General features: G+C 70.1%; 41 protein-coding genes and 1 riboswitch. Of the genes, 26 read left to right on the top strand and 15 right to left on the bottom strand.

All coding sequences use genetic code 11. From position 1 onward, the window contains the following. Window positions 1-122: 122 nt before the first annotated feature. The 5 genes from VGB24_RS00460 to lon form a co-directional block, all read right to left on the bottom strand. Window positions 123-698 carry a M23 family metallopeptidase gene (locus tag VGB24_RS00460; RefSeq protein ID WP_331070987.1) on the bottom strand — a complete coding sequence of 192 codons (576 nt, stop codon included), beginning with the start codon at window positions 696-698 and terminating at the stop codon, window positions 123-125. A gap of 11 nt (window positions 699-709) precedes the next feature. Then, window positions 710-806: riboswitch (cyclic di-GMP riboswitch) on the bottom strand. A gap of 657 nt (window positions 807-1463) precedes the next feature. After that, on the bottom strand, window positions 1464-1688 hold the full coding sequence (locus VGB24_RS00455) for a hypothetical protein (RefSeq protein ID WP_331070986.1): 225 nt from the start codon (window positions 1686-1688) through the stop codon (window positions 1464-1466). 111 nt (window positions 1689-1799) lie between these two features. Further along, window positions 1800-2993 carry a serine hydrolase domain-containing protein gene (locus tag VGB24_RS00450; protein WP_331070985.1) on the bottom strand — a complete coding sequence of 398 codons (1194 nt, stop codon included), beginning with the start codon at window positions 2991-2993 and terminating at the stop codon, window positions 1800-1802. A 432-nt stretch (window positions 2994-3425) separates the two neighbouring features. Then, a complete protein-coding gene (locus VGB24_RS00445; protein WP_331070984.1) occupies window positions 3426-4787 on the bottom strand; it encodes a hypothetical protein in 1362 nt (453 codons plus the stop codon). A 118-nt stretch (window positions 4788-4905) separates the two neighbouring features. Beyond that, on the bottom strand, window positions 4906-7482 hold the full coding sequence (lon, locus tag VGB24_RS00440) for an endopeptidase La (RefSeq protein ID WP_331070983.1): 2577 nt from the start codon (window positions 7480-7482) through the stop codon (window positions 4906-4908). A 313-nt stretch (window positions 7483-7795) separates the two neighbouring features. Between lon and VGB24_RS00435 the strand changes: the two genes are divergently transcribed. After that, a complete protein-coding gene (locus VGB24_RS00435; RefSeq protein ID WP_331070982.1) occupies window positions 7796-9166 on the top strand; it encodes an Nramp family divalent metal transporter in 1371 nt (456 codons plus the stop codon). Between the two features lie 15 nt (window positions 9167-9181). Here VGB24_RS00435 and VGB24_RS00430 read toward each other — a convergent pair whose 3' ends face one another. Both VGB24_RS00430 and VGB24_RS00425 read right to left on the bottom strand, forming a co-directional pair. Further along, window positions 9182-9883: a hypothetical protein gene (locus VGB24_RS00430; protein ID WP_331070981.1), complete on the bottom strand. Its 702-nt coding sequence runs from the start codon at window positions 9881-9883 to the stop codon at window positions 9182-9184. A gap of 106 nt (window positions 9884-9989) precedes the next feature. Further along, a complete protein-coding gene (locus tag VGB24_RS00425) occupies window positions 9990-10364 on the bottom strand; it encodes a WGxxGxxG family protein (RefSeq protein WP_331070980.1) in 375 nt (124 codons plus the stop codon). A 259-nt stretch (window positions 10365-10623) separates the two neighbouring features. Between VGB24_RS00425 and VGB24_RS00420 the strand changes: the two genes are divergently transcribed. The 3 genes from VGB24_RS00420 to VGB24_RS00410 are packed head-to-tail and all read left to right on the top strand — an operon-like array spanning window position 10624 to window position 13405. Next, a complete protein-coding gene (locus VGB24_RS00420) occupies window positions 10624-11490 on the top strand; it encodes a serine hydrolase (protein ID WP_331021022.1) in 867 nt (288 codons plus the stop codon). After that, a complete protein-coding gene (locus VGB24_RS00415; protein WP_331070979.1) occupies window positions 11490-12149 on the top strand; it encodes a hypothetical protein in 660 nt (219 codons plus the stop codon). The genes VGB24_RS00420 and VGB24_RS00415 overlap by 1 nt, the downstream gene beginning before the upstream one ends. After that, the gene (locus tag VGB24_RS00410; RefSeq protein ID WP_331070978.1) at window positions 12149-13405 is read left to right on the top strand and encodes a hypothetical protein; all 1257 of its coding nucleotides are present in this window, start codon (window positions 12149-12151) and stop codon (window positions 13403-13405) included. The genes VGB24_RS00415 and VGB24_RS00410 overlap by 1 nt, the downstream gene beginning before the upstream one ends. A 117-nt stretch (window positions 13406-13522) precedes the next feature. On the opposite strand, the gene VGB24_RS00405 is transcribed toward VGB24_RS00410, so the two are convergent. Further along, on the bottom strand, window positions 13523-14641 hold the full coding sequence (locus VGB24_RS00405) for a S8 family serine peptidase (RefSeq protein WP_331070977.1): 1119 nt from the start codon (window positions 14639-14641) through the stop codon (window positions 13523-13525). Between the two features lie 311 nt (window positions 14642-14952). Between VGB24_RS00405 and mprF the strand changes: the two genes are divergently transcribed. The 5 genes from mprF to VGB24_RS00380 all read left to right on the top strand — a co-directional run bounded on the left by mprF (window position 14953) and on the right by VGB24_RS00380 (window position 21711). Then, on the top strand, window positions 14953-17574 hold the full coding sequence (mprF, locus tag VGB24_RS00400; RefSeq protein WP_331070976.1) for a bifunctional lysylphosphatidylglycerol flippase/synthetase MprF: 2622 nt from the start codon (window positions 14953-14955) through the stop codon (window positions 17572-17574). Then, window positions 17571-18296 (top strand): AcvB/VirJ family lysyl-phosphatidylglycerol hydrolase, encoded by a 726-nt coding sequence (locus VGB24_RS00395; protein ID WP_331070975.1) that lies wholly within the window; start codon window positions 17571-17573, stop codon window positions 18294-18296. Before mprF ends, VGB24_RS00395 begins: the two co-directional genes overlap by 4 nt. Window positions 18297-19074: 778 nt before the next feature. Further along, window positions 19075-19356, top strand: a complete 282-nt coding sequence (locus VGB24_RS00390; protein WP_331070974.1) for a hypothetical protein — start codon at window positions 19075-19077, stop codon at window positions 19354-19356. Window positions 19357-19470: 114 nt separating this feature from the next. Then, complete coding sequence (locus VGB24_RS00385) at window positions 19471-20679, top strand: MFS transporter (RefSeq protein WP_331070973.1); 1209 nt, start codon at window positions 19471-19473, stop codon at window positions 20677-20679. 615 nt (window positions 20680-21294) lie between these two features. Continuing rightward, entirely contained in the window at window positions 21295-21711 is a 417-nt protein-coding gene (locus tag VGB24_RS00380) for a hypothetical protein (protein WP_331070972.1), read from the top strand. On the opposite strand, the gene VGB24_RS00375 is transcribed toward VGB24_RS00380, so the two are convergent. From VGB24_RS00375 to VGB24_RS00365, 3 genes are read right to left on the bottom strand one after another with little or no spacing between them, the layout of a single operon-like run. Continuing rightward, a complete protein-coding gene (locus VGB24_RS00375) occupies window positions 21708-21914 on the bottom strand; it encodes a DUF4177 domain-containing protein (RefSeq protein WP_331070971.1) in 207 nt (68 codons plus the stop codon). The genes VGB24_RS00380 and VGB24_RS00375 overlap by 4 nt on opposite strands. An 11-nt stretch (window positions 21915-21925) precedes the next feature. Next, window positions 21926-23071, bottom strand: coding sequence for a PQQ-dependent sugar dehydrogenase (locus VGB24_RS00370; protein WP_331070970.1), 1146 nt, complete (start codon window positions 23069-23071; stop codon window positions 21926-21928). Next, on the bottom strand, window positions 23068-23355 hold the full coding sequence (locus VGB24_RS00365; RefSeq protein ID WP_331070969.1) for a hypothetical protein: 288 nt from the start codon (window positions 23353-23355) through the stop codon (window positions 23068-23070). Before VGB24_RS00365 ends, VGB24_RS00370 begins: the two co-directional genes overlap by 4 nt. A gap of 515 nt (window positions 23356-23870) precedes the next feature. Here VGB24_RS00365 and VGB24_RS00360 point away from each other — a divergent pair. The 9 genes from VGB24_RS00360 (at window position 23871) to VGB24_RS00320 (ending at window position 35997) form a co-directional block, all read left to right on the top strand. Continuing rightward, complete coding sequence (locus tag VGB24_RS00360) at window positions 23871-24908, top strand: LacI family DNA-binding transcriptional regulator (RefSeq protein ID WP_331070968.1); 1038 nt, start codon at window positions 23871-23873, stop codon at window positions 24906-24908. 69 nt (window positions 24909-24977) lie between these two features. Next, entirely contained in the window at window positions 24978-26039 is a 1062-nt protein-coding gene (locus VGB24_RS00355) for a ketoacyl-ACP synthase III (RefSeq protein ID WP_331070967.1), read from the top strand. Beyond that, a complete protein-coding gene (locus VGB24_RS00350) occupies window positions 26032-27828 on the top strand; it encodes an AMP-dependent synthetase/ligase (RefSeq protein WP_331070966.1) in 1797 nt (598 codons plus the stop codon). The genes VGB24_RS00355 and VGB24_RS00350 overlap by 8 nt, the downstream gene beginning before the upstream one ends. After that, window positions 27828-28346 carry a hypothetical protein gene (locus VGB24_RS00345; RefSeq protein ID WP_331070965.1) on the top strand — a complete coding sequence of 173 codons (519 nt, stop codon included), beginning with the start codon at window positions 27828-27830 and terminating at the stop codon, window positions 28344-28346. The genes VGB24_RS00350 and VGB24_RS00345 overlap by 1 nt, the downstream gene beginning before the upstream one ends. Continuing rightward, window positions 28343-29851 (top strand): sodium:solute symporter family transporter, encoded by a 1509-nt coding sequence (locus VGB24_RS00340; protein ID WP_331070964.1) that lies wholly within the window; start codon window positions 28343-28345, stop codon window positions 29849-29851. The genes VGB24_RS00345 and VGB24_RS00340 overlap by 4 nt, the downstream gene beginning before the upstream one ends. Before the next feature lie 108 nt (window positions 29852-29959). Continuing rightward, window positions 29960-32500, top strand: a complete 2541-nt coding sequence (locus tag VGB24_RS00335; RefSeq protein WP_331070963.1) for a TonB-dependent receptor — start codon at window positions 29960-29962, stop codon at window positions 32498-32500. Between the two features lie 395 nt (window positions 32501-32895). Beyond that, on the top strand, window positions 32896-33882 hold the full coding sequence (locus VGB24_RS00330) for a PHB depolymerase family esterase (RefSeq protein WP_331070962.1): 987 nt from the start codon (window positions 32896-32898) through the stop codon (window positions 33880-33882). Beyond that, window positions 33879-35393 (top strand): class I adenylate-forming enzyme family protein, encoded by a 1515-nt coding sequence (locus VGB24_RS00325; RefSeq protein WP_331070961.1) that lies wholly within the window; start codon window positions 33879-33881, stop codon window positions 35391-35393. Before VGB24_RS00330 ends, VGB24_RS00325 begins: the two co-directional genes overlap by 4 nt. 4 nt (window positions 35394-35397) lie before the next feature. Beyond that, a complete protein-coding gene (locus VGB24_RS00320; protein ID WP_331070960.1) occupies window positions 35398-35997 on the top strand; it encodes a hypothetical protein in 600 nt (199 codons plus the stop codon). On the opposite strand, the gene VGB24_RS00315 is transcribed toward VGB24_RS00320, so the two are convergent. Further along, a complete protein-coding gene (locus tag VGB24_RS00315) occupies window positions 35960-37333 on the bottom strand; it encodes an alpha/beta hydrolase family protein (protein ID WP_331070959.1) in 1374 nt (457 codons plus the stop codon). The two genes, VGB24_RS00320 and VGB24_RS00315, sit on opposite strands and share 38 nt — an antisense overlap. 97 nt (window positions 37334-37430) lie before the next feature. Between VGB24_RS00315 and VGB24_RS00310 the strand changes: the two genes are divergently transcribed. Beyond that, window positions 37431-38057: a TetR/AcrR family transcriptional regulator gene (locus VGB24_RS00310; protein WP_331070958.1), complete on the top strand. Its 627-nt coding sequence runs from the start codon at window positions 37431-37433 to the stop codon at window positions 38055-38057. 171 nt (window positions 38058-38228) lie between these two features. Here the strand turns inward: VGB24_RS00310 and VGB24_RS00305 are convergent, their stop codons facing one another. Beyond that, complete coding sequence (locus VGB24_RS00305) at window positions 38229-38846, bottom strand: hypothetical protein (RefSeq protein ID WP_331070957.1); 618 nt, start codon at window positions 38844-38846, stop codon at window positions 38229-38231. Then, a complete protein-coding gene (locus VGB24_RS00300; protein ID WP_331070956.1) occupies window positions 38843-39037 on the bottom strand; it encodes a hypothetical protein in 195 nt (64 codons plus the stop codon). Before VGB24_RS00300 ends, VGB24_RS00305 begins: the two co-directional genes overlap by 4 nt. Before the next feature lie 257 nt (window positions 39038-39294). Between VGB24_RS00300 and VGB24_RS00295 the strand changes: the two genes are divergently transcribed. The 6 genes from VGB24_RS00295 to fusA all read left to right on the top strand — a co-directional run bounded on the left by VGB24_RS00295 (window position 39295) and on the right by fusA (window position 48443). After that, window positions 39295-40536 carry a 6-bladed beta-propeller gene (locus VGB24_RS00295; RefSeq protein WP_331070955.1) on the top strand — a complete coding sequence of 414 codons (1242 nt, stop codon included), beginning with the start codon at window positions 39295-39297 and terminating at the stop codon, window positions 40534-40536. A 190-nt stretch (window positions 40537-40726) separates the two neighbouring features. Continuing rightward, complete coding sequence (locus tag VGB24_RS00290; RefSeq protein WP_331070954.1) at window positions 40727-41446, top strand: esterase family protein; 720 nt, start codon at window positions 40727-40729, stop codon at window positions 41444-41446. Between the two features lie 91 nt (window positions 41447-41537). Continuing rightward, the gene (locus tag VGB24_RS00285; protein ID WP_331070953.1) at window positions 41538-42665 is read left to right on the top strand and encodes a hypothetical protein; all 1128 of its coding nucleotides are present in this window, start codon (window positions 41538-41540) and stop codon (window positions 42663-42665) included. Further along, the gene (locus tag VGB24_RS00280) at window positions 42662-44032 is read left to right on the top strand and encodes a hypothetical protein (protein WP_331070952.1); all 1371 of its coding nucleotides are present in this window, start codon (window positions 42662-42664) and stop codon (window positions 44030-44032) included. Before VGB24_RS00285 ends, VGB24_RS00280 begins: the two co-directional genes overlap by 4 nt. 522 nt (window positions 44033-44554) lie before the next feature. Next, complete coding sequence (locus tag VGB24_RS00275) at window positions 44555-45688, top strand: carboxylate-amine ligase (RefSeq protein ID WP_331070951.1); 1134 nt, start codon at window positions 44555-44557, stop codon at window positions 45686-45688. A gap of 646 nt (window positions 45689-46334) precedes the next feature. Then, window positions 46335-48443: an elongation factor G gene (gene fusA, locus VGB24_RS00270; RefSeq protein WP_331070950.1), complete on the top strand. Its 2109-nt coding sequence runs from the start codon at window positions 46335-46337 to the stop codon at window positions 48441-48443. 78 nt (window positions 48444-48521) lie between these two features. Here the strand turns inward: fusA and VGB24_RS00265 are convergent, their stop codons facing one another. Next, window positions 48522-49061, bottom strand: coding sequence for a hypothetical protein (locus VGB24_RS00265; protein ID WP_331070949.1), 540 nt, complete (start codon window positions 49059-49061; stop codon window positions 48522-48524). A gap of 154 nt (window positions 49062-49215) precedes the next feature. Between VGB24_RS00265 and VGB24_RS00260 the strand changes: the two genes are divergently transcribed. After that, a complete protein-coding gene (locus VGB24_RS00260; protein ID WP_331070948.1) occupies window positions 49216-49551 on the top strand; it encodes a hypothetical protein in 336 nt (111 codons plus the stop codon). Window positions 49552-49559 lie beyond the last annotated feature (8 nt).

The raw sequence follows: 49559 nt of genomic DNA, 5'->3' as shown, positions 1-49559 counted from the left end.
GTGAGGGAAGTGCGTTAGTGCGTTAGTGCGTTAGTGCGTGAGTGCGGGCGGAAACCGCCGCAAGCAGCACGCCCCGTCCGGTGTCCTGGACGGGGCGTTTCGTCTTCCGGTACCGGCGCGGATCAGTCGCGCACCAGCAGGTCGTACGGGTTCAGGTTGCGGCCTTCCCACCACTGCGCGGGGTCGTCCAGGATGGCCACGGAAAAGTGCAGGTGGCAGTCGCCCGGCTGCGCGTTGCCCGTGTCGCCCACGAACCCGATCACCTCGCCCCGCTGCACCCGCTGCCCCTCGCGCAGTCCCTGCGCGTAGGCGTCCAGATGGGCGTAGTAGTAGCGCGTGACGCCGTCTTCGTCCACCAGGTACACGGACAGCCCGCCGCGGTCGCCCGAGTGCAGCTTGCGGACCCGGCTGTCGGCCACGGCCAGCACCGGCGTGCCGCGCGGCGCGTGGATGTCGATGGCGTGGTGGGTGCGGCCCTCGGAGCGCGACTGGCGGTAGGTGTCGCGCAGCTGCTCGGGGCGCACGCCCATCACCGGCACCAGCAGGGGACCGGCCTCGCGCGGTTCGCTGCGTTCCAGCCGCGAGATGACGGCGGGGCTGCCCAGCAGCCGCCGCGACTGCGCTTCGGCGCGCGCGGGGAGGGCCAGGGTGGCCAGGGTCAGGGCGGCGAACGCGGCGTGCTTCAGGGGAAGATTCATGGGATGGTCTCGCCGGCGGCTCGACTGGCATGGCGCGGCCCACGCGGGGCTGGCTGTAGCCTCGTAGCTTTGCGTCGCCGCCTTTCGGCGGGTTTGCCGTTGTCGTTGAGGTCTCCGGCCGCTGGGGCCGGGAGAGGGGAACCGGGGTACCGCTGCTCCGATACTGCCGCCGATCGGGGGACCTTCGCCGGCCCGGACTGAACGAGCGGTGCCATGCCCGGGAGCGCGGGCGGGCGGTGCTGCGTTCACGACGTAAAGGTTGATCGGGTGGGCGCATGATAGTGCGCGCTTTCGCCTCGCGCCAGAGTCTTGGCAGTGGCTCCGTAGCAGCGGATTAGGCGAAATAGGCGTAGTGCAAAAGCACGTAACGACTTACGGGATTTTGCGGCTTTCTCATGTTCCTGTGACGGGCGCGGTGGACGGCCGGATCAACCGGCGCGGAGCCGTTTGAGGACGCGCGGCCGCCACATCGGGACGGGCGGGGTGGACGGGCAGGCGCGGTGGACGGTCGGCGCGGTGGACGGCCGGATCAACCGGCGCGGAGCCGTTTGAGGACGCGCGGCCGCCACGTCGGGACGGGCGGTTGAAACCGCGGCTGGAACGTCACGAAGTCCGCCTGCGCGGACTGCACGGGTGAGTACGGTGGTTTTTGGGATGGTGCCGCTCGGGCCCCTGGATGACAGGTGGACGTGGTGGACACTCACGCACTCACGCACTCACGCACTCACGCACTCACGCACTCACGCACTCACGCACTCCCCAACCTCACGCACTCCCCCCCTGCTCCGGCGCCGGCTCGTGGTCCTCCATCCGGCGGCCCGTGCCGGGGATGATGCCGCCCGTCTGCTCGGTGGGGTCGGTGCGGTCGTCGGGCGAGGGGGGCGCGGGAAGGTCGGCGGCGGGGCCCAGCAGCTCGCGAAGGGCTTCTTCGTCCTGCTGCCCCGTAGGCCGGATTGCGGACCCGCGGGTCCGGAGCGTTGCGCTCGGCATGTGCGTTCTCCCTGTCTGGGTCGCTCGTCGTTCGCTCACAAAAAGGCAAACACCGCGCCCAAACGTCCGGCGCGGTGTCGCAGATGTGCATCCGGTGGCGGCTCGTAACCCCTACCGCCCCGCCGTGCCGGTTTCGGAGCCCGGGCGCACCGCGTCGGCCACGCGGTCGTGAACGGTGCGCCGAAGCGTCTGCATGCGGTTGGGGCCGTCTTCGTAGGTGCGGTTGGCCAGCAGCACCACCCAGGTGCCGCGCTCCGGGTCGATCCAGATGGAGGTGCCCGTAAAGCCCGTGTGCCCGTACGAGCGGCTGGACATGCGCGTGCCCGAGGCGCCCTGCCCGGGGCCGCTGGGCGTGTCCCACCCCAGCGCGCGCGTTCCCGTCCCCGGCTGCCGCTGGCTGAAGGCGCGCACCGTGGACTCGCGCAGCACGCGCACGCCCTTGTACTGGCCGCCGTTGGCCATCATCGCGGCGAAGCGCGCCATGTCGTGCCCGGTGCTGAACAGCCCCGCGTTGCCCGCCAGCCCGCCCAGCTTGCGCGCGATGGGATCGTGCACCCGGCCGCGGTAGGCGTCGCCCATGGGGCGGTGGGTAGAGGCGCAGGCGCGGCACGCCTCGCCATAGACGTAGCTGGTGTGGAGCATGCCCAGCGGCTCGAACACGCGGCGGTCCAGCAGGCGGTACAGCGGTTCGCCCGCGGCGCGCTCGGCGGCGGCGTACAGCACCGCGAAGCCCACGTCGGAGTACACCACCCGCATCCCCGGCGCCGACCGCAGCTGCACGTTCAGCAGGCGGCGCAGCGACTCTTCGGGCGTGCTGCCCCCCAGCTCCACCCAGTCGGGGAGCCCCGACGTGTGGGTCAGCAGGTGGCGGATGGTGACGCGGTCCTTGTTGCCGCCGCGGAACTCCGGCAGGTACGCCGACACGGGCTCGTCCAGCCGCATCAGCCCGTCTTCCACCAGCAGCATCACGGCCGTGGTGGTGCCCACCACCTTGGACAGCGAGGCCAGGTCGTACACCGTGGTTTCCGGGTCTACCTCGCCTTCGCCGCGTCCCGTGCGGCCCAGCCCCTCTTCCAGCACCACGTGGTCCCAGCGGCCCACCGCCAGGCTGGCGCCCGGAAAGGAGCCACGCTGGATCTCGTCGCGCACCGCGTCTTCGGCGCGGAGGAGGGCGCTGGCGCTGAAGCCCGCCGCGGCGGCGGACGACAGCTCGTGGCGCGCCGTGCGGTCGGGCCGCACGGTGGTGTCCGAAGGCGTCGCCGCGGAAAGCGCGGCCACGAACGCGAGCAGGGCGGGATACGGCATGCGGACCTGCTTGGTCTTGTGGGGAAACGTACTGCACCGCGGAGTGGGACTTCGACAGTAATGCGGTTCGGAGTGGCTGTCAAGAAACTCGACTTACGCGAGTCATGTCGCTTCACCCGTTTGGTGGGATCAACCAGGCACGACGCAGGATTCATCTGCTACATGAACACCCGTCATACGGGCTGGATCAATGTCTTGACATTGCGCTCCAGAAGAGCGTAAGTGGATGGTGTGCAATGAGATGCAGCCGCCACCTGCGACTTGTTCGGGCAGGCCGGCTAGCCAGATCGTCAACTCTGGATGGGGTGAATCTCAGATGGAGGGCACGGGCGGGGGAGGGATGAAGGGCGGCGGGTGGATGACGATTGGTTTGGGAGGGATGGAAAGGAGCGCGGCCCAGGAGGATTCGTCCTCCGAGGCCGCTTGATGTGACTACTGAAAGAGGTCAGCGATTGCTTCGCGTGCGTCAACCTCAATGATTTTGACTCGTTCCGGGTGAGCTACACTCAGTTGCAGCAGCGAGCGAGCATACGGAATGGACGTTGACTTGAAGTACGGATCAACAATGCGAAGTACGTGCTTCGTTTCTGAGTTAATCCATCTCGTCACGTACTCGTTCACGTGAGGATCACGGAAGGAGTAGCCAATGACCGTGAGTACGTCGGTGCGCTGAAGTTCGTTTTGGAACTCTGCTAACAATTGCAAAAACGGTCCTTCCGCAGTCAGCTTGTTCCGCTGGCCGAAGATGACGGCGGGCCGGAACCCGCCGGCTTGCACGCGTTCAGAAGGAATTTCGCGAATACCTACCTCTGGCAGCAACTGTTGCGAATCGGGTCCGCCACGAGTGAGTTCCCAATCGACAGAGCCGTGCAGTTTCAGGTACTTCAATCCCCCACCAAACTCGAGCTGCCCTGATCCCACCCAGCGACCCACGCCTCTCGAGATCACAATATCCGAAGCCGTTGCGCTGAGCTCGACGGCATTGTCATAGTTAAGGCCAGCCAGCACTACGGCGGAAGGCTGACGGTCCGCGAACTGGAGTAGAGGCCGCAAGTAATCGACACGGGCCGGCTCACGCACCCATACCAGATCGATCAACGAGCGAATCATCTGCTCTGCCACATCCCGGAAGATGCGCCCACGTCCAGACTGCGGCTGAAGATCTGTGACAGCCCGCTCGAGTTCGAATCGGAAGCTATCCTCCGGAGATTGGCGTGCCGGAGCGAACAGCCAAGGTGAGGAAGGTTTGGGCGTTTTGAACCAAAGATCGGTAAGCGAGGCACGACGGCCCAGACGCTCCGAAAGCAGGCGAAGAACGGCATTCATAAGTTTACCAGCCGCGTCCTCCTGACCAAAGGTGAACAGAAACCCCTCCGTTTGTCGCGGAGCCTCCGCTGCCATTTCCTTTACCGCCGCCTTAATTTCAGCATAGACGGCGTGGTCTGACGCTCCGCGTGATTCGAGCGCGTGTTGCAGAAGAGACGTGACGACCCCGTAGATCGCACTCGCAAGCGCGTCTGGTGAGTCGCTGCCTCGGACTTCTCGATCTAGTTGATCCAGCGTTGGATGCCACCCACTGATGAACGGCGCGACGTCCAAGGTGTGCCGCTCCGACAACAACAGAACTGCATTGAACAGATCCTCGACATCCACCCCACCGAGTGGATTCTCCCCTTCAGTGCTCCGCTGGAAGATCAGTCCCCCCAAGGCAAACGAGAGGGGACGCTGCAACGATCTCAGCTCGGGGTGCTCGTAAAACCGACTCACGATCGATTGACTCATCTGGCGAGCCATCGGGATTCCGGCGTTGAACGAAGCACCAGCTCCGAAAAGTACCAGATGACGCATGCTCCACCTCAACGGCACCCCCAGAACTAACGTCCCGGGGGTGCTCTGATTGTGAACGAACTGTTTAGACCCCGCGGTGAAGGCGCAGCTCGCCTTCCATCCCCCGGCCGCCGCCCCCGGGGAGCGCCAGCTCGGGGAAGAGCAGGCGGCCCTCGCTCATCTTGGCGCCACGGAGGGCGACGGAGAGCGCTTCGTCGATGGAGCCGACGCCGTGCACCTCCATCTGCTCCAGCACCTCGGCCGGCAGGTCTTCCAGGTCCGCCAGGTTCTCCCTGGGCAGAAGAATCGTGCGGATGCCGGCGCGGTGGGCGCCCAGCAGCTTTTCCTTCACACCGCCGATGGGCAGCACCCGGCCGGTGAGCGTCACCTCGCCCGTCATCGCCACGTCGTTGCGGACGGGCGTTCCCGACAGGGCCGACACCAGTGCCGCCGTCATCGCCACGCCCGCGGAGGGGCCATCCTTGGGAATGGCGCCGGCGGGAACGTGGATGTGGAGCTCCGATCCCCACGCCTTGCGCGGGTCGATGCCATAGCGCGCCGCGTTGGCGCGGGCGTACGTCAGCGCCGCGCGGGCCGACTCCTTCATCACGTCGCCCAGCTGGCCCGTCAGCACCAGGTTTCCGAACCCGGGCGGCGCCTGGTCGGCGTCGCCGCTGGCGGGCGTCACCGCGCGCTGCTGCGCCGACACCTCGATGAACATGATGTCGCCGCCCACCGGGGTGTAGTACATCCCCGTCGCCACGCCGAGCACGTCCTCCGTCCCCGCGCGCTCCGGGTGCACCCGCGTGCGGCCCAGGAACTCGTTCACGTCGTCGCGCTCCACGACCACGCGCGTGGTGCCGCCCGTGGCGATGCGGCGCGCCGCCTTGCGCGCCACCTTGCCCACCTCGCGCTCCAGCTGGCGAACGCCGGCCTCGCGGGTGTACTCGGTGATCAGCCGCTCCAGCGCCGCCTCGGAAAGCTCCAGCTCGCCCTCTTCCAGCCCCGACTGCTCCATCTGGCGCGGAACCAGGTAGCGCTGGGCGATGTTCTTCTTTTCCAGCTCGGTGTAGCCGCGGAACTCCACCGCCTCCATGCGGTCGTACAGCGGCGCCGGGATGTTCTCCGTGTAGTTGGCCGTGGCGATGAACAGCACCTCGCTCAGGTCGAACGGAACGCCCAGGTAGTGGTCGGTGAACTCGTGGTTCTGCGCCGGGTCCAGCACCTCGAGCAGCGCCGACGACGGGTCGCCCTGGTAGCTCACGCCCAGCTTGTCGACCTCGTCCAGCAGGATCACCGGGTTGCGGCTCTTGGCCTGCTTGAGCGCCTGCACGATGCGGCCGGGCATGGCGCCCACGTAGGTGCGCCGGTGGCCGCGGACGTCCGCCTCGTCGCGCACGCCGCCCAGGGCAATGCGCACGTACTTGCGCCCCAGCGCCCGCGCGATGCTCTTGGCGATGGACGTCTTGCCCACGCCCGGAGGGCCGGCGAAGAGCAGGATGGGCCCCTTGGCCGTCGCCTTGGCCTTGGCCTCGGCGATCTCCTTCTCGAGCACCTCCACCGGCTCCTCGGCCTCGGTGCCTTCCAGTGCCTCGGCTTCGACCGCCGCGTCTTCCTTGACCTCGGCCTCGGCGCGGCGCGCCGCCAGCTGGCGCACGGCCAGGAACTCCAGCACGCGGTCCTTGACGTCTTCCAGGCCGTAGTGGTCCTCGTTCAGCACCTCTTCGGCCGCGCCCAGGTTCAGGCTGTCCTCGGTGCGCGTGCTCCACGGCAGGTCCGTCACCCACTCCAGGTAGGTGCGGATCACCTGGTATTCGGCGCTCTGCGGATTGGTGCGCTCCAGGCGGCCCAGCTCGCGCTCGATCTCTTCGCGCACGGACTCCGACAGCCCCAGCGCCTCGATCTTTTCGCGAAGCTCCTCCACCTCGCGGCCCTCGTCTTCTTCGCCCAGCTCGCGCTGGATGGCCTTCATCTGCTCGCGCAGCAGCATCTCGCGCTGCCGCTCGCCCAGCTCCTCCTGCACCTGCTGCTGGATCTCCTCCTGCGCCTCCATGAGCGCCAGCTGGCGCTGCACGATGAGCAGCAGGGAGCGCAGCCGCTCTTCCACGGACAGGCTCTCCAGCAGCTTCTGCTTGGCCTCGGGGGGCATTTCCACGTAGAACGACACCAGGTCGGCGAACGCGCCGGGCTCGGTGACGCCCTCCATGAACTGCTGCAGCATTTCCGCCGGAATGCCGCGGCGCCGACCCAGCTCGGCCGCGCGGTCGCGCAGCTCGCGGTTCAGCGCCACGAACGCCGGGTCTTCGGCATTCACCGGCGGCTGCTCCGTCATTGCCCGCACGTGGGCCGTCAGCCCGTGCCCGGCATCCACGTACTGCAGCGACATGGCGCGCGACTCGCCGTGGATCAGCAGCTGCACCCCTCCGCCGCCCTTCTGCACCTGCGCGATGCGCACGATGGTGCCGACGGTGTACAGGTTGTCCTGCTCCACGTCGTCGCGGTTTTCCTTCTGCGCGACGGCGAACATCCGGCGGTCGCCCGCGAGCGCCGCCTCGATGGCCTGCAGCGTCCCGGGGCGGCCCGCCGAGATGGGCACGGCCGTTCCCGGGAAGATGACCGTTTCCCTCAGGGGAAGAACGGGCAGCATCAACTTCTCGCTCATGTTGTCTATCCTTTAGACGAATGCGGCGGGCTGTGTCCCCGCCGCTTGCTGTCGATCGCGTTTTGCATCTTTGCGGCCACGCCCGTATACCCCTCCAGGGGTTCCCGCGTGCCCCGTAACCGCCTGCCTAATCTACACTTAACCCATCAAAACGGGTCCGCTGCCAAAGCGGCTCGATTCGGCTCGCCGGATGCCGGTTCGGCGGCGCCCCTGCCGATGCGGCACGGGTGCGGGGAAAGATGCGGGGAAAGAGGGGCCCGTGTACATTACGCGCATCCCGCCGGCGCCGCACGCTTCCCTTCCTCCGCATCCCATGAAGCGCTTTCTCCAGGTGCTGTTCTGGTCGCTGATTCCCGCCGCCTTCATCGGCCCGGGCACGGTGACGACCGCCGCCTCGGCCGGGGCCCGGTTCGGCTACGGCCTGCTGTGGGCGCTCACCTTCTCGACCATCGCCACGGTTGTCCTGCAGGAAGCCAGCGCGCGGGTGACGGTGGTGTCGGGCCGCAACCTGGCCGAGGCCATCCGCGACCGCTTCCGCGGCGGCGCGACGGGCCTTCTCGTGATCCTCCTGGTCCTGGGCGCCATCGTCCTGGGCAACGCGGCGTACGAAGCGGGCAACGTGCTGGGTGCGGCGGCCGGCGCGGCGCTGGGCTCGCCCATCTCGTCGCGAGCCGCCACGGCGCTGATCGTCATCGTCACCTTCGCGGTCCTGTGGGTGGGCACGCCGAAGGTGGTGACCACCGTGCTCGCGGCCACGGTGGGCGTGATGGGCATCACCTTCCTGGTGACCGCGGTGATGCTGGCGCCTCCCGTGGGCGAGGTGCTGCGCGGCTCGCTCGTTCCGTCCGCCCCCACCGGGTCCGGGCTGCTCCTTCTGGGCCTCGTGGGGACGACGGTGGTGCCCTACAACCTGTTCCTGGGCTCGGCGGCGGCGCGGGGGCAGAACCTGCGCGAGATCCGCTTCGGGCTGACGGTGGCCGTCGTCCTCGGCGGGCTGATCTCCATGGCCATCCTGGTCGCCGGCACGGGGCTGCGCGGCACCTTCAGCTACGAGGCCGTGTCGGCGATGCTGTCGGGGCGGCTGGGCGGATGGGCGGGGGCGATGTTCGCGTGGGGATTGTTCGCGGCGGGCTTCTCGTCCGCCATCACGGCTCCGTTGGCCGCGGCGGTGACGGCGGGAAGCCTGTTCGAGGACGGGTCCGGCCGCTGGCACGCGCGCGGCCCCCGCTATCGCGCCGTGTGGATGGGGGTGCTGGCCGTGGGCGCGGCATTCGGGCTGGCCGGCGTGCCGCCCATCCCGGCCATCATCCTGGCGCAGGCGCTGAACGGGGTGGTGCTGCCCTTTGCCGCGGTGTTCCTGCTGGTGGTGGTGAACGACCGCGCGCTGATGGGCGACGACGGCATCAACCGCCCCGCCACCAACGTGGTGATGAGCGCCGTCGTCGCGGCCACGCTGGTGCTGGGCGTTTCCGGCGTGCTGAAGGCGGCCGCCTCGGCGTTCGGCGGCACGCCGACGGAGGGGCGCATCCTGGCCACCGCGGGGGGGATCGCGGGCGTGCTGCTGGTTCCCCTCCTCCTCTGGGTGCGCCGCGCCCGCGCGCGCGGCATGGAACATCGAACAGCGGGGACAGCCTCACGTGGTGAAGCTGCCCCCGCTCCGAAACCCCGGCTACCCGACCGCTGACGGGAGCGAAGCGCCTCAGGGAGTGGTGCCCCGTCCAGACCGGGTGGTGCCGCGCTCGTAGCCGGTGCGGCAGAAATCGCGCATGGTGTCGAACGAAGCAGCGTTCGGGCCGGCGAGCCCGCGCCGGATCTCCGGTTCTACCTCGGTGTAGCTCCGGCCGCCGTACTCCGGATTGCGCGAAGCCGCGTACCCGAGGGTGTAGTAATTCCTCGCCTGCGGGTAGGTGACGGTCGTCCGCGCGGGATGTGACTGGTAGTGGGCGCGGTAGTGGGTTTCGTCGTCCTCGCTGTGCTCCGAGAACGCCTCCAGCACCTGCTTCCCCGCCCACCAGCTTCCGGCGGCTACGGCCAGCCCACCCAGCAGCGTCTTCCACTCGAAGCCGCCCCGAACGTAGTCCCGCACGTCCACCCAGCTGCTGTTCCCCTGCGGCTTGTACTCCTTCTCGAGATCGATCTCCACTTCCTGGAACGAACGACCCTGGTAGTTGGGTTTCGCGGCAGCGGTGTGGCCCAGCTGGTACCCGGACCGCGCGTTCTCGTAGCTGTGAGTCGCGGGGCGGTCCGTGCGTGCGTCGAAGTCGCGCCGGTAGTAGTGCGAATCGTACGCGTCGAAATCATCCGGCGCCGCCGGGTGCCCGGCCCCCGTGCCGGACCCTCCGGTGGCTCCACCGGAACCGCTGCTGCCGGCGCTCCCACCCAGGCGATCGTTCTGATCCATGATTTACCCCGGAATGCGTTGGTGAACGGCTGAACATCAGGAACGTACGGATGCGGGGGGCCGTCAGCGCCGGAATACGGCGCCGGGCCCCCGCACACCGAAGTCTTTACAGGTTGCGGTTGCCACCCCCGGTGGTTCCACCACGGCCCATGCTTCCCGGCGTGTCGTCCGGGCGAACGACCGTGTGGTCGACCACCGGCCCGCTCGTGGTGGCACGGTGCGTTTCCACCGGTCGTACCGTCTCGCGATGGGTGTGCACCTCCTCCTTCTTGCCCCGGCCCAGGAGCCCCGCGAGACCCAGCAGGCCAAGCAGGCCCCACGGGAACCCACCTCCCTCGCGTTCTTCGTGCTCGACGGTGGTGGTCGTGGTAGATGCCACCGAATCCTGGGCGTGCACCGGCGGTGCCGGCATCGCGCAGAGGACGAGGGCAACAACGACCACCTTCCACCACATCGTCGTACCGCCTCGGGCTGCATGCATGGCTCTCATCTCCTGTACGGGTCCGAAGGAAGCTGCGGCGCGCAGCCAGAGCAGGTAGCATGCCGCAGGCACTCACATTTGGCCGTCCCATCGCTGTCCGGCCCTGGCCGCGGCGCGGGTGAAACCCGGTCTCCGCTGAGCCCCGCTCACCCCTGCCTGCGCCCCTGGCTGGCGTACAACCTGCAAGGCCGGTCCGGTTCTCGTACGACCGGGCCAGCCCGGACAGAACCGGCCGGCCCGCCGACCCGCCACGACCGAGATGGCAGCCAGGAAAGACCGAAAGGAAGATGACGACCCCTTGCGCACCCAGGTCCGCAAGATCGCCGACGACGCGGGTGCGCTCTCGGTGGCGGTGGCGTATCACGACTACGAAACGCGCACGGCGTGGAGCTTTCGCGGCGACGAGTGGTTCCACGCCGCCAGCACCATCAAGGTTCCCGTGCTGCTGGGGGTGTTCGCCGCCATCGCCCGGGGCGAGCTGGCGCTGAACGCCCGCGTGCACGTCCGCAACCGCTTTCTGAGCGTGGCCGACGGCAGCTCGTTCCGCGTGGGAAGCTCGCGCGACGCCAACGCCGACGTGCAGCAGGCCATCGGCAAGACCATGAAGGTGAGCGACCTGGCGTACCACATGATCACCACCAGCAGCAACCTGGCCACCAACCTGCTGATCGACGTGGTGGGCATCGACGCGGTGCGCAAGACGCTGGCGGACCTGAACCTGGACGACGGGGTGGAGTTCCGGCGCGGCGTGGAGGACGAGCACGCCTTCGAACGCGGCATCAGCAACCGGTGCACGGCCGACGGCATGCTGCGCGTGCTGCGGGCCATCGAAGACCGCAAGGCGTTCAGCGCCCAGGCATCGGAACAGATGCTGGACATCCTTCACGCGCAGGAGTTCCGCAGCGGCATTCCCGCGGGGCTTCCGGAAGGCGCGAAGGTGGCCAACAAGACGGGCGAGATCAGCACGGTTGCGCACGACGCGGGCATCGTGTACCTGCCCAGGCGCAAGCCGTACGCGTTGGTGGTGCTCACGGAGTGGGACAAGGACAGGTCGTCGGGGCGCAAGGACACCATCGCGCGCATCTCGCGCGCCATCTACCACCACCTGGCGGAGAAGGGGGACTGATGCCCCTGCTTCGCGTGGTGGACGGGCTGACGCTGGCCGACGCGCACCGCCGGGTGCTGCGCCCCGGCCAGCTGGTGCGGGGGCGCGACGGCAAGGCGCGCCGGCTTCCGCGCTGGTTCTACGAGGTGCCCTCGTGGGAGGCCGCGCTGGACACGCAGCTGGCGCCCAACTTCAAGGTGTGGGAGTTTTTGAACGTGGACGTGCGCGAGCACGAGCTGCAGCGCCTGCGCTGGCCCCGCTACCTGCCGATGGCCGTGGGGCTGCTGGCGGCGGCGCTGGAGGTGTTCCGGGCCGAGGTGGACACCTACGTGCACGTGGCGGCCAACGGGGGATACCGCTCGCCGGCCCACCGCCTGAGCGGCCCCGCGTCGCCGCACTTCTGGGGGACGGCGGTGAACCTGTACCGCATTGGCGACGACTGGCTGGACGACGAGAAGAACATCACGAAGTACGCGCGGCTGGCGCGCGAAGTGTCGCCCGCGTTCTTCGCCCTGCCGTACGGCCACGGGCTGGGCGAAACGGACGACCACCTGCACCTGGACGTGGGATACGCCACCCTGGCGCCGCACGAGGGTGCCAGCGAAGAGAACGACGAAGATGCGGAGCCGTTGCAGGGCGGGGACGCGGACGAAACCGAAACCCGCGAGACTGAGGCGTGATGCCTGACGATACCAAGAAGCTCGATTCGGCCAAGGGCGAGTCCCGCTCGGCCGGTTCAGGAGGAGGCAGCGGCCGGCTGGAGCTGGCGGCCATCGGCATGGAAGCCGAGTTCCAGGTGCACGTGGACGGCGAGCTGGTGCGGCCCGAGGACGTGTTCGGGAGCCCGCGCGCCTTCGTGCGCGGCAACCTGATGCACCGCGTGGGCACCTCGTACCACCTGCCCACGGGCGGGGCCGTGTACTTCGACACCGGGGTCATCGAGGTGGCCACCCCGGTGATCGAGATCGACCGCGGCTGCGCGGCGCGCGCCGGGCGCAGCCTGTGGGAAAGCGTGCTGTACCTGCGCGAGGAGCTGGACGAGTGGGAGCGCCGCGAGGGGCGCGAGGTGCGGCTGACCGGCTTCAGCGCGCACTACAACGTGTCGTTCGAGCTCCCGCGCGAGGAGCAGGGGCGCAGCCGCACGGTGAAGAAGCTGGCGCTGCTGCTGTCCTACATCCTTCCCGTGCCGGTGATGCTGCTGGCCACCAACCGCCAGTCCAGCGGCGTGGGGGTGCGTCCCCGCGGCGACCGCATCGAGGTGACGGTGGACTTCACCCCCAGCGCCAGCCTGATGATCGCCACGGGCACGCTGATCGTGGGCATCGTCCGCGAGGTGATGAAGTGGCGGTCGTTCGAGCTGGAGATGCTGGAGGAGCACACCATTCCGGTGATCGCCGGCTACACGCCCATGCCGCACACGTCGCGGAAGGGATGGCTGGCGCGCAAGGACTGCTACAGCCAGGACCCGTTCGCGCAGGACATCGACTCGCCGGTGTGGGACACCACGGACGGGCGCACGATGAGCCTTCGCCACATCGCGGGGCTGATCACCAAGACGTTCTGGCACCCCATCCGCCGCATCAGCGACCCGTGGACCTTCCGCCTGATCGGCTCGGTGATGCGGGGGCGCGCACCGTCGCTGCTGGACCTGGACGACCGCCCGGCGGAGTACGACGACGTGGGCCGGCTGTGCACCTGGGACAACCTGTTCCCCGAGAACCAGCTGAGCCGCAGCCGCTACGAGCGCGTGCTGATCCGCGCCATCAGCGGGCAGAAGCTGTGGATGCACGGACGCCGCTACACGCCCACGGGCATGCGCGGCTGGTCGTCCGTCGTGTTCCGCGCCGACGACGACGGCTCGCGCCACGTGTTCGGCATCGACTACCTGCTGGGGCACCTGCGCGACTGGGAGCGGCCGAGGACGAGGGGCGGCTGACAGCGTCACGTCGGTGACACGGAACGAGAAGAGGCCGGCCCCGCATCGCGGAGCCGGCCTCTTTCATTCACCCGTGGTCGTGGCCTTCCCGACCCTGGTGACCGTCGTTGCCGCAGCTTAGCGGCTGGCGATCGGGTCCGGGTTGCCGTCGGGGTCGCACTTGGCGCTGCCGCTGGTGCGGATGCTGCCCATCAGCAGGACGCCGGCCACGTGCGGCGCCGCCATCGAGGTGCCGCTCATCGTCGTCGTGCCGCCGCCCTTCTTGGTGGACAGGATGCTCACGCCCGGCGCGGCGTAGTCCACCGGCGGGTTGCCCCAGTTGCTCCACGACGCCATGCAGTCGACGTTGTTGACGGCGGAGATGGTGAAGACGTTGTTGCCGTTGGCGCGGGCCGGGGTGAAGTTGGCCGCGTTCAGGCCGTCGTTGCCGGCCGCCAGCACCATCCGGATTCCCTTGGCCGCCGCGTCGGTCACGGCCTTTTCCAGCGTGGCGTTGCTGCCGCTGCCGCCCAGGCTCAGGTTGGCCACGTCGCCCGAGGCGCCGTTGGCCGCCACGAAGTTGATGCCGTTGATCACGCCTTCCCAGCTGCCGCTGCCGCTGTTGCCCAGCACGCGAACCGAGCAGACGTAGGCGTTGGCCGCCACGCCCACCACGTCCACACCGTTGTTCTTGGCGGCCACCGTGCCGGCCACGTGCGTGCCGTGCCCGTTGCCGTCCGCCGGGCTGGTGCCCGCGTAGTAGGTGTGGCAGGCGCGGCTGGTGTTCAGGTCGGCATGGTTCAGGTCGATGCCGCTGTCGATGATCCACGCCGTCTTGCCGGTGCCGTCGCCGGCGCCGCCCACGCGGGTGATGCCCCAGGGCGTGGTCTGCGTCGTGCTGCCGCCGCCGCCCGGACGAGCCGACACGTGCGGAAGGTCCAGCGAAACCACCCCGTCCTTCTCCACGATGTCCACGCGCGGGTCGGCCATCACCGCGGCCAGCCGGCCCTGCGGAATCACGGCCGAGAAGCCGGGCGCCGCATGCTGCCGCAGGAAGCGGACGGCGAAGCCGTTGCCGCGGGCCAGGTCGGCGGCGGCCGAGGCCACGTCCACGCCGGGCTTGAAGGTGACGATGTAGATGGGCGCGTTTTCCGACGCGGACAGCGACGCGTCCGCCGCCTGGGTGGTCACGGGCCCGTCCTGACAGGCGGCCAGGCTCAGGGCGGCGAGCGCGGCGAGGGGGATGGAACGACGCATGGAATCTCCTCCGGGTGGGTGAAGAGGCGCAGGCACGGGCCAGGGGAGGCCCAACGGTGCCCGCGGATGGGACGCCTCCTGGAAAGGCAAGCGCGGGACCATTCCGGCCCCACAACGCAAGTTGCCATCAAACAACTACTTAACGTCTTTGCGCGGCACCCGCTCCGGTGTTCGGGTGCACCAGAATGGTGCGGCGGGACCCGGAACCGTGCGCTTCATCTGGTGCACGTACCCTCGGGCGCAGCCTTTCGGCGGCCCGGCGGCGGCGCCATATTCCCCGCCCCTTCTGACGAGCCATTTCAAGCGTTTTCGTGGATACCGAGACCTCGCCCGCTGCTCCGCCGCAGGAGCCGACCCCGCAGCGCGCGTCGCTGGCGTCGCTCGCGTTCCGCTGGCTTTCCCCCGCGGTGGGGCTGGGCCTGTTCGCCGCGGCGGTGTGGGTGCTCAACCAGTCGCTGCGCGAGGTGAGCTACCGCGAGGTGCGGGCGACCATCCACGACCTTCCCGCGCTGTCGCTGCTGCTGGCCGTGCTGGCCACCGCGGCCAACTACGCCATCCTCTGCGCCTTCGACCTGCTGGCGTTCCGCTACGTGGGCAGGCGGCTGACGGACTGGAAGGTGGCCGTCACCTCGTTCATCGGCTACGCGGTGGCCAACAACGTGGGGTTCGCCATCATCTCGGGCACCTCGGTGCGCTACCGCTTCTACTCGCGCTGGGGGCTGGGGGCCGAGGACATCTCGCGCATCGTCGTCTTCTATACCGGCACCTTCTGGCTGGGATTCCTGGTGCTGGCGGGGTGGAGCCTGGCCTTCGACCCGCTCCCCGGGATGAAGACCATGCTGGGGGCCACCACGGTGTCGCTCATCGGGTGGACGCTGCTGGTCACCGCCTTCTCGTACCTGGCGGCCGCGGGGGTGCGCCGCGAGCCGGTGAAGATGTGGAAGTGGCGGATCCCGGTGCCGCCCATGCGCACCGTCGCCATGCAGTACCTGCTCTCGACGGTGGACTGGGCGCTGGCCGCGGCCGTGTTCTTCGTCCTGCTGCCCAGGACGGAGCTGACGTTCGCCGAGTTCCTGGGCGCCTTTCTGGCCGCGCAGCTGCTGGGGCTGGTCAGCCACGTTCCCGGCGGCGTGGGCGTGTTCGAGGGGACGATGGTGGTGCTGCTGGGGCAGTACCTGTCGCTGGGGCAGATCGTCTCGTCGCTCGTCATCTACCGGCTGATCTACTACATCATCCCCCTGGCGGTGGCGCTGCTGATCCTGGTGGTGGACGAGGTCCGCCAGCGCCGGCACCACCTGGCCAAGCTGGGGAGCTGGGTAGGGAGCCTGTCGCAGCAGCTGGCGCCGCGGGTCCTGGGGATGTTCCTGTTCCTGTGCGGCGCGCTCCTGCTCCTTTCCGGCGCTACGCCCACCGAACCCCAGCGGCTGGCGTGGATCGACCGGAACCTGCCACTGGTGATGGTGGAGGCGGGATACCTGATCGGCAGCGTGGCCGGCGTGGCCATGCTGATCGTGTCGCAGGCGGTGGCGCGGCGCCTGGACATGGCCTTCTTCCTGGGTGCCGCCAGCCTGGCCGTGGGCATCGGCGCGTCGCTGCTGAAGGGCGCCGACTACGAAGAGGCGGTGCTCCTGGGCGGCGTGCTGGCCGCGCTGGTGGTCAGCCGCCCGGCGTTCGACCGCAAGGCGGATTTCTGGGCCGCGCGCTTTTCGCCGGGCTGGGTGTTCGGGCTGGCGGCGGTGATCGGCGCCACCATCTGGCTGGGCTTCTTCGCCTTCAAGCACGTGGAGTACAGCAGCGACCTGTGGTGGCGCTTCGCGCTGCGGCAGGACGCCCCGCGCGCGCTGCGGGCCACCATGCTGGCCACCATCCTGATGCTGGCCTTCGGCGTGGCCCGCCTGCTGAGGCCCGCCCCGCCGCAGATCCACCTGCCGACCGACGAGGAGCTGCGCCGCGCCGAGGAGCTGGTCCGCGCGCAGCCGTCCACCGTTCCCTACCTCGTCTACCTGCTGGACAAGACGCTGATGTTCAGCGAGGACGGCCGCGCGTTCCTGATGTACGCCGTGCAGGGGAACACCTGGGTGGCCATGGGCGACCCCGTGGGCGACCCGCGCTCGGTGCCGGGGCTCATCCGCCGCTTCTTCGAACGCTGCGACGACTACGGCGGCATTCCCGTCTTCTACCAGGTGGGCAAGGACCGGCTTCACCAGTACGCCGACTTCGGGCTGACCTTCGCCAAGCTGGGCGAAGAGGCGTTCGTGGACCTTCCCTCCTTTCACCTGGACGGGGCGGACCGCAAGCCGTTCCGCCTGGTGATCAACCGCTTCGGGCGCAGCGGCATGACCTTTCGCGTGGTGCCGCCGGAGGAGATCCCGGCCCTGCTGCCGCAGATGGAGGAGGTGTCGCACGAGTGGATGGAGGGGAAGCGCGCGGCCGAGAAGGGCTTCTCCCTGGGCTTCTTTTCCCCCGCGTACGTGCTGCGCTTTCCCGCCGCGGTCGTGGAGCAGGACGGGCGGCTGCTGGCCTTCGCCACGGTGTGGCCCGGGCCGGGTGGAGCGGAGCTTTCGGTGGATTTGATGCGCTACCGCCGCGACGCGCCGCGCAGCGTGATGGAGGCGCTGATGCTGCACCTGATGCTGTGGGGCAAGGCGGAAGGCTACCGGCGATTCAACCTGGGGATGGCGCCGCTGTCGGGGCTGGAGGTGTCGGCCGTGGCGCCCGCGTGGACGCGCATCGGCAGCTTCCTGTTTCAACGCGGGGAGGCGCTGTACAACTTCCAGGGGCTGCGGCAGTACAAGGACAAGTTCGACCCCGCGTGGGAGCCGCGCTACCTGGCGTACCCCGGCGGCCTGGCGCTGCCGCGGATCACCGCGGACGTGTCGGCGCTGATCGCGGGCGGCTACCGCGCCATCTTTCGCCGCGGGCGCGCCGCGTGATCCGCGCCCTCGTCGCGGGGGCGGTGCTGCTGGGGCTCGGCCTCTTCGCCGGATGCAGCCGCGTGCGCATTCCCCCGGCCGCCGGGCCGGCGGGCGGCAAGGCGCGGTCGCTTCCCCTGCGCGCCATGCCGGTGCAGGGCGACACGGGACGCGTGTTCGCCATCGTGCTCACGGGCGACGGGCCCACCGGCGGGCTCGGAAGGAAGATCGGCAGCGACCTGCAGGCCGCGGGAGTGCCGTCCATCGTATGGCACACGCTGCGGTACTACTGGAATCCGCAGAGCCCCGAGCAGTCCGCGCGCGACCTTGACCGGGTGATCCGCAACTACGCGTCGGCGTGGGGCCGCGAGCGGGTGGTGCTGGTGGGCTATTCCATGGGCGCCGACGTGCTGCCTTTCCTGGTGAACCGCCTTCCGGACGACTCGCGGCGCCGGGTCGTGGGGATGGCCCTGCTGGCGCTGGCGCACGATGCCGTGTTCGAGTTCCGCTTCGAACAGTGGTGGGGCACCTCCGGCGCCCCGCGCTTCGCCACCCGGCCCGAGGTGGAAAAGCTGGCCGGCCTTCGCGTGCTTTGCGTCTGGGGCGTGGGAGACGACAAGGCCGCCTGCCCGCTGATGCGCACGGCGCCCATGCGCGAGGTGCAGCTGCGCGGCGGCCACCAGTTCAAGGGCGACCAGGAGCGGCTGCTGCGCGTGGTCCGCGAGTTCGCGCTGGAGGACTGACCCCCCTCTCCCGGCCTCTCCCCCGCAAACTGCGCGGGAGAGAGGAGCACTTCTCTCGAGGTTCGATGGGCTGCCGCTCACACCTCGGGAGCCCGCCCCCCCCGGCCCCCGTCCCCCGCTGCGCAGGGGTGGGGGAGAACTGCACACAGCCCGCCCGAACACGATGTCATCGCGATGGACAGACCGTGTCGGACGTGGGCAGCCGCGAAACCGCAAGAGCGGGTCAACCCGCAGCTCGGAAAGCGGAAAGCCCCGGCTCGGGCCGCTGTCGCGTCCCGCTCGGGGCTTCACCTGCACGCGCCCCCGAAGTTCCCGAACCGCCGATATGTCATCCCGATGGAGCGGCCAAGGCACACCTGCCCCCGCTCCACAGACCGCAGCGACTGAGGGATCCGCCACACACTTCGCGAGACGCCCGTACTCCGCGATCGCACAGCCGCCGGTTCTGTTCGTGGCTTCGCGTGGCTGCGAAGCGAGTGGGATCGGCGCTTTCGCCATCGAGGAGCACCATCCCTGCTGTGTGGCGGATCCCTCAGCCGCTGCCGCCTACGGTGTACCTACAGCTTTCGGGTGACCGCTCCATCGGGATGACAGGTGCGCTTCGGCACCTATGACGGATGCCCCCGGCGCTGCTCCGGGTGCACCGCTCGTCAGGATGACAACTCCCTCGCCGCGTGCTACGCCCACACGTGATCGCTTCTGCACGGTACTTGCGGATGCGCCCGGACGAGCCGTCGAGGGAGACGGACAACATCACCCGGGTTGGAAGGAACATCCGATGAAGAAGCTCCTGGTTCTTGCGGCCGCCGCGCTGCTTTCCGCCGCGCCCGCCGCCGCGCAGCAGACGATGAACGCGCCCGCCGAGACCGCGCCGGCGACGACCGCTCCGGCCGCGCAGACGGTGGCCCCCAGCCTGTTCGTGTCCCAGGACGAAATCCGCCAGCGCGTCGCCGCCGCCGAGGCGCAGCGCGAAGGCGCCCAGGTGGGCAGCACCAGCTTCTGGTACATGGTGGCCGCCATCGCGCTGGGCATCATCATCGCCAGCCTGCTGCTGAACTGAGCCGCGGATCTGCTCGCTCGAGAAACCCCGCCGGAAGACTTTCCGGCGGGGTTTCTCGCGTCCGGGAACCGCGCGCACCTTGCCCGGCGGGCGCCGGTGTAGGATCATGCGCGGATGACCGGCCAGGACGCGCCCGAAGCCCCGGCGCCGGAGGCCCGCCCGCGCGGGCTGATGCGCGGAAACGTGCTGTGGCTGAGCGTGGCGTCGTTCCTGAACGACGCCGCCAGCGAGATGATCTATCCCCTGCTGCCGCTGTTCCTTACCGGCACCTTGGGGGTGGGCGCCGCGTTCGTGGGCGTCGTCGAGGGCGTGGCCGAGAGCGCCTCGAGCCTGCTGAAGCTGGCCAGCGGCTGGCTGGCGGACCGTACCGGACGCCGCAAGGCGCCCACGGCCCTGGGCTACGCCATTGCCGCACTCGGCCGTCCGCTGATCGCCGTCACCGCGGCGGGGTGGCAGGTGCTCGCCGTTCGCCTGGCCGACCGGGTGGGCAAGGGCATCCGCACGGCGCCACGGGACGCGCTTCTGGCCGAGTCGGTGCCGGCGGAGCAGCGGGGTGCGGCGTTCGGGCTGCATCGCGCGGCGGACCACGCGGGCGCCGTCGCCGGCCCGCTGATCGCGTCGGCGATGCTGCTGGCGTGGCCGGGCAATCTGCGGACGGTGTTCGCGCTCGCCATCATCCCCGGCCTGCTGACGGTGGGCGCGGTGATGTGGAAGGTGCGCGAAACCGCGCCCGCGTCCCCGGCCACCTCCGCCCCGCCGCTGCCGCGCTGGAGCGAGCTTGGCCCGACGCTTCCGCGCTATCTGGCGGTGCTGGCGCTGTTCACGCTGGGCAACGCGTCGGACGCCTTTCTCCTGCTTCGCGCGGCCGAGGCGGGCGTGCCGGTCGCGGCCATTCCGCTGCTGTGGGGCGCGCTGCACGTCAGCAAGGCGGTGTTCAGCATCTGGGGCGGGCGGCTGAGCGACCGCATCGGGGCGCGGCGGGCGATTGTGGCGGGGTGGATGGTGTACGCGGCGGTATACGCGGGGTTTGCGGTGGTGGGCGCGGCGTGGCAGGTGTGGGCGCTGTTCCTGGTGTACGGCCTGTACTTCGGGCTGACGGAGGCGCCGGAAAAGGCGCTCGTGGCGGCGCTGGCTCCGGAGGGCCGCCGCGGCAGCGCGTTCGGCGCGTACCACGCGGCCATCGGCATCGCGGCGCTGCCGGCGAGCGTGCTCTTCGGGGTGCTCTGGCAGGTGTTCGGTGCGCACGTGGCGTTCGCGGTGGGCGCGGCCTTCGCCCTCGCGGCGGCGCTGCTCCTGCCGTGGGCCCTCCCGCGCGAGCGCTGAGGGCGGGCACAGGGCGAGGCCTCGGCCCTGCTGGGGCGACTAAAGTCGCGGCAACGACGGCCCAAAGTCCGCCTTCGCGGACTGCACGCGTAGTCGAGCGCGCGTGGCCGGCCGAAACGCATCGAAGGTCTCCCCCTCCCCTGCGCAGCGGGGAAAGGTGATCGGGGGGAGGGGGCTTCCGAGGCATGCAAGGCACCCTTTCGAACCCCGATCGAATTCTCCCCTCTCCCGCTTGCGGGAGAGGGGCCGGGGGAGAGGGCAGCCGGGGCCTGCGCCGGAGCCGTCGAACCGCACCAAAGCCTGTAGCGCAGCCAGCCGCCGCCTCGGCACCCGCGGACGCACACCGGGCTGGCTCCCTTCCCCCACGCAGTTTGTGGGGGAAGGGTTGGGGATGGGGGGCGCCGAGGCATGCGCCGGGCCCGAGGAGACGCGCCTCAAGTATTCGTGCCGCTGTCGCGCCCGGGCTGAGAAGTGGGCCTCAGGCTAGATCCTTCGGCCCGCAGATGATGGTGTACGGGCAGGTACGGTGCGCCTGGGCCTCAGGATGACAACGTTTGTTGCGCGCGTCGGCCCCTCGCGCTCATTGAGCCTCATCAACAACGAGCAGAACCGCGGATGCACGACCATCCTGATCCCACGACGCGCCGCTCGCCCGCCATCCCTGCCTTGATCGGGATCGTGCTGGCGCTGCCGTTCATCGCCATCCTCATGTATCACCCCGATGGCGCGTACGACCTGCTCGCGCTGATCCTGGCGTTCACGGGCGGCGTCTACACGGGGTCGGCGCTGCGGGCGGAGGTCGCGACGCGGAAGCTGGCCATCGAATGGGCGTTCGGGGCGGTTCTCGTCATCCTGGCGGCCCTGAGCTTCTGGTGGGCTCCCATCTGGCTGGCGGCGGGCTTCGGCGCGCACGCGGTGTGGGACGTGGCGCACCACGCGCGCGCACCGGGGCTGGGAATCCGCCGCTGGTTTCCGCCGTTCTGCGCCGCGTTCGACATCGCCGTCGCGGCGCTGGTGCTGTTCTACGCCTAGAACCTGTCCGGCGCCGGGCGCTTGAAGATGAGCACCACCTCGCGGGTCAGCCCTTCGCCGTTGTGCGTCACGAAGGTGCTCGCCAGCTCCCAGCCGGCCCGGCCTTCCCGCCGCAGCAGGGCATCGAGCTCCTCCTTGTCCACCTCGCCTCCCGTGTAGCCGCCCGGCTGCAGCTTGAAGGTCTGGTACTCCCACATCGTCATCGCAACCTCCTTCAGGGGGCCGGGGCGATCCGGTGGACCGTCCCCCGGTGTGAGATCAGGTACAGCTCGCGTTGCGCATCTTCGCCGAACGACGAGATGTTTCCGACGTCCGGGAGAGGATACGAGCGCTCGTCGGCCGCCTGCCCGTCGGCGAAGCGGAAGCTGCGGACCCACCCCTCGCAGTAGTCCGCGTACAGGTAGTGCCCCTGCAGCCCGGGGATCGCCTGGCCGCGGTACACGAACCCGCCGGTGATGGAGCAGCCGTCGTCGTGCGTGTACTCCAGCACGGGCAGCGTCAGCCCTTCGCGCGCGCACCCGCTGCCGGGCTCGAAGCAGTCCGACGCCTCCATTGTGTCCCACCCATAGTTGACCCCCGCCTGCCCCGCGGGCACCACGTTCACCTCCTCCAGCCGGTTCTGCCCCACGTCTGCCACGTACAGCATCTTGGCCGTGTGGTCGAACGAAAAGCGCCACGGGTTGCGCATCCCCAGCGCCCAGATCTCGCCGCGCCCGCCGGATTGCCCGGCGTACGGGTTGCCCGCCGGCATTCCGTACGGCTGGGCGGCGTCCACGTCGATGCGCAGCAGCTTGCCCAGCAGCTTCAGCGGGTCCTGCCCGGCTTCTTCCGGGTCTCCGCCCCCGCCTCCGTCGCCCATGCCGACGTACAGCATGCCGTCCGGCCCGAATACGACCAGGCCGCCGTTGTGGTTGCTGTACGGCTGCCGGACCTGCAGCACCAGCGAGGCCGATGCCGGATCCGCCACGTTGCGATTGGCGGACACGCGGTAACGCTCGATGCGCGTGTCGCCCGCCTGGTCCGTGTAGTTGACGTACAGGAAGCCGTTCTGCGCGTACTTTGGATGGAACGCCACGCTCAGCAGGCCGCGCTCGCCGCCGCTGGACACTTTGGCCGCGATGTCCAGGAAGGGCGTGGGGAGCAGCTGCCCGTTCTCGACGATGCGGATGCGCCCCGGCTGCTCCACGATGAACAGCCGCGCGTCGGACGCGGGCGCGGTCAGGTGCACGGGCGACTGCAGCCCGCTGGCGACCTCCACCAGGCGCAGCGCGGGCTGTCCCGGCGTTTCACCGGGGTCGCCGGGCTCGGAGCCGGAGCAGGCGGCCAGCAGCAGCAGGGGAAGCAGGGTGCGCGGGGTCATGGTGCCTCGGGGGGTGGGGGATGGCCGTGCGGGGTGTCGTCGTCCGTGGCGTCGGACTCCAGCAGCTCGCGCGCGTCGCGCTCGCGATGCCAGGGCACGCGCACCTTCACGCCGAACTGCGACGGGCCCTGGTACCCCGCGCCGAAGATGCCCACGTGCGAACCGCCGTCCACGTGGGCGGGGATTCCGGCCTCGCGCAGCGTTTCGGCGGCGAAGTCGGCCTCCCACACGGCGCCGAACGTGGCGACCACCACCCAGGCCTGCTGCGTCTCGCGGTCGCTCATGTGCGCGATTCGGGGCGGATGGTGCTGGACGATTGGACCTTCATCGGATGCTAGCGGCCCGGGCGGGACGCGTCAAAGGCTTGGATGATGTGTGATGCAGGCTCCGGCGCATGCCGCGGCGCCCCCCATCCCCAGCCCTTCCCCCGCAAACTGCGCGGGGGAAGGGAGCCAGTTCGGTGCGATTCGATGGGTGGGGATGGTGGGGCCGGCAACCCTGGCTGGGGTTTGGTGTGGTTCGACTGGGTCCGGCGCAGTCCCCGGCTGCCCTCTCCCCCGGCCCCTCTCCCGCAAGCGGGAGAGGGGAGAATTCGATTGCGCTTCGGCAGGCTGGGACGCGCGTGTTGTTGAAGCCCCGAACGGTGACGCGACAGCGGCGCCGTGTCGGGGCTTACCGCTTTTCCAGCGGCGGGTTCACCCGCTCTAGCATGGTGAGGTGCCCTCCCGGAGCCAAGGCCCTCGACAAGACTCTCTTGACAATCGATTTGCCAATACGTATTACCTAATACGTATCAGCAATGACGACGCCTCCTCCCTCTCCCGCCCGCCGCGTTACGACGCACGACGTTGCCCGACGCGCAGGCGTGTCGCAGGCCACCGTCTCGCTGGTGCTGGGAGGCAACCCCCGGGCGCGGGTGTCGGCGACGACGCGCGAGCGGGTGGTGCTGGCGGCGGGGGAGCTGGGATACCGGCCCAACATGCTGGCTCGCGGGCTGGTGCAGCGGAAGTCGTACGCCTTGGGTGTGATGGTGCCGGACCTGAGCAACCCGTTCTTCCTGGACGTGGTCACCGGCGTTCAGCGCGTGGCGGCAGAGGCGGGATACGCCGTTCTCCCCGGTGACGTCCGCGAAACGAACGCCGCGCGGCACCTGGACGCCCTGCGCGCCCGGCAGGTGGACGGGCTGATCCTGGACGGCTTCGGCGCGCTGGCGCTGCCGGAAAGCGCGCTGGCGGACCTGAAGGTGGTGCTGGTGGACGAGCCGTCGGAACGCTGGCCGGGGGTCGCCAGCGACGCGCTGGGCGCGGGACGGCTGGCGGCGGAGCACCTGGTGGGCCTGGGGCACACCCGGCTGGCGTTCGCGGGGCCCGCGACGGACGTGCACGGCTTCCGGATGCGCGAGCGTGGATTCTTCCAGGTGCTGCGCGCGCATGGCCTCGGGCTCTCGTCGGCGCGGCTGCGCAGGGTGACGCCGGACGTGGCGGGCGGGCTGCAGGCGATGAGGGCGCTGCTCGCGCTACCCTCGATCGAACGTCCGACAGCCGTGTTCTGCGCGAACGACCTGGTCGCAGCGGGCGCGCTCAAGGCCTGCCTGACCGCGGGGGTGAGCGTGCCGGGGGAGATGAGCATCGTGGGATGCGACGACGTGGAACTGGCCCGCGTCCTCACCCCCGAGCTGACGACGATCCGCGTCCCCGCCCGCGAACTGGGAGCCCGCGCCGCCCGCCTGCTGCTGAAGCAGCTGGAAGACGAATCCTGGGTCCCCCGCCCCACCAAGCCGCTGCCGGTGAAGCTGATATCACGAGGGACCACCTCGGGGCCAGGTAATAGAGAATAGTCGGCAGCGGCACCCGATCCAGCAGTTACTTCCGCACTCACGCACTAACGCACTCACGCACTTCCCTACATGCGCCAGGCCGTCATCACCGGAACGGGGTCCTACGTCCCCGAGCGCGTCGTCACCAACGCGGAGCTGTCCGCCGCGCTCGGGGAGGACGTGGACGGCTTCGTCAGCAACACGCTGGGCATCCGCGAGCGCCGCTGGTGCCGCGACGACGAATCCACCGCCGACCTGGCCGAGAACGCCGCCCGCCGCGCCCTGGACGACGCCGGCCTGCATCCCTCCGACGTCGACCTGCTGATCGTATCCACCGACACCCCCGAGTACGTTTCACCCGCCACCGCCTCCGTCCTGCACGGACGCCTGGGGATGCGGCCGGACGCGGGGACGTTCGACGTGAACAGCGCCTGCGCGGGGTTCGCCACGGCGCTGGACGTAGCGTGGAAGTACCTGCGCGCCGACGAGCGGTACGGGCGCGTGCTGGTGGTCGCGGTCTACGCGATGTCGAAGTTCCTGGACCAGGCGGACAAGAAGACGGTCACCATCTTCGCCGACGGGGCCGGCGCCGTCGTCCTGCAGGCGTCGGAGCAGGCGGGGATCCTGGCCTCGGAGCTGGCGGCGGACGGGTCGTTCAGCGACGGGATGGGCGTGTTCGCCGGCGGCACGGCCGAGCCCATCACCGCCGACGTGCTCCAGGACGGCACCCGCAACCGGCTGCGCTTCGTCCGCAAGTATCCCAAGGAAGTCAACGAGGAAGGCTGGCCGCGCATCGTCCAGTCGGTGCTCGGCCGCATCGGGCAGGCGGTGCCGGACGTGGACCTGTGGCTGTGGACGCAGGTGAACCGCTCCACCATCGAAGCCGTGATGGACCGCCTGGGCGAGCCGATGGACAAGGCGCACACGGTGATGGGCAAGTGGGGCTACACCGGCTCCGCCTGCCTGCCGATGGCCTTGGACGACGCCGCGAAGAGCGGGCGGCTGAAGACTGGTGACCTGGTCGTCCTCACCGGATCGGGCGCCGGGCTATCGATGGGATGCGTCGCGCTTCGGTGGACCCGTGATGGGTCTCCCCTCTCCGCGCGTAGTCTGCGCGGGGAGGGGCCGGGGGAGGGGCCGTCACATGGCTGAGACGGCCGTTTCCGCCTTCGTCGCTCGTGCCCGGGCGGACGCCGACCGGCCCGCCCTGCGCGTTCTCCCGGCGGGCGGCGCGGCGCGCGACGAGACGATCACCTGGGGCGAGTGGGCCGCCCTGTCGCGCGCCTTCGCCGCGTCGCTGATCGCCGCCGGGCACCGGCCGGGGCAGCACGTCGCCATCCTCGCGGGCAACGCGGCCGCGTGGCCCATCGCCGACCTCGGCGTGCTGATGGCCGGCGGCATCTCCGTCGGCGTGTATCCCACGAGCGCGCCCGCGCAGGTGCGGCAGCTGCTGGCGGACTGCGCGGCCGTGGCGGTGGTGGTGGATTCGCCCGCGCAGATGGAGAAGGTGCGCGCCGTCCGCTCCACCCTCCCCGAGCTGCGCACCGTCATCTGCGTGGACCACGACGGAGGTGGCGACGCGGTGTCGTGGGCGGGGTGGATGCAGCGCGGCCGTGCGCTGGGCGAATCGGTGCAGACGCGCGCCGAGCTGGCCCGGCGCATGGACGCCCTGCGGGCCGACACCACGGCCATCCTCATCTACACTTCCGGCAGCACCGGCGAGCCCAAGGGCGCCGCCCTCACCCACCGCACCCTGCTCGCGTCGGCCGCGTCCATCCGCGACACGCTGGGCCTGGTGCAAGGCGACCGCTCGCTCTCGTTCCTCCCCTTCTGCCACGCCGCCGAACGCATCTTCGGCCTGTACACGCGCATCGTCTGCGGCATGCAGGCGGGGCTCGTCGCGGACCACAACCGCGTGTGGGACGCCGCCCGCGAGTTCGCGCCGACCCTCTTCGGCGGGCTGCCGCGCTTCTACGAAAAGGCCGTCGCCACCCTCCGCGCCCAGCAGGCGGCGGCGACAGGGGACGAGCGGACGCGCGGGGAGCGGACGATGGAGCTCGGCACGGTGCGATCGCGGCTCAGGCGCGCGGGGCAGCCCGTCCCGGCGGAGCTGGAGGCGGAGTGGATGCGTACGGGCGAGCCGCTGCTGGAGCGCGCGCGGGAGCTGTTCGGCGGACGGGTGAGGGTGGCCACCTCCGGCGGCGCCACGCTGCCCGAGGACGTTTCCGAGTACCTGGATGCGCTCGGCATTACCGTGCTAGGCGCGTACGGGCTGACGGAGCACCTGTGCGCGGCCTTCAACCGGCCGGACCACTACACGTTCGACTCCGCCGGCCCGCCCATGCCCGGCACCACGCTGCGCCTGGCGGAGGATGCAGAGATCCTGCTGCGGCGCGGATCGCTGACCTTCAGCGGCTACCACGGCCGGCCGGACGAGACGGCGGAGGCGTTCAGCGCGGATGGCGAGTGGCTGCGCACGGGTGACCTGGGGCGCGTAGGGGAAGACGGTGCGCTGCGGGTGATCGGCCGCAAGAAGGAGCTGATCGCGCTGTCCAATGGCAAAAAGGTGGCGCCGCTGGGCATCGAGGCGGCGCTCACGGGCGAGCCGTGGATCGAGCAGGCGATGCTGTACGGCGAGGGCCGCAACTTCGTCAGCGCGCTGCTCGTCATCCGCCGCCCCGCCCTGGAAGCCTGGGCCGCCGAGCACGCCCGCGACGCCGACGATCCGCGCCTGCTGGACGATCCCGGGCTGCGCGCCGCCGTGCAGGCCGCGGTAGACCGGGTGAACGCCCGCCTCAGCAACCCCGAGCGCGTCCGCCGCTTCGCGCTGCTCGGCAGCGGATTCAGCGGCGACGACCTGACCCCCACGCTCAAGCTGCGCCGCCCCATCGTGGAGCAGCGCTACCGGGCGCACCTGGAAGCCCTTTACGTGGACGCCTGATGGCAAGACGAAATTCGCTCCTGGCCCTGCTGGCGGGCACCGTGGCCATCGCGGCCGCATACGGCTCCGCCTTCCTCCCGGGTCCCCCCACCTCGTGGGCGCCCTGGGCGCTGGGGATCGGCACGGCGGTGGTGATGGTGGCCGCTTCCGCACTCGGCGCCGCGCGCAGGGATGGCGGGCTCGGGCGGCTGAAGCTGCCGTTTGCGCTCGTCTTCCTGATCCTGGCCGGCGGCTTCGCCCTGGTGCTGGCGCTTCCGCCGGTGGACCCGGCCGACCCCACGCTCTTCCTGGGGCTGCCCCCGCGCGCCGCGGTGGTGCTGCTGGGCATCGGCCTGCTGCCGCTTCTCGTCCTGCCCATCGCCTACGCGCTGACCTTCGACGAGATGACGCTGAACGAGGCCGACTGGGAGAAGATCCGCGAGGCCGCCCGGGTCTACCAGGCGTCGCAGTCCGCATCGGCCCAGTCCGCCCACGCCGCCCCCACTCCCCGCCCCGCGCCCGAGGTGGAGCCCGTATGATGCTCGCCATCCTGCAGACGTCCGAGCTGCCCCGCCTCGCCCAGCCGACGATCGTCGCCGTCGCCGTCGTCTACTTCGCCATCGTGGCGGCCATCGGCGTGTGGGCCACGCGCAAGACGCGCACGGCCAGCGACTTCTTCGTGGCGGGCGAGGGCATCGGCCTGGCGGCGCTGACGCTGGCGGCCATGAGCGCCACGCTCTCGGGCTTCGCCTTCATCGGCGGGCCGGGGCTGGTCTACGCCACCGGGCTGGGGGCGATGTTCCTGATCCTCCCGGCCTCCGTCACCTCGTCCATGACCTCGTGGGCGCTGGCGAAGCGCATGCGCCTGCTGGCCGAGGTGCGCGGGCTGATCACCGTGCCCGACGCCATCGGCGCGCGCTACCGGTCGCCCGCCGCGCAGGGGCTGTCGGCGGTCGCCATCCTGGTTGCCGTCATCGGCTACATGGCCACCAACATCCTGGCCTTGGGTCTGGTGATCGACGCCATCTTCGGCACGGGGCTCACCTGGGGCGTGTGGATCGGGATGGCGATCGTGCTGGGCTACTCGGTGGCGGGCGGCATCCTGGCCGGCGTGTACACCGACGTCTTCCAGGGCTCGCTGATGGCCGTGGCCTCCGTGCTCGTCTTCATCTACACGCTGCAGGCGGGCGGGGGGATGGAGGGAATCAGCCGCACGATCCTGTCGGCGGACGCCGCGTTCATGGGGCCGTTCGGGTCCATGGGCGCCGTGGCCGCGCTGTCGCTGTTCTTCGTCTTCGGCGTGGGGTCGATGGGCCAGCCGCACGTGATCCACAAGTTCTACATGCTGCGCGACCCGCGGAAGCTGAAGTGGTATCCGCTGCTGGTCACGCTGGCGCTGATCGTCACCATGCTGCTGTACTTCGGCGTGGGCGTGGCGGTCAAGGCGCTCGTCGTCGAGGGCCGCATGGAGCCCCTGGCCCGCCCGGACGACGCCACGCCGTTCTTCCTCCTGCGCTTCACCCCCGTGCTCCTGGCGGCCCTCGTCTTCTCGGGCGTGGCGGCGGCCATCATGAGCACGGTCAACAGCTTCATGAACATCGGCGCGGCGGCCATCACGCACGACATCCCCGTGGCGCTGGGGATCAAGGTGAAGAACGAGCTGAAGTGGGGCCGCATCAGCACCGTGGTCGTGTCCCTCCTGGCGGCGTGGCTGGCCCTGCTGCCGGGCGCGCTGGTGGCGTTCCTGGGAATCTTCGGATGGGGGCTGTTCGCCTCGACGCTGGTTCCCGCGCTGGCCATCGGGCTCAACTGGGAGGGCGCCACCAAGGAAGGCGCCATCGCCTCCATCTGTACCGGCCTGGCGATCACGCTGGGATTCGAGACGATGGCGTTCTTCAAGGTCTACTCGTTCCCCGCCGGAGTGACGGTGAGCGGGCTCTCGCTGGTGCTCTCCATCCTGGTCTTCTTCGCCGTCAGCTGGGCGACCCGCGACCGGGCCGCGGCGGCGCTGGATGCGGATGTTCGGCTGGTGATGTCGGTGTGAGGGAAGTGCGTGAGTGCGTTAGTGCGGAAGTGCAGATGAGGTAGGAAGTCCAACCGCGCGTTCCGCCATGGGGCGCGCCCCCTGTCCCCCGAACGTGGAGATCCTTCCATGAGCAGCAGCGGTACCCCGCGCCTCGCCTGGCGCAGCATTCTGCTGGCCCTTGCGCTGGCCCTGTGGCCGGCCGTGGCCCACGCGCAGTCCGGCACGCTCCGCGGCACCGTCGCCGGGCGCGACGGCGAAGCCCTGGCCGGCGCGCGGGTGACCGTAGTCGGCACCCGCCTGGTCACCAGCACCAGCCCGCAGGGCGCCTTCACCCTGCGCGGCGTTCCCTCGGGCACGCACCAGCTTCGCGTGTCGGCCGCCGGCTTCCGCGACGAGACCAGCGAGGCCTCCATCCGCCCCGGTGAGGAGACGCTGGTGGCCATTCAGCTCGAGGACAAGCCGTACGAGCTGGACGCCGTGGTGATCTCGGCCTCGCGCCAGTCGGAGCGCGTCACCGAGGCGCCGGCCACCATCACCCGCATCGGCACCGACCAGCTCGACGCGGCGGTGGGCAACACCTTCGCCGGCGCGCTCAAGGAGGTGAAGGGGCTGGACTTCGTGCAGGTGGGGATGACGAGCGTGGGCATCAACGCCCGCGGCTTCAACTCGTCGTTCAACAACCGCATGCTGATGGTGGAGGACGGCCGCATCATGGTGCTGCCCGAGAACGGCCTGCCCGTGGGCCAGTTCACTGCCACCCCCAAGGTGGACCTGGGTGGCATCGAGGTGCTGGTGGGCCCCGGCGCGGCGCTGTACGGCGCCGACGCCAGCAGCGGCGTGATCAGCATGGAGACCAAGGACCCGCGCGCCTTCCCCGGTTTGACGATGGAGGTCACCGGCGGCAACCGGAACTACCGCGACGTGCAGGCGCGCTACGCTGGCGTGCTCGGCGACTGGGGCTACAAGGTGTCGGGCGAGTACCAGGAGGCCGACGACTGGAGCAACCGCCTTACGCTGGTGTCGGGGATCGCCCGCGCGTGGCGCCCCACCGACGTCGGCTCGGCCACGGTGGCGCCCGAGGTGAGCCCAGGCGGCGTGAACGGGCTGAACTGGGACGCCAGCGTGGCCCGCGGCACCGCGGCCGTGGTGCGCTACTTCGGCAACAGCCGGCTGGAGCTTTCCGGCGGCGGCAGCGTCACCGACGGCGTGGGCCAGACCAGCGTGGGGCGCAACCAGCTGGAGGGCTGGCGGTACAACTTCGGCCAGCTGCGGTTCAGCAGCCCGCGCTGGTACGCCAACGTATACCGCGCCCAGAGCCAGTCGGGCGAGTCGTGGGCCACCAACCGCTACAGCCAGGCCTACTATCCCAACCTGGCGCGGCCCGACGCCACGCGGATGACGGACGAGCAGCTCGTCGCCGCGTCGGACTGGCCCAGCGACGGGCGGATGTACGCCGGCGAGGTGCAGTACAACTCGCGCGTGCCCATGCTGCTGAACAGCGCGGTGGTGCTGGGGACGAGCTATCGGCGCGACGTGGTGAGCAGCGACCGGCAGTGGCTGACGGACCGCCTGACGGGCGAGGACATCTCCATCAACCAGTACGCCGGCTTCGGGCAGGTCACCACGCCGGTGATGCCGTGGATGGACGTGGTGCTGGCCGGCCGGTACGACATCCACGAGAACTACGACGCCCAGTTCAGCCCCAAGGCGGGCGTGGTGGTGCGGCCCGTGCCGGGGCAGAACTTCCGCGTGACGTACAACCGCGCGTTCAAGTCGCCCACCATCCTGCAGACCAACTTCCACATCCCCGACTGGAACGCCATCACCGTCATCTACGGCAACACGCGTGGCTTTACCGTCAAGCGGCCCGACGGCACGGTGTTCCGGGAGTACGCGCCGCTGCAGCCGGAAGAGAACACCACCTGGGAGTTCGGCTACAAGGGCGTGCTGGGGGACCGGCTGTTCGTGGACGTGGCCCACTACCGCTCGGCGTACGAGAACTTCATGAGCCCGCTGGCCGTGATCGGCGATCCGCTGAACGCCGGCCTGGGCGGGCAGCCGGCCGGCACCTCGGTGTGGGCGTACGACGCCGACGGCAACCGCCTGAACACGGCGGCGGGCGGCCCGGCCCTGGCGCTGACGTACTACAACCTGGGCGCGGCCAGGATCCAGGGCACCGACGCGGGGATCAACTTCGTGGTGACGCCCAAGATCAACGTGCGCGGCACGCTCTCGCTGATCGAGATCAGCGACGTGGAGGTGGACGCCGGCCGCGAGGAGAGCACCGCGCTCAACTCGCCGGAGATGAAGTGGACGCTGGGCGGCAGCTTCCAGGACTTCGGCCGCCTGACCGGCGGGCTGACGGTGCGCCACGTGGACGAGTACTACTTCCGCTCGGGCGTCAACCGCGGCTTCATCTCGGGCTTCACCACGCTCGACGCCAACCTGGGCTACCGGATCGACCGCTTCAACACCACGGTGAACCTGGGCGTGAGCAACCTCTTCGGGTGCGGCGGCAACTTCGAGTACGACGACAAGGACCTGCTGCGCGCCACTCCCACCAACGAGAACCGCGGCTGCGGGTTCGGGCAGAAGCACACGGAGATGATCAACATGCCGGAGATCGGCACGATGGTCTTCCTGGGCATCAGGTACCAGACGCGCTGAGGCCCTCACCCGGCGTCGCGGGACCCTCACCCGGCCGCGCTGACACGCGTGCCACCCTCTCCCACAAACAGCGTGGGAGAGGGGGTACACCCCAGGTCTAGAGCGTCAGGATAGCCCGGTGCTCGGGCCGGCGCCCCCCATCCCCAGCCCTTCCCCCGCAAACTGCGCGGGGGAAGGGAGCCACTGTGGAGCGCTCCGGCAGCTTTGGGCGCGCACGACATTGACTCCTCTCCCCCATGGGGTTTATGGGGGAGAGGTTGGGAGAGGGGGGCGGCCGTAGCATGCATCCAACCCCTCGAAGCACATTCGAAGTTCTCCCCTTTCCGCACGCAGTTTGTGCGGGGAGGGGCCGGGGGAGGGGCCCCCAGCGGAAACGCACCTCTGCCAGGCACACGATGCACCACCTGACCCGCACCCTGTTCGCCCTGACGATGGCAGGCACCCTCTCCACCTCGGGCTGCACTCCGCCCGCGCAGCCGCCAGCGCCCCAGCCCGCCGCGTACGACACCGTGGCCGCGCCGCGCGGGACGGCCCAGGCGCTCATCGGATGGAGCACGTACCAGGGCGAGGGCGGCACGCGACGGTACTGGGTGTACGTGCCCGCCCGATACGATCGCGCCCGCCCCGCCCCACTCGTCGTCATGCTGCACGGCTGCACGCAGGACCCGGAAGACTTCGCGCGCGGAACGCAGTTCAGCGCGCACGCCGAGCGCGCGGGCGTCATCGTCGCCTATCCCGAGCAGACTGCGGCGTACAATCCGCAAAAGTGCTGGTCGTGGTACGATCCCGCCCACCAGGCGCGCGGCGCGGGCGAGCCGTCCATCGTCGCCGGCATCACCCGCGAGGTGATGAGCCGCTTCGCCGTCGATTCCACGCGCGTCTACATCGCCGGGGTCAGTGCGGGCGGGGCGATGGCCGTCAACACCGCGGCGGCCTATCCCGAGCTGTACGCCGCAGCCGGCGCGCACTCCGCCATCCCGTACCGCGCCGCGACGGACGTGGCGTCCGCCGTCTCGGCGATGCGCTCCGGCCCGGCCAACCCCGACGCGCTCCCCGCCCCCTTCGCGGCGGGCGTCACGCCGGTTCCGCTGATCGTCTTCCACGGCACGTCCGACGTGGTCGTGAACGCGGAAAACGGCCGGCGCCTGGCCGACCAGTGGCGGCGCACCGTCGGGGCCAAGGACTTCACCCGCCACCAGGTGGATGCGGGCGGGCTGCGCGCCACGCGCGACGTCTCCGGGCCGTTCGTGGAGTTGTGGATGGTCGAGGGGCTGGGCCACGCCTGGTCCGGCGGCTCGCCCGCGGGCACCTACACCTCGGCGGCGGGGCCGGACGCAAGCCGCGAGATGCTGCGCTTCTTCCTGCAGCACCCGGTTCGATGATGGACGCACTTCCCCGCTTTCCCCGCCAGCCCGATCCCCTGCGCTTCTGGCGGCGGATCTCGCCCGGCCGCGTCGCCCTCGTCGACCGCCCGCGCGGCGAGCGGCTGACGTACGCGGAGCTGGACGCGGCTGCGGACCGCTGGGCGGGGCTGCTGCGGGCGCGCGGCATTGGCCGCGGGGCGATCGTGGCGGCGCTGGCGGGCAACCGGCGCGAGCTGCCGGAGCTGTTCTTTGCCTGCGGACGCATCGGGGCGGCGCTGCTGCCCCTCAACTGGCGCCTCTCCGCCGCCGAGCTCAAGCCCATCCTGGCCGATGCGCGCCCCGACCTGCTGATCGGCGAGGCGCGGTTCCGCGACCGGGCGGACGGGCATCCCGCGTGGATGGACCTGGACGCCGACGCCCCCGCCCTGCTGGCCGCGGCCGAACCATCCAGCGAAGACGTCCCCATCTCGAGCGACGAGCCGCTGCTGGTCCTGTACACGTCCGGAAGCACGGGCACGCCCAAGGGCGCCGTCCTGCCGCATCGGCAAGTCTTCTGGAACGCCGTCGCCACGACGACCGCGTGGGAACTGGGCGCCGACGACGTGGCGCCGGTGAGCACGCCGCTCTACCACACGGGCGGATGGAACGTCTTCGCCACGCCGCTGTGGCACCGCGGCGGCACGGTGGTGCTGCTGGATGCGTTCGATCCGGACGGCTTCATGCAGGCCATCGAGGAGGAGGGGTGCACCGTGGCCCTGACCGTCCCCACGCAGCTGATGATGATGGCCGAAAGCCCGCGCTGGGGCCGTCCCCTGCCCCGGCTGCGGCGCTTCGTCTCCGGCGGCGCGCCCTGCCCCGCGGCGCTGGCGGCAAAGGTCCGCGCAGCGGGATACACCTTCCGCGAGGGCTACGGGCTGACGGAGTGCGGCCCCAACTGTTTCGCCATCTCCGACGAGGAGGCGGTCCGCCGGCCGGGATTCGTCGGCTGGCCGGTGCCGTACCTGGAGATGCGGCTGGACGCGGAGGACGGGCGCGAGGCGCGGCTGGGCGAAGCCGGCGAGCTGCTGCTTCGCGGGCCGCAGGTGTTCGGCGGATACCTGCGCAACCCGGAGCGCACGGCGGAGGTGCTTTCGGCGGACGGATGGCTGCGCACGGGAGACCTGGCCGTGAGGGACGAGGGCGGGGCGTATCGCATCTGCGGGCGGCGCAAGGAGATGTACATCTCGGGCGGCGAAAACGTCTTTCCCGCCGAGGTCGAAGCCGCACTCTCCGAGTGCCCCGGCGTGGCGGAGGCCGTCGTCGTCGGCGTGCCGGACGAGAAGTGGGGCGAGGTGGGCCGCGCCTTCGTCGTCCCCCGCGCGGATTCCGTGCTGACGGAAACGGACGTGGTTGCCCATGCGCGGGGGCGGCTGGCGGGCTACAAGGTGCCGCGCTCCGTCTTCATCGTCTCCGAGATCCCGCGGCTGGGCAGCGGCAAGCCCGACCGCCGCGCCCTCGCCGCAGTGCAGCCGCTCCTGGTGGAGGCGTGAAGCGATGAACCCGATCACGACTACGGCCCACGGCGCCAGGGGCTCCACCCTGCGGTCGACGCTCGCCTTCGTGCAGCGCATCGCAGGCGACGACACCGTGGCGCGCATCCGGGACGGCCTTGGCGCGGACGACCGGGCCCGCATCGACGCGGCGGCGCCCACGGACGAGATCCCGCTGACGCTTCTGCACGCGTTGTGGCGGGCCGTGGAGGCGGAGATCGGCGCGGAGCACCCGGACTGGCCGGAGCAGTCCGGCGCGTTCGCCATCGAGGGGACGGGACAGCAGCTGTACGGCGGCATCCTGCGCAAGAAGTCGCCGATGGAGTTCCTGACGCAGCGCGTGTCGCTCTTTCGCCTGTACTACCACCCGGGCAACATGGAGGTGGTGGAGGCGGAGCAGGGGCGCGCGGTGCTGCGGCTGGTGGGTTTCGACCCCGGCGAGCGCACCTTCTGCCGCCGCCAGACGGGCGGGCTGCTGCGCTCGATGGAATTCGCGGGCGGCACGTCCGGCACGGTGCGCCACGTCCGCTGCTCGCTGGAGGGCGATGCGTTCTGCGAGTGGGAGCTCAGGTGGGATACGCCGGCCGCGGCGGAGGGGGAGTAGCGCACGCCCCTGGGAGGGCGATTCCGCGGCGGCACACCCACGCGCGGACGTGCTGCAGGTACTCGGGCGCCAGGACCGGCCAGGGGCCTCCCCCCGGGTTCGGGCGCATCAAGGCGTGGTCGGCTCCCCCGATCACCACGATGTCGTAGTCCTTTCCCGCGCCGCGCAGCTGCTCGGCGATACGCGAGCTGGCAAGGGCCGGCACCGTCTCGTCGGCGCTTCCGTACAGCCACAGGCCCGGCGCCGGCAGCTGGCGGAGGAGTGGCGCCGGATCCAGGTCCAGCCAGGGACGGAAGCGGATTCGCCCCGGTGAGCCGCCCGGCTCCGGCGCGTATTCCATGGCGCGGAACCACGCTGCCCCGGCCGCCGCGTCGACCAGGGCGCGCAGCCGCTCGTCTCCGCCGCCGCTCCGCGTGACTTCATCATCCGCCAGGAGCAGGGCACGGGCCTCCGCGATCTCGCGCTCGCCGAACCCTGCGCCCCGCAGCCGCACCTCGTAGTCGTAATTGCCCTCGTCGGCGGGCGTGGTCAGCGGCCCGGAGCGGATGATCAAAAAGCCCGGCGGCGTGCCGTTCCGCGCCAGCCGTTCACCCGCCACGGCGGCGATCCAGCTCGCCTGGCTCGCCCCCACCAGTCCGATCCGCCCCGCATCCACCCCGGGGTACGCCCGCAGCACGTGGAACGCCGAAACGGCGTCCGTCGCAAGGTCTGCCGGAGTGGCGCTCCGCCAGTCGCCCGTCGACTCTCCACTTCCTCGTTTGTCGTACAGCAGGACCGCGACGCCCAGCGATGCCAGTTCCTCGGCCAGGTAGCGGCCAGCCCCGGCCCGCGTTTCGGCACCGGACCCGTGCAGGCCGACCGCCGCGGCGAAGGGGCCGCGGCCGTTCGGCATGAGGAGCGTCGCCGCGAGGCGTACGGTGTCACTCTCGATCGTGAGTGCATGGTCGGTGAAGCGCGGCGGGCGGGATGCGGCGCGGTGGAGAGTGAACGGTCCCTCCAGCGGCCCGAACGCGTACCGCCCCAAGGCGGCCCCGGCCGCGATCGCCCCGGAAAACGTGAACTGCCCCGATGGAGTGGGGATGCGGAACGACAGGGAATCCGGGGTGCGCACCCAGTCCAGAACGGGCATGCCGGCCTGGCCCAGGTCCACGAACCGTGCGGTACGATCCTGGCTGCCGCGCTCCTCCTCGACCTCGATGCGCGTTCCCGGTCCGGGACCCAGCACGCCGGCCCAGCGCGTCGTGCGCGGCGACGCCGTCGCCGCACAGCCGCCGAGGAACGCGGTGCCGGCGAGCAGGAGCGCGGTGCGCCGGCTGAATGCGAGAAGCGTCGTCATCGTGTTCCGGGGAGCGCCCATTTCCAACCTCCAGGCCAGGTGGCAGATTGCAGCGCCAGAAACTTGTACTGGAGTACAACTTTGCGCAAGACAGGTGATGGAACGCAGCGCAGCCGATCCGGCGAGTGGCCGACGCGAGCAACAGAAGGCGGCGAGGCGGGAGCGCATCCACGCCGCGGCGCGCGCGCTGTTCGTCGACCGTGGCTACGACGCCACCAGCCTGGACGACATCGCGGCGGCGGCGGGCGTGGCGCGCGGAACGTTCTTCAACTACTTCCCGTCGAAGGCGGCCGTTCTCGCCGAGCAGTACCAGCGGCTGGCCCAGGAATTCGTCGCGCTGCTCGACGCGGCTGAGCAGGGCACGGCGCGCGACAGGCTGATCCTGCTGTTCCGGGGAGCCGAGGCCTTGCTGCGGCGGGAGGGCGACTTCGCGTCCGTCGTCTACCACCAGGCGTTCCGGGAGCCGGAAGTGGTCGCGGCCGACGCTGGAACCGAGGCGCGGGTGTTCGAGCGGTGGGTGCAGTGGTTCGAAGAGGCGAAACAGCGGGGAGAGATCAGGCCCGGCGCGGACTCGGCCCTGCTGGCGACGGTGATCATGGACGTGTGGTTCGCCACGCTCCGGGCATGGATCGCCGCCGACCGGCGATTCGGCCTTGCGGACCTCGCCGCCGAGAAGCTGGGCCTGCTCTTCGACGGCGTGAGGGGAGGCGGGGGTCAGGTCTGACCCGAACCCACGGGGCGGCCGGGGGGCCAGGGCCGGGTGAACCCGATGCAGCCCCACATTCAGCCAGTCCGCGCAGGCGGACTTCGTGTGGTTGTTGCCGCGAATTCATTCGCCCCAGCCGCCACACCCAGGCTCATCCGGTACGTCGTTCTTCCGCGCGGACGAACCTCGTCAGGCTTCCTGCTTGCCGTCGCGGAACACGCGCACGCCCGCCGTGCCGCCGCCGTGCAGGAGCAGACGTGCGCCACGCCCGCCGTAGGCGCGCATCAGGTCGTGCATCAGCGGCTCTTCGCCGTGCCAGGGATACCCGAACACCAGGTCGAAGTCCTCCAGCGGGTGCCCCAGCGCGGGGTATCCCGAGGCGCCGTCGCCGATGGTGCCGATGCGCCCGTCCCCGCCCTTGGGCCGGTACTTGTAGCCCGACGGGATGAAGCTGCCGGCCACGAACTTCGCCGAGGAGCCGTAGCGCTCCGCCAGCCCGCGCGCCACGTCCACCAGCTCGCCGTCCAGCTCCAGCCCGTACGCCTCGAACCCCAACAGGTCCGCGATGATGGTGATGACGCCCGTGGCCGAGCCCCACTCCAAAAAGCGGAGCCCCGGCGCACGCAGCTCGATCAGCGCGTCGAGCACCACCTCGTAGTCGGCCGGGACGAACGGGTGCCACTCGTTCTGGCGCACCTCGGTATCGAAGCGGCGCCAGATTTCCCACCCTTCCTCGCTCAGGGCAGAAATCCTGGCGCGCAGCTCCGCGTCCACGCCGGCCATCCGGGGTGGTGCCCCAGCGCTCACGCGTCGTCCTCGTCGGCCGGCTCGGTCTCTCCGCCGGGGCCCTCGGTGCCCTCGTCCATCACCCCGCCCAGCTCGTCGTCGTCGCCGCCCTCCTTGCGGGCGAGCTTCTTCGCGGCCTTTTCCTCTTTCTTCTTCTGCTTGTCGATTTCCTTCTGGCGCTTCTCGAAATTGTAGTTGGGACGCCTCGCCATGTTTGCTCCGGTTCGTAGGTGCGTGCTCGCCGCTGGTGTCGCGCGATAGCTGAATCTAGCTCGCCGACCCGCTTGGCGCTCCGTTCCGTCTCCCGTTCCTGCACCTTCCGGTCCCCCGATGCGCGCCGCCCCCGCCCGCCCCTTCATCATTCCCTCATCCATCCCCGGCAACAGTGCGGTTCGTGGCGGCGTCCAAACCCGCGACAGGAACTCGGGAGAGCGGCGTTCTTCCGCGCACAGACCCACCAGGAGCGGGGATGATGATCAGGATCAGGACCACGGCGGCCCCGCTGCTGGCGGCGGCGCTGATGACGGCCGGCGCCGCGGCGGCACAGGACCGCGTGGTGCAGCTGCCGCGGCAGGACCGCGTGCTGTCGGGAACGGCGCCCCAGGTGTACGCCGTCGGCGCGGCGGAGGGGGCGGACCACGAGATCTTCGGCGAGATCGCGGGGGTCGCTTTCGACGCGTCCGACAACCTGTACGTGCTCGATCGCCCCAACGCGCGGGTGATGGTGTACGGGCCCACCGGCCGCTTCCTCCGCCAGATCGGGCGCAAGGGACAGGGCCCGGGCGAGCTGACGGTTCCCATGCAGCTCGCCATCGCCGGCGACGGCACCGTGGTGGTGATGGACCTGGCCCGGCCCGCGTACAGCCTGTTCCGGCCCGATGGAACGTTCATCCGCAACGTGGCCATGGAGGGGCTGTTTCCGTCGCTGGGCTCGCCGATGGCCTGGCACCCGCGCGGCGGCGTCGTGGGCACCTTCCGCCCGGCCCCCACCGCGAGCCCGCGCACCGGCACCCACACCGACAACACCGTCCCGCTGACGTTCTATCCATTCGGTGGCGGAAACCCGGTACGGCTGTACCAGATCCCGCAGCAGTCGACGACGCAGAGTTCCAGCAGCACCCCCGGCCAGATGATGGTGCGCGTGGTGCCACCGCCCACCTTTTCACCCGCGGTGCTGTTCGGCGTGCTTCCGGGCGGGCAGATGGCGCTGAGCTTCACGTCCGGCTACACGGTGCGCATCCTGGACGCCAATGGCCAGACCGTGCGCTACCTGCAGCGGCCCATGCCCGTGCGCCGGACGACCGAGCGCGACCGCGAGCGCGCCCGCGCCGAGCGGAGCGAACGGATGCAGAGCGGGCGGGGCAGGGTCACCATCACCACGGGCGGTGGCGGCCGCGCGCCGCGAGGGGCACCGAGCGGCCCCGAGATCGAGCGGATGCTCGGGGAGATGCGCTTCGCCGATACCATCCCCGCGCTGAAGGGGCTGCGCGTGGCGCCTTCGGGCAAGCTGTGGGTGGAGCGCACGCCGCCGTTCGGGTCGGAGGACGGCCCGGTGGACCTGCTCACGGCCGAGGGGCAGTACCTGGGGACCATCAACGGGTTCGGCCTGCCGGCGGCCATCAGCCGGGGCGGGCTGGCCGCCTTCACCGAGGTGGACGACCTGGGGGTGGACCGCGTCGTCGTGCGCCGATTGCCGCAACCCTGGCGGTAGGAACGCGACACGCAGGAATCCCGAACGGGCGCGGCAAGGAGCCGCGCCCGTTTTCGCGTCCGGAACCGCCGCTCATCGCCCCTTCCGCCCCGCCCCGCGCGCCCCTACGTTGCCGCCGGTGCGCGGTTTGCGGGTGCAGCCGCGCCCCCGTGCGACTGACGAGTGCACCAGACCGGAGGAAGAGCCCCACGTGAACCGCGAGTACCACCGATGGCACAGCCCCTCGCTGGGGCGTGACATGGAGATGTTGGTCTTTGGCCATTCGGGCGCGCGCATGGTGGTGTTCCCCACCTCGCAGGGGCGCTACTTCGAGTGGGAAGACCGCGGGATGACGAACGTGCTGGGCGACCACCTGCGCAACGGCTGGCTGCAGCTCTTTTGCGTGGACAGCGTGGACGTCGAAAGCTGGTACGCGCGCTGGAAGCATCCGCGCGACCGCGCCCAGCGGCAGTACGACTACGAGAACTACGTGGTGCGCGAAGTGGTTCCGTTTTCGCGAAGCCGCAACGACAACCCGTTCCTGATGGCCACCGGCGCCAGCTTCGGCGCGTACCACGCGGTGACCATGGCGCTGCGGCACCCGCACGTCTTCAACCGGGTGATCGGGCTGAGCGGGATGTACGACATCCGCCAGTTCGCCGACGGCTACTACGACGACGCCATCAAGGGCAACAACCCGTCTCACTTCGTCGGCGAGCTGCACGACCACGGGCACCTGGAGGCGCTCCGCCGGATGGACATCATCCTGGCGACGGGCGAGACGGACCAGTTCGTCGACAACAACCGCCATCTCTCGCGCATCCTGTGGGAAAAAGGCGTCGGCAACGCGCTGCGGCTGTGGGACGGGTGGTCGCACGACTGGCCGTACTGGGAGCGGATGATCCGCACCTACATCAACGGAAGCGACTGAACGGAAAGTGCGTGAGTGCGTTAGTGCGGGAGTGCGTGAGGGCGGGAGTGGACGCCGGGCACCGGCAATCAAACGAACCGGAGGAGCGGAGATGGCGCTGAAAGTGGGGCTGATCGTGGGGCGGGAGTGGTCGTTTCCCCCGGCCTTCATCGAAGAAGTCAACCGGCGGAACGAGGGCGTCACCGCCGAGTTCGTGCAGCTGGGCGCGCCGCGCATGGACGACCCCAGCGAGTACGCGGTGATCATCGACCGCATCTCGCACGAGGTGCCGTTCTACCGCACCTACCTCAAGCAGGCCGTCATCCAGGGCTGCACCGTCGTCAACAACCCGTTCATGTGGACGGCCGACGACAAGTTCTTCGGCGCGGCGCTGGCGACCCGCCTGGGGATCGCGCATCCCAAGACCATCGTGCTCCCCAACAAGGAGTACATCCCCGGCATCGTGCACGACGAGTCGCTCCGCAACCTCAAGTACCCGCTGGACTGGGAGGCCATCGTCGAGTACATCGGCCTGCCCTGCATCCTCAAGGACGCGCACGGCGGCGGATGGAAGGACGTGTACGTCTGCCGCACCATGCGCGAGCTGATCGACAACTACGACACGTCGGGCCTGCTGACGATGATCGTGCAGGAGTTCATCCACTGGGACCACTTCATCCGCTGCATCTGCCTGGGGCAGGACGAGATCCTTCCCATCAAGTACGACCCGCGCGAGCGCAAGTACCACGTGGAGCACGCCCACATGGGCGAGGAGCTGGGGCGCCGGGTGGTGGACGATTCGCGCAAGCTGGTGCGGGCGCTGGGATACGACATGAACTCCATGGAGTGGGCCGTGCGCGACGGCGTGCCCTACGCCATCGACTTCATGAACCCCGCGCCCGACATGGACATCTACTCGCTCACCCCGCACTACTTCGACTGGGTGGTCAAGCACATGGCCGACATGGCCATCGACCTGGCCAAGAACCCGCGGCCGCAGGTGCGCGAGCTCAAGTGGGAAGACCTGTTCGCCGGCTCGCGCCACTCGGCCGAGATGGTGGGCGGCGCGGCCGTCCTGGGCTCCGGCTCGCCTCCCCCGCCCGTCGCGGCTCCAACCGAGGCCCCGGCCGCGCGGCCCGTGGCGGGTACGGGCTCCGCGTCCGCCGCCCGGCCCGCGGCGGACCCGGGTGACGCGCCGGACGCCGTCGTCCGCGCCGAGGCCGAAGAGGGGCACGCGTGAACGACGCCGGCACCGTTCGCGAGGCCATCGAGACCTGGCACGGGCTGCTGGGCGACGAGGGGCTGGCGGCGGGGAGCGCGGAGCGGATGGAAGACGACCACCGGCGCCGGGGGATGTACTTCGGCGACCGGCCGCTCTGCTCGGTGCTGCGCCCGCGCATGCTGACGCACGCCCAGTACGCCTGGATCCGGCGCCAGGTGGGCACGCTGATGAGCGCGTACCGCAAGATCCACGAGCGCGCGATGGCGGATGACGGCTTCCGCGCCCAGTTCCACCTGCTGGACTGGGAAGAAGAGATCGTGCACTTCGATCCCGGCTTCCGCTCGCCCTGCCCCACGTCGCGGCTGGACACCTTCTTCTCGGCCGAGGACGGCACGCTGAAGGTAACGGAGTACAACGCCGAGACGCCCGCCGGCCCGGCGTACGTGGACGTGCTGTCGGAGACGTTCCTGGCGCTGCCGGTGACGGGCGAGTTCATGCGAACGCACGTCCTTCATCCGCTTCCCGCCAGGCACGGTGTGCTCCACGCGCTCCTGCAGTCGTTCCAGGAGTGGTCGGGGCGCCGCGAGCTGCCGCGCATCGGCATCCTGGACTGGTCCGACGTGCCGACGGTCAGCGAATTCGTCTTCTTCCGCGACTACTTCCGAGCGCACGGCATCGAGGCGCAGATCGCCGATCCGCGCGAATGCGAGTACCGCGACGGCAAGCTGATCGCCCCCGGCGGCTTCGAGATCACGCTCATCTACAAGCGCGTCCTCATCGACGAGCTGATCATGCGGATGGGGATGGACAACCCCGTGGTGCAGGCGGTCAAGGACGGCGCCGTGTGCATGATCAACCCGTTCCGCTGCAAGGTGATCTACAAGAAGGCCGGCCTGGCCGTGCTGGGCGACGAGCGCAACGCCGACATGTTCGATGCGGACGAGCAGGCCGTGATCGACGCCTGCATCCCCTGGACGCGCGTGGTGGAGGAGCGCCACACCAGCCGCGGCGCGGAGCAGATCGACCTGCTGCCGTGGATGGCGCAGAACCGCGAGCGGCTGGTGCTGAAGCCCAATGACGACTACGGGGGGCACGGCATCGTGCTGGGGTGGCTGGTGTCGGACGACGAGTGGACGGCCGCGATGCAGACGGCGCTCACCCGTCCGCACGTGGTGCAGGAGCGCATCATCCTGCCCACCGAGCCGTTCCCCAGCTGGGTAGACGGGCAGGTGCAGGTGACCGACCGCATGCTCGACATCGCGCCGTACGTAACGATGACGGCCCACGTGGACGGCGCCCTCACCCGCATCGCCACGGACCCGCTGCTGAACGTGACGGCTGGTGGCGGCTCGAGCGTGGCCACGATGCTGGTGGAGCCGCGGTAGGGGCGCCCCACCCCCTGCCCCTCCCCGCACCAACTGCGGGCGGAGAGGGGAGAACTTCAGGTTGAGGTGCGGCGACGAGCATGGAGGCACAGGCCCGGCCCTGCTGGGGCGACTGAAGTCGCGGCAACAACGGCCCAAAGTCCGCCTGCGCGGACTGCACGCATGGTCGAGTGCGCGGGGTCAGCCGAGGCGCAGTTCAGGTCTCCCCCTCCCCTGCGCAGCGGGGGACGGGGGCCGGGGGGAGGGGGCTCCCGCGGAATGCGAGGCAGCCAGTCGAACCCCGACCGAAGTTCCCCCCTCTCCCGGCGCAGTTTGCCGGGGGAGGGGCTGGGGGAGGCGCCCACCCGCGGCATGCGCCGAACGGTCGGCCCGCGACGAAGTTCCCCCCTCTCCCGCGCAGTTTGCGGGGGAGGGGCCGGGGGAGGGGGAACCGGCGCGATCCGTGCAGCCGGAGCAGCAAACGAAGCGAGTGCCCAGGTAAACGCAGCATCGGCCCGCAACACCATCCCAGGGATTGCCCGCATGAAGGCTCCTTCGCTGACGCTCGGCATCGAAGAAGAGTACCAGATCATCGACCCCGAAACCCGGGAGCTGCGGTCGTACATCACCGAGCTGCTGGAAGACGACCACATGATCCTGGGCGAGATCAAGCCCGAACTCCACCAGTCCATCGTGGAGGTGGGCACCACCGTCTGCCGCACGCCGCAGGAGGTGCGCGCCGAGCTGCGGCGGCTGCGCGGGATGGTGATGGGGCTGGCCGCGCGAAAGAACCTCAAGGTGGTCGCGGCGGGCACGCACCCCTTCAGCAGCTGGATGACGCAGGAGATCACGCCGCTGGAGCGCTACATCGGCGTCAAGCAGGACATGCAGGACCTGGCGCAGCAGCTCCTGATCTTCGGCACCCACGTGCACGTGGGCATCGAAGACCCGGAGTTCCTGATCGACGCCATGAACGTGTCGCGCTACTTCCTGCCCCACATCCTGTGCCTGTCCAGCAGCTCGCCTTTCTGGATGGGGCGCAACACGGGGCTCAAGAGCTACCGCAGCGTGGTGTTCCGCAACTTCCCGCGGACGGGCGTGCCCCGCATCATGCGCAGCTGGGGAGACTTCGCCGAGCTGCAGGAAACGCTCGTCTCCACGCGGTGCATTCCCGACGGCAGCAAGATCTACTGGGACCTGCGGCCGCACCACGCGTATCCCACGCTGGAGTTCCGCTTCCTGGACGTGTGCACGCGCGTGGACGAGGCCGTGTGCGTGGGCGCCATCCTGCAGGCCATCATCGCCAAGCTGTGGAAGCTGCGGCGCGACAACATGACCTTCCGCGTGTACGCGTCGGACCTGATCGAAGAGAACAAGTGGCGATCGGTGCGGTACGGGCTGGACGGCAACCTGATCGACTTCGGCAAGCAGAAGGAGAGCCCCGCCCGCCACCTGATTCGCGAGATGCTGGAGTGGTTCGTGGACGACGTGGTGGACGACCTGGGCAGCCGCGCCGAGGTGTCGTACGCCTTCCGCATCATGGACGAGGGCTCCAGCGCCGACCGCCAGGTGAAGGTCTTCGAGCGCACGGGCGACCTGAAGGACGTGGTGGACCACCTGATCGCCGAGACCGAAGAGGGCGTGTTCGAGCAGCAGCCCGCGATGGCGGGGACGTGAGAGTGCGTGAGTGCGTGAGTGCGTGAGTGCGTGAGTGCGGCCCTCCTCGGCTTCGGGGAGGGCCGCGTTCGTTCGTGGGGGAGCGGAGTAATCCGCCGCAACCACTGGGGAAAGCCTCGCAAAGCCTGTGAGGCTCATACTCCGCACCTGCCGACGCGCAGCTGTCATCCCGACGGAGCGGCCACCCCTGACCTGCCCGCACCGCGTAGACGGCAGCGACTGAGGGATCCGCCACACACCGCGCGATTCACGAGCGAGCGGCGGAATGCCTGGCCTCCAGGAGCGGGTAAACCCGCCGCTGGACCAGCGGAAAGCCCCGGCTCGGGCCGCTGTCGCGTCCCTCCCGGGGCTTCACGCGTACGCGCGCCCCACCTGCCGGAGCGCGATCGAATTCTCCCTCTCCCCTGCGAAGCGGGGGAGAGGGCCGGGGAGAGGGGGCTCCCGCGGCATGCGAGGCAGTCCGTCGAACCTCGCTTGAAGTTCTCCCCTCTCCGCCCAGCAGTTGCGTGCCGCGCGGGGCCCGGGGGAGGGGCCCCGCCGATCGAAAACTCTTGACGAACACCATGACCGGAACCACCCTGCACTACCCGCCCGCGTGTGGGAACGGGCGGCATTCCCACCCCTCCCCCTTCTCCAGGAGGTGCGTATGGCTTCAGCCCCCTCATTCACAACGGACCGCATCCGCAACGTGTGCGTGGTAGGCCACGGCGGATCGGGAAAGACCACCCTGGTCGACGCGGCGTGCTACGTGGCGGGCACCACCAAGCGCCACGGGTCGGTGGATGACGGAACCGCCCTCACCATGTTCACGCCCGAGGAAAACGCGCACGGCATCTCCATGAACGTGTCCGTGGCCTGGGCGGCGTGGATGGACAGCAAGATCAACTTCATCGACACCCCCGGCTACCTGGACTTCCTGGGCGAAACGCGCGCCGGCATCCGCGTGGCGGACGGCGCGCTGGTGTGCCTGTCGGCCGTCAACGGCGTGGAGGTGGGCACCGAGCGCGTGTGGGACCTGCTGGAGGAGCGCCACCTGCCCGCCATCCTCTTCGTGTCGATGATGGACCGCCAGAACGCCGACTTCGAGCGCGTCTACCAGGACATCCGCGAGCACCTGACGCCCAAGGCCATCCCGGTGGAGGTGCCCGTGGGCGCGGGGGACGATTTCCGCGGCATCGTGAACCTGTTCAGCGACCAGGTGCACTACTACGTCGAGGGCACCACGGCTGGCGAGTACGAGGAGCACGACGTTCCCCCCGAACTGCAGGCCATCGTCGACCGCTACTACAACGACCTGATCGAAACCATCGCGGCCACGGACGACAACCTGCTGGAGCACTACCTGGAGGGCGACACCATCACCCGCGACGAGGCGCTGCACGCGCTCAAGCAGGCCATGCTGCGCGGCGACCTGTACCCCGTGTTCTGCGGCGCGCCGACGAAGACGTGGGGCACGCGGGCGCTGCTCAGCAAGCTGGTGGAGCTGATGCCCTCGCCCCAGGAGCGCCCGGCCGAGCTGGCGCAGGGCCGCACCGACACCGTGGTGGAGCTGAGGAACCTGAACAGCGACCCGTTCGCCGCGCTGGTCTTCAAGACCACCAGCGAGCCGCACGTGGGCGAGCTGTCGTTCTTCCGCATCTACGGCGGCTCGGTGAGCAGCGGCGCCGAGGTGTTCAACGCCACCCGCGAAAAGCCCGAAAAGCTGGCCCACCTCTCCATCCCGCAGGGCCGCGACCGCCAGGAGGTGGACGGGCTGCGCGCGGGCGACATCGGCGTCGTGGCCAAGCTCAAGGACACGCACACCAACGACACGCTCTCCGCCCCCGGGCACCCGCTGGTGCTGGCCGGGGTGAGCTTTCCCGACCCCGACATCGCCGTGGCGGTGGAGCCCGCGACGCGCGGGGAGGAAGACAAGCTGGCGGTGGGGCTGCACAAGCTGCACGAGGAAGATCCCTGCTTCACCTCCGAGTACGTTCCCGAGCTGGGGCAGACGATCGCGCGGGGGCTGGGCGAGCTTCACCTGGAGGTGCAGCTGGAGCGGTTGAAGCGCAAGAACGGGGTGGACGTGGTGGTCAAGGCGCCGCGCATCCCCTACCGCGAAACCATCCGCGCGGTGGCCGAGGCGCAGGGCCGCCACAAGAAGCAGACGGGCGGGCGCGGCCAGTTCGGCGACGCGCACCTGCGCCTGAAGCCGCTGGACCGGGGCTCCGGCTACCGTTTCACCGATTCCATCGTGGGCGGGGTGATCCCGGGCAAGTACATCCCGGCGGTGGACAAGGGCGTGCAGGAGGCGTCCGCCCGCGGGGTGCTGGCCGGCTTCCCCATGGTGGACTTCGAGGCCGAGGTATACTTCGGCAGCTACCACACGGTCGACAGCTCGGAGATGGCCTTCAAGATGGCCGGCATCCTGGCCTTCGGCGCCGCCGCCGAAAAGGCGCAGCCGGTGATCCTGGAGCCGGTGATGCAGGTGGACGTGTTCACTCCCGACGAGTTCCTGGGCGACGTGATCGGCGACCTGAACCAGCGGCGCGGGCACATCCTGGGCATCGAGCCGGCCGGCCGGAACCAGCGCGTCCGCGCCCTGATGCCGCAGGCGGAGCTGTACAAGTACGCCACCGCCCTGCGCTCGCTCACGCAGGGGCGCGCCACGCACACGCGTACCTTCCACGCGTACGAGGAGGTGCCCGGCCACGAGGTGCCGCGGGTGGTGGAGTCTGCCAAGAAGGAGCGCGAGGAGCTGCTGTCCGCTCGGTAGAGTTTCCTCCGTCTCGGTGAAAAGACCGGCCCCGCTTCAAGCATTGAGGCGGGGCCGTGTTGCGGAGCGGAGTTCCTGTTAGAAGTGAAGACGCGGGAGGCTGAACCCGCCCTTGGTGACGGCGAGCGTGGCGCCCGATTCGCGCATCCGCACCTGCATCTCGAACGTGCCCTTCACGCTGTCGGCCCGCAGGGTGGAAATCGTAAGGCGCAGCGACGTGGCGTCTCCATAGCCGCTGCCGGGTGAAGTGGCGTTGAACGCGACGAACGCGTGCGTCACCGGGCACGTGGTCATGGTGGTGCAATCGATGGTTCCAACCTTCGGGTTCGGGACCACGATCCCGAAGTCGTCGAAATCGAACCCTTGGGGAGGGTATCGGTAGCCGACGATGTGCAGCTCGTTTTCACCATCGTAATCGACCCCCGCCGCAGCCACGCGGCTCGCCCTTGGATCTCCCGTCGCGCTGAAGGTACCGGTGAACGCGCCGGAGTACTCGAACCGGAGTTCGCCGGGCGCGGGGCCCTTGGGAGTCGGATCGATGGGTGTTTTGCCGTCGCCGCAGCCGGTGAGGGCGAGTGAAAGGATCGCGACGGCGAGAAGGCGCCGGGTCTTGTGCATGGGATGAGCGCGGGTCGGGAGCACGGCTGAGGAGGATGGCCGCAGAGTATATTCGACGATGGTCCGGGATGGAAGGGCGCGGCGAGTTGCCATCTGCAGACGGCCCGCGTATGGTGTCGCCCTTCGTGACCCCACTCTCGTATCTGGAGGACCCATGGCCCGTTTCGCCGCGATCCGCGGAAGTGTGATGGCCCTCGCCTGCGCGGCCGCGCTGGCCGCCTGCGCCAGGGAAGCCGAGCCCACCGACAACACCGTCGACGCGGGCGCCGCCCCGCCGCTGCCGCTGACCGTCGACAGCGCGCCCTCCATGCAGCCCCCCGTCGCCACCACCCCCGCGGCCGACACCGGCGCCGCCCCCGCGGTGCAGACGCCGGCCCCATCGAACGTGCCCGCCTCCAGCAACGCGGCGGCCCAGGGCGGATCGTCCACGACCGCGCCCGCCCCGGTTCCGGCCGCCGCGCCTGCCGACACCGGGCACACGGGCCACTGACGAAGAAC

The sequence above is a fragment of the Longimicrobium sp. genome (assembly GCF_036399935.1).
In the GTDB taxonomy this organism is placed as follows: domain Bacteria; phylum Gemmatimonadota; class Gemmatimonadetes; order Longimicrobiales; family Longimicrobiaceae; genus Longimicrobium.
Note: the sequence above shows the minus strand (reverse complement) of the source record. Positions and strands in the feature narration are given on the sequence as shown.

Coding starts and splice junctions, on each gene's coding strand:
- VGB24_RS00325 (WP_331070961.1), top strand. CDS start 33,879: ATGATGGACGCACTTCCCCGCTTTCCCCGCCAGCCCGATCCCCTGCGC.
- VGB24_RS00450 (WP_331070985.1), bottom strand. CDS start 2,993: ATGCCGTATCCCGCCCTGCTCGCGTTCGTGGCCGCGCTTTCCGCGGCG.
- VGB24_RS00385 (WP_331070973.1), top strand. CDS start 19,471: ATGACCGGCCAGGACGCGCCCGAAGCCCCGGCGCCGGAGGCCCGCCCG.
- VGB24_RS00275 (WP_331070951.1), top strand. CDS start 44,555: ATGAAGGCTCCTTCGCTGACGCTCGGCATCGAAGAAGAGTACCAGATC.
- VGB24_RS00435 (WP_331070982.1), top strand. CDS start 7,796: ATGAAGCGCTTTCTCCAGGTGCTGTTCTGGTCGCTGATTCCCGCCGCC.
- VGB24_RS00315 (WP_331070959.1), bottom strand. CDS start 37,333: ATGACGACGCTTCTCGCATTCAGCCGGCGCACCGCGCTCCTGCTCGCC.
- VGB24_RS00430 (WP_331070981.1), bottom strand. CDS start 9,883: ATGGATCAGAACGATCGCCTGGGTGGGAGCGCCGGCAGCAGCGGTTCC.
- VGB24_RS00460 (WP_331070987.1), bottom strand. CDS start 698: ATGAATCTTCCCCTGAAGCACGCCGCGTTCGCCGCCCTGACCCTGGCC.
- VGB24_RS00420 (WP_331021022.1), top strand. CDS start 10,624: ATGGCAGCCAGGAAAGACCGAAAGGAAGATGACGACCCCTTGCGCACC.
- fusA (WP_331070950.1), top strand. CDS start 46,335: ATGGCTTCAGCCCCCTCATTCACAACGGACCGCATCCGCAACGTGTGC.
- VGB24_RS00380 (WP_331070972.1), top strand. CDS start 21,295: ATGCACGACCATCCTGATCCCACGACGCGCCGCTCGCCCGCCATCCCT.
- VGB24_RS00365 (WP_331070969.1), bottom strand. CDS start 23,355: ATGAGCGACCGCGAGACGCAGCAGGCCTGGGTGGTGGTCGCCACGTTC.
- VGB24_RS00310 (WP_331070958.1), top strand. CDS start 37,431: ATGGAACGCAGCGCAGCCGATCCGGCGAGTGGCCGACGCGAGCAACAG.
- VGB24_RS00330 (WP_331070962.1), top strand. CDS start 32,896: ATGCACCACCTGACCCGCACCCTGTTCGCCCTGACGATGGCAGGCACC.
- VGB24_RS00445 (WP_331070984.1), bottom strand. CDS start 4,787: ATGGCTCGCCAGATGAGTCAATCGATCGTGAGTCGGTTTTACGAGCAC.
- VGB24_RS00335 (WP_331070963.1), top strand. CDS start 29,960: ATGAGCAGCAGCGGTACCCCGCGCCTCGCCTGGCGCAGCATTCTGCTG.
- VGB24_RS00350 (WP_331070966.1), top strand. CDS start 26,032: ATGGCTGAGACGGCCGTTTCCGCCTTCGTCGCTCGTGCCCGGGCGGAC.
- VGB24_RS00390 (WP_331070974.1), top strand. CDS start 19,075: ATGAAGAAGCTCCTGGTTCTTGCGGCCGCCGCGCTGCTTTCCGCCGCG.
- VGB24_RS00295 (WP_331070955.1), top strand. CDS start 39,295: ATGATGATCAGGATCAGGACCACGGCGGCCCCGCTGCTGGCGGCGGCG.
- VGB24_RS00265 (WP_331070949.1), bottom strand. CDS start 49,061: ATGCACAAGACCCGGCGCCTTCTCGCCGTCGCGATCCTTTCACTCGCC.
- VGB24_RS00355 (WP_331070967.1), top strand. CDS start 24,978: ATGCGCCAGGCCGTCATCACCGGAACGGGGTCCTACGTCCCCGAGCGC.
- VGB24_RS00415 (WP_331070979.1), top strand. CDS start 11,490: ATGCCCCTGCTTCGCGTGGTGGACGGGCTGACGCTGGCCGACGCGCAC.
- VGB24_RS00375 (WP_331070971.1), bottom strand. CDS start 21,914: ATGACGATGTGGGAGTACCAGACCTTCAAGCTGCAGCCGGGCGGCTAC.
- VGB24_RS00410 (WP_331070978.1), top strand. CDS start 12,149: ATGCCTGACGATACCAAGAAGCTCGATTCGGCCAAGGGCGAGTCCCGC.
- VGB24_RS00320 (WP_331070960.1), top strand. CDS start 35,398: ATGAACCCGATCACGACTACGGCCCACGGCGCCAGGGGCTCCACCCTG.
- VGB24_RS00405 (WP_331070977.1), bottom strand. CDS start 14,641: ATGCGTCGTTCCATCCCCCTCGCCGCGCTCGCCGCCCTGAGCCTGGCC.
- VGB24_RS00285 (WP_331070953.1), top strand. CDS start 41,538: ATGGCGCTGAAAGTGGGGCTGATCGTGGGGCGGGAGTGGTCGTTTCCC.
- VGB24_RS00425 (WP_331070980.1), bottom strand. CDS start 10,364: ATGCATGCAGCCCGAGGCGGTACGACGATGTGGTGGAAGGTGGTCGTT.
- VGB24_RS00300 (WP_331070956.1), bottom strand. CDS start 39,037: ATGGCGAGGCGTCCCAACTACAATTTCGAGAAGCGCCAGAAGGAAATC.
- lon (WP_331070983.1), bottom strand. CDS start 7,482: ATGAGCGAGAAGTTGATGCTGCCCGTTCTTCCCCTGAGGGAAACGGTC.
- VGB24_RS00260 (WP_331070948.1), top strand. CDS start 49,216: ATGGCCCGTTTCGCCGCGATCCGCGGAAGTGTGATGGCCCTCGCCTGC.
- VGB24_RS00370 (WP_331070970.1), bottom strand. CDS start 23,071: ATGACCCCGCGCACCCTGCTTCCCCTGCTGCTGCTGGCCGCCTGCTCC.
- VGB24_RS00455 (WP_331070986.1), bottom strand. CDS start 1,688: ATGCCGAGCGCAACGCTCCGGACCCGCGGGTCCGCAATCCGGCCTACG.
- VGB24_RS00360 (WP_331070968.1), top strand. CDS start 23,871: ATGACGACGCCTCCTCCCTCTCCCGCCCGCCGCGTTACGACGCACGAC.
- VGB24_RS00345 (WP_331070965.1), top strand. CDS start 27,828: ATGGCAAGACGAAATTCGCTCCTGGCCCTGCTGGCGGGCACCGTGGCC.
- VGB24_RS00340 (WP_331070964.1), top strand. CDS start 28,343: ATGATGCTCGCCATCCTGCAGACGTCCGAGCTGCCCCGCCTCGCCCAG.